The 56,988-nt window shown below is 60.0% G+C and carries 52 protein-coding genes and 1 pseudogene (1 of these 53 only partly in view); 32 read left to right on the top strand and 21 right to left on the bottom strand.

What is annotated here, in order from left to right; translation table 11 throughout:
* Positions 1-13: 13 nt before the first annotated feature.
* The 4 genes from ACR0B5_RS04680 to pedF form a co-directional block, all read right to left on the bottom strand.
* A complete protein-coding gene (locus tag ACR0B5_RS04680; protein ID WP_419738903.1) occupies positions 14-496 on the bottom strand; it encodes a (2Fe-2S)-binding protein in 483 nt (160 codons plus the stop codon).
* A gap of 27 nt (positions 497-523) precedes the next feature.
* Positions 524-1,063 carry an SRPBCC family protein gene (locus ACR0B5_RS04685; protein WP_480538750.1) on the bottom strand — a complete coding sequence of 180 codons (540 nt, stop codon included), beginning with the start codon at positions 1,061-1,063 and terminating at the stop codon, positions 524-526.
* 69 nt (positions 1,064-1,132) lie between these two features.
* Positions 1,133-2,029 carry a substrate-binding periplasmic protein gene (locus ACR0B5_RS04690; protein ID WP_170666748.1) on the bottom strand — a complete coding sequence of 299 codons (897 nt, stop codon included), beginning with the start codon at positions 2,027-2,029 and terminating at the stop codon, positions 1,133-1,135.
* An 18-nt stretch (positions 2,030-2,047) separates the two neighbouring features.
* On the bottom strand, positions 2,048-2,728 hold the full coding sequence (gene pedF / locus ACR0B5_RS04695; RefSeq protein WP_480538752.1) for a cytochrome c-550 PedF: 681 nt from the start codon (positions 2,726-2,728) through the stop codon (positions 2,048-2,050).
* Positions 2,729-2,884: 156 nt separating this feature from the next.
* Here pedF and ACR0B5_RS04700 point away from each other — a divergent pair, with 156 nt between their 5' ends.
* The 6 genes from ACR0B5_RS04700 (at position 2,885) to ACR0B5_RS04725 (ending at position 7,607) form a co-directional block, all read left to right on the top strand.
* Complete coding sequence (locus tag ACR0B5_RS04700; RefSeq protein WP_480538754.1) at positions 2,885-4,051, top strand: ABC transporter substrate-binding protein; 1,167 nt, start codon at positions 2,885-2,887, stop codon at positions 4,049-4,051.
* A 5-nt stretch (positions 4,052-4,056) separates the two neighbouring features.
* On the top strand, positions 4,057-5,019 hold the full coding sequence (locus ACR0B5_RS04705) for a YVTN family beta-propeller repeat protein (protein ID WP_480538756.1): 963 nt from the start codon (positions 4,057-4,059) through the stop codon (positions 5,017-5,019).
* A gap of 22 nt (positions 5,020-5,041) precedes the next feature.
* Entirely contained in the window at positions 5,042-5,488 is a 447-nt protein-coding gene (locus ACR0B5_RS04710; RefSeq protein WP_480538758.1) for a cupredoxin domain-containing protein, read from the top strand.
* The gene (locus ACR0B5_RS04715) at positions 5,485-6,204 is read left to right on the top strand and encodes an ABC transporter ATP-binding protein (protein WP_480538760.1); all 720 of its coding nucleotides are present in this window, start codon (positions 5,485-5,487) and stop codon (positions 6,202-6,204) included. Before ACR0B5_RS04710 ends, ACR0B5_RS04715 begins: the two co-directional genes overlap by 4 nt.
* On the top strand, positions 6,201-6,992 hold the full coding sequence (locus ACR0B5_RS04720) for an ABC transporter permease (RefSeq protein WP_480538762.1): 792 nt from the start codon (positions 6,201-6,203) through the stop codon (positions 6,990-6,992). The genes ACR0B5_RS04715 and ACR0B5_RS04720 overlap by 4 nt, the downstream gene beginning before the upstream one ends.
* A gap of 75 nt (positions 6,993-7,067) precedes the next feature.
* Positions 7,068-7,607 (top strand): SEL1-like repeat protein, encoded by a 540-nt coding sequence (locus tag ACR0B5_RS04725; protein WP_480538764.1) that lies wholly within the window; start codon positions 7,068-7,070, stop codon positions 7,605-7,607.
* A gap of 85 nt (positions 7,608-7,692) precedes the next feature.
* Here ACR0B5_RS04725 and ACR0B5_RS04730 read toward each other — a convergent pair whose 3' ends face one another.
* The gene (locus ACR0B5_RS04730; RefSeq protein ID WP_480538765.1) at positions 7,693-8,250 is read right to left on the bottom strand and encodes a hypothetical protein; all 558 of its coding nucleotides are present in this window, start codon (positions 8,248-8,250) and stop codon (positions 7,693-7,695) included.
* 173 nt (positions 8,251-8,423) lie between these two features.
* Between ACR0B5_RS04730 and ACR0B5_RS04735 the strand changes: the two genes are divergently transcribed.
* The 6 genes from ACR0B5_RS04735 (at position 8,424) to ACR0B5_RS04760 (ending at position 17,264) form a co-directional block, all read left to right on the top strand.
* Positions 8,424-10,190 (top strand): PQQ-dependent methanol/ethanol family dehydrogenase, encoded by a 1,767-nt coding sequence (locus tag ACR0B5_RS04735; RefSeq protein ID WP_170378658.1) that lies wholly within the window; start codon positions 8,424-8,426, stop codon positions 10,188-10,190.
* Between the two features lie 140 nt (positions 10,191-10,330).
* Positions 10,331-11,008 (top strand): response regulator, encoded by a 678-nt coding sequence (locus tag ACR0B5_RS04740; protein WP_170378656.1) that lies wholly within the window; start codon positions 10,331-10,333, stop codon positions 11,006-11,008.
* Positions 11,009-11,060: 52 nt separating this feature from the next.
* Positions 11,061-12,230, top strand: a complete 1,170-nt coding sequence (locus ACR0B5_RS04745; RefSeq protein WP_480525830.1) for an FIST N-terminal domain-containing protein — start codon at positions 11,061-11,063, stop codon at positions 12,228-12,230.
* A 3-nt stretch (positions 12,231-12,233) separates the two neighbouring features.
* Complete coding sequence (locus tag ACR0B5_RS04750; protein ID WP_480538768.1) at positions 12,234-14,441, top strand: hybrid sensor histidine kinase/response regulator; 2,208 nt, start codon at positions 12,234-12,236, stop codon at positions 14,439-14,441.
* 267 nt (positions 14,442-14,708) lie between these two features.
* Positions 14,709-16,304, top strand: coding sequence for a FumA C-terminus/TtdB family hydratase beta subunit (locus ACR0B5_RS04755; RefSeq protein WP_480538770.1), 1,596 nt, complete (start codon positions 14,709-14,711; stop codon positions 16,302-16,304).
* Positions 16,305-16,319: 15 nt separating this feature from the next.
* Positions 16,320-17,264: a LysR family transcriptional regulator gene (locus ACR0B5_RS04760; RefSeq protein ID WP_475219709.1), complete on the top strand. Its 945-nt coding sequence runs from the start codon at positions 16,320-16,322 to the stop codon at positions 17,262-17,264.
* On the opposite strand, the gene ACR0B5_RS04765 is transcribed toward ACR0B5_RS04760, so the two are convergent.
* Genes ACR0B5_RS04765 through glmS form a run of 5 tightly spaced genes read right to left on the bottom strand, consistent with a single transcriptional unit; the run spans position 17,239 to position 22,479 of the window.
* The gene (locus ACR0B5_RS04765; RefSeq protein WP_480538773.1) at positions 17,239-18,090 is read right to left on the bottom strand and encodes an HpcH/HpaI aldolase/citrate lyase family protein; all 852 of its coding nucleotides are present in this window, start codon (positions 18,088-18,090) and stop codon (positions 17,239-17,241) included. The two genes, ACR0B5_RS04760 and ACR0B5_RS04765, sit on opposite strands and share 26 nt — an antisense overlap.
* Positions 18,087-19,244, bottom strand: a complete 1,158-nt coding sequence (locus tag ACR0B5_RS04770) for a CaiB/BaiF CoA transferase family protein (RefSeq protein WP_170639813.1) — start codon at positions 19,242-19,244, stop codon at positions 18,087-18,089. Before ACR0B5_RS04770 ends, ACR0B5_RS04765 begins: the two co-directional genes overlap by 4 nt.
* A complete protein-coding gene (locus ACR0B5_RS04775; RefSeq protein WP_480538775.1) occupies positions 19,241-20,488 on the bottom strand; it encodes a methylaspartate ammonia-lyase in 1,248 nt (415 codons plus the stop codon). The genes ACR0B5_RS04770 and ACR0B5_RS04775 overlap by 4 nt, the downstream gene beginning before the upstream one ends.
* A 15-nt stretch (positions 20,489-20,503) precedes the next feature.
* Complete coding sequence (locus tag ACR0B5_RS04780; protein WP_480538777.1) at positions 20,504-21,970, bottom strand: methylaspartate mutase subunit E; 1,467 nt, start codon at positions 21,968-21,970, stop codon at positions 20,504-20,506.
* A 17-nt stretch (positions 21,971-21,987) separates the two neighbouring features.
* Positions 21,988-22,479, bottom strand: a complete 492-nt coding sequence (glmS, locus tag ACR0B5_RS04785; RefSeq protein WP_480538779.1) for a methylaspartate mutase subunit S — start codon at positions 22,477-22,479, stop codon at positions 21,988-21,990.
* A gap of 257 nt (positions 22,480-22,736) precedes the next feature.
* Here glmS and ACR0B5_RS04790 point away from each other — a divergent pair, with 257 nt between their 5' ends.
* The 5 genes from ACR0B5_RS04790 to ACR0B5_RS04810 are packed head-to-tail and all read left to right on the top strand — an operon-like array spanning position 22,737 to position 28,275.
* Positions 22,737-23,987 carry a sarcosine oxidase subunit beta family protein gene (locus ACR0B5_RS04790; protein ID WP_480538781.1) on the top strand — a complete coding sequence of 417 codons (1,251 nt, stop codon included), beginning with the start codon at positions 22,737-22,739 and terminating at the stop codon, positions 23,985-23,987.
* An 11-nt stretch (positions 23,988-23,998) separates the two neighbouring features.
* Positions 23,999-24,484, top strand: a complete 486-nt coding sequence (locus ACR0B5_RS04795) for a pyridoxamine 5'-phosphate oxidase family protein (RefSeq protein WP_480538783.1) — start codon at positions 23,999-24,001, stop codon at positions 24,482-24,484.
* Positions 24,478-24,768: a sarcosine oxidase subunit delta gene (locus ACR0B5_RS04800; protein WP_480538785.1), complete on the top strand. Its 291-nt coding sequence runs from the start codon at positions 24,478-24,480 to the stop codon at positions 24,766-24,768. Before ACR0B5_RS04795 ends, ACR0B5_RS04800 begins: the two co-directional genes overlap by 7 nt.
* Positions 24,765-27,719: a sarcosine oxidase subunit alpha family protein gene (locus tag ACR0B5_RS04805; protein ID WP_480538787.1), complete on the top strand. Its 2,955-nt coding sequence runs from the start codon at positions 24,765-24,767 to the stop codon at positions 27,717-27,719. The genes ACR0B5_RS04800 and ACR0B5_RS04805 overlap by 4 nt, the downstream gene beginning before the upstream one ends.
* Positions 27,712-28,275, top strand: coding sequence for a sarcosine oxidase subunit gamma (locus ACR0B5_RS04810; RefSeq protein ID WP_480538789.1), 564 nt, complete (start codon positions 27,712-27,714; stop codon positions 28,273-28,275). The genes ACR0B5_RS04805 and ACR0B5_RS04810 overlap by 8 nt, the downstream gene beginning before the upstream one ends.
* A 2-nt stretch (positions 28,276-28,277) precedes the next feature.
* Here the strand turns inward: ACR0B5_RS04810 and ACR0B5_RS04815 are convergent, their stop codons facing one another.
* Entirely contained in the window at positions 28,278-29,285 is a 1,008-nt protein-coding gene (locus tag ACR0B5_RS04815) for a helix-turn-helix domain-containing protein (RefSeq protein WP_170639805.1), read from the bottom strand.
* The gene (locus tag ACR0B5_RS04820; protein WP_480538791.1) at positions 29,285-30,178 is read right to left on the bottom strand and encodes a LysR family transcriptional regulator; all 894 of its coding nucleotides are present in this window, start codon (positions 30,176-30,178) and stop codon (positions 29,285-29,287) included. Before ACR0B5_RS04820 ends, ACR0B5_RS04815 begins: the two co-directional genes overlap by 1 nt.
* A 107-nt stretch (positions 30,179-30,285) precedes the next feature.
* On the opposite strand from ACR0B5_RS04820, the gene ACR0B5_RS04825 reads away from it, so the two are divergent.
* From ACR0B5_RS04825 to ACR0B5_RS04850, 6 genes are all read left to right on the top strand, one after another.
* The gene (locus ACR0B5_RS04825; protein ID WP_480538793.1) at positions 30,286-31,734 is read left to right on the top strand and encodes an aldehyde dehydrogenase family protein; all 1,449 of its coding nucleotides are present in this window, start codon (positions 30,286-30,288) and stop codon (positions 31,732-31,734) included.
* Entirely contained in the window at positions 31,734-32,708 is a 975-nt protein-coding gene (locus ACR0B5_RS04830; RefSeq protein ID WP_480538795.1) for a membrane dipeptidase, read from the top strand. Before ACR0B5_RS04825 ends, ACR0B5_RS04830 begins: the two co-directional genes overlap by 1 nt.
* A gap of 75 nt (positions 32,709-32,783) precedes the next feature.
* Positions 32,784-34,331 (top strand): BCCT family transporter, encoded by a 1,548-nt coding sequence (locus tag ACR0B5_RS04835; RefSeq protein ID WP_480538797.1) that lies wholly within the window; start codon positions 32,784-32,786, stop codon positions 34,329-34,331.
* A gap of 95 nt (positions 34,332-34,426) precedes the next feature.
* Positions 34,427-36,118: a hypothetical protein gene (locus ACR0B5_RS04840; protein WP_480538799.1), complete on the top strand. Its 1,692-nt coding sequence runs from the start codon at positions 34,427-34,429 to the stop codon at positions 36,116-36,118.
* Positions 36,115-36,765, top strand: coding sequence for a DUF3726 domain-containing protein (locus tag ACR0B5_RS04845; RefSeq protein ID WP_480538801.1), 651 nt, complete (start codon positions 36,115-36,117; stop codon positions 36,763-36,765). Before ACR0B5_RS04840 ends, ACR0B5_RS04845 begins: the two co-directional genes overlap by 4 nt.
* Before the next feature lie 51 nt (positions 36,766-36,816).
* Complete coding sequence (locus tag ACR0B5_RS04850; protein WP_480538803.1) at positions 36,817-37,824, top strand: Ldh family oxidoreductase; 1,008 nt, start codon at positions 36,817-36,819, stop codon at positions 37,822-37,824.
* A gap of 100 nt (positions 37,825-37,924) precedes the next feature.
* Here the strand turns inward: ACR0B5_RS04850 and ACR0B5_RS04855 are convergent, their stop codons facing one another.
* A complete protein-coding gene (locus ACR0B5_RS04855) occupies positions 37,925-38,398 on the bottom strand; it encodes a flavin reductase family protein (protein ID WP_480538805.1) in 474 nt (157 codons plus the stop codon).
* A gap of 103 nt (positions 38,399-38,501) precedes the next feature.
* On the opposite strand from ACR0B5_RS04855, the gene ACR0B5_RS04860 reads away from it, so the two are divergent.
* From ACR0B5_RS04860 to ACR0B5_RS04880, 5 genes and pseudogenes are all read left to right on the top strand, one after another.
* Entirely contained in the window at positions 38,502-39,476 is a 975-nt protein-coding gene (locus ACR0B5_RS04860) for a LysR substrate-binding domain-containing protein (RefSeq protein WP_480538807.1), read from the top strand.
* Between the two features lie 104 nt (positions 39,477-39,580).
* The gene (locus tag ACR0B5_RS04865; RefSeq protein ID WP_480538809.1) at positions 39,581-40,642 is read left to right on the top strand and encodes an LLM class flavin-dependent oxidoreductase; all 1,062 of its coding nucleotides are present in this window, start codon (positions 39,581-39,583) and stop codon (positions 40,640-40,642) included.
* Entirely contained in the window at positions 40,642-41,430 is a 789-nt protein-coding gene (locus tag ACR0B5_RS04870; protein WP_480538811.1) for an SDR family NAD(P)-dependent oxidoreductase, read from the top strand. Before ACR0B5_RS04865 ends, ACR0B5_RS04870 begins: the two co-directional genes overlap by 1 nt.
* A gap of 3 nt (positions 41,431-41,433) precedes the next feature.
* Positions 41,434-42,237 (top strand): SDR family NAD(P)-dependent oxidoreductase, encoded by an 804-nt coding sequence (locus ACR0B5_RS04875; protein WP_480538813.1) that lies wholly within the window; start codon positions 41,434-41,436, stop codon positions 42,235-42,237.
* Positions 42,225-42,700: pseudogene (locus ACR0B5_RS04880) on the top strand (trimethylamine methyltransferase family protein); the annotation flags it as partial. The gene ACR0B5_RS04875 and the pseudogene ACR0B5_RS04880, both read left to right, overlap by 13 nt.
* Positions 42,701-42,767: 67 nt before the next feature.
* Here ACR0B5_RS04880 and ACR0B5_RS04885 read toward each other — a convergent pair.
* From ACR0B5_RS04885 to ACR0B5_RS04920, 8 genes are all read right to left on the bottom strand, one after another.
* Positions 42,768-44,810 (bottom strand): oxidoreductase, encoded by a 2,043-nt coding sequence (locus tag ACR0B5_RS04885; protein WP_480538815.1) that lies wholly within the window; start codon positions 44,808-44,810, stop codon positions 42,768-42,770.
* A 70-nt stretch (positions 44,811-44,880) separates the two neighbouring features.
* A complete protein-coding gene (locus ACR0B5_RS04890) occupies positions 44,881-45,720 on the bottom strand; it encodes an NAD-dependent epimerase/dehydratase family protein (RefSeq protein WP_480538817.1) in 840 nt (279 codons plus the stop codon).
* Positions 45,717-46,931: a pyridoxal phosphate-dependent aminotransferase gene (locus tag ACR0B5_RS04895; protein WP_480538819.1), complete on the bottom strand. Its 1,215-nt coding sequence runs from the start codon at positions 46,929-46,931 to the stop codon at positions 45,717-45,719. Before ACR0B5_RS04895 ends, ACR0B5_RS04890 begins: the two co-directional genes overlap by 4 nt.
* A complete protein-coding gene (locus ACR0B5_RS04900) occupies positions 46,928-47,701 on the bottom strand; it encodes an HpcH/HpaI aldolase family protein (RefSeq protein ID WP_480538821.1) in 774 nt (257 codons plus the stop codon). Before ACR0B5_RS04900 ends, ACR0B5_RS04895 begins: the two co-directional genes overlap by 4 nt.
* The gene (locus ACR0B5_RS04905; RefSeq protein ID WP_480538823.1) at positions 47,701-48,912 is read right to left on the bottom strand and encodes an NAD(P)/FAD-dependent oxidoreductase; all 1,212 of its coding nucleotides are present in this window, start codon (positions 48,910-48,912) and stop codon (positions 47,701-47,703) included. Before ACR0B5_RS04905 ends, ACR0B5_RS04900 begins: the two co-directional genes overlap by 1 nt.
* The gene (locus ACR0B5_RS04910) at positions 48,909-50,618 is read right to left on the bottom strand and encodes a hydantoinase B/oxoprolinase family protein (protein ID WP_480538825.1); all 1,710 of its coding nucleotides are present in this window, start codon (positions 50,616-50,618) and stop codon (positions 48,909-48,911) included. The genes ACR0B5_RS04905 and ACR0B5_RS04910 overlap by 4 nt, the downstream gene beginning before the upstream one ends.
* Positions 50,618-52,702 carry a hydantoinase/oxoprolinase family protein gene (locus ACR0B5_RS04915; RefSeq protein ID WP_480538827.1) on the bottom strand — a complete coding sequence of 695 codons (2,085 nt, stop codon included), beginning with the start codon at positions 52,700-52,702 and terminating at the stop codon, positions 50,618-50,620. The genes ACR0B5_RS04910 and ACR0B5_RS04915 overlap by 1 nt, the downstream gene beginning before the upstream one ends.
* A 99-nt stretch (positions 52,703-52,801) precedes the next feature.
* Positions 52,802-53,704, bottom strand: coding sequence for a LysR family transcriptional regulator (locus tag ACR0B5_RS04920; protein ID WP_480538829.1), 903 nt, complete (start codon positions 53,702-53,704; stop codon positions 52,802-52,804).
* Positions 53,705-53,869: 165 nt separating this feature from the next.
* On the opposite strand from ACR0B5_RS04920, the gene ACR0B5_RS04925 reads away from it, so the two are divergent.
* The 4 genes from ACR0B5_RS04925 to ACR0B5_RS04940 all read left to right on the top strand — a co-directional run.
* A complete protein-coding gene (locus ACR0B5_RS04925) occupies positions 53,870-54,628 on the top strand; it encodes an NAD(P)-binding domain-containing protein (protein ID WP_480538831.1) in 759 nt (252 codons plus the stop codon).
* Between the two features lie 180 nt (positions 54,629-54,808).
* Positions 54,809-55,843, top strand: a complete 1,035-nt coding sequence (locus ACR0B5_RS04930; RefSeq protein WP_480538833.1) for a hydroxymethylglutaryl-CoA reductase — start codon at positions 54,809-54,811, stop codon at positions 55,841-55,843.
* Complete coding sequence (gene fni, locus ACR0B5_RS04935) at positions 55,840-56,910, top strand: type 2 isopentenyl-diphosphate Delta-isomerase (RefSeq protein WP_480538835.1); 1,071 nt, start codon at positions 55,840-55,842, stop codon at positions 56,908-56,910. Before ACR0B5_RS04930 ends, fni begins: the two co-directional genes overlap by 4 nt.
* Positions 56,904-56,988 carry the 5' portion of a hydroxymethylglutaryl-CoA synthase gene (locus ACR0B5_RS04940; protein ID WP_480538837.1) on the top strand. It continues 1,082 nt past the right edge of the window, so 85 of the gene's 1,167 nt are visible here — the first part of the coding sequence; it begins with the start codon at positions 56,904-56,906; the stop codon falls past the right edge of the window. The genes fni and ACR0B5_RS04940 overlap by 7 nt, the downstream gene beginning before the upstream one ends.

Raw genomic sequence — 56,988 nt, forward strand, 5'->3', positions numbered from 1 at the left:
TCCCTCGGGCCGCTTATTCGGCGGCGATGCTGCTGACGTCCTGGCCCGAAGCGGCCATGATCGCCTTGACGATGTTGTGATAGCCCGTGCAGCGGCACAGGTTGCCTTCCAAATACTTGCGGATCTCGGCCTCGGACGGGCGTGGATTGTCCTTCAGCAAGGCCGCCGCGCTCATCACCATGCCCGGTGTGCAGAAGCCGCATTGCAGCCCGTGGTGATCCTGAAACGCCTGCTGGATCGTATTGAGCGTCCCATCCTCGGACGCCTGACCCTCGATCGTGCCGACCTCGGCACCGTCAGCCTCAACCGCCAGCATGTTGCACGACTTCACGGCCTCGCCGTTTACATGCACCACACAGGCACCGCATTGCGCCGTATCACAGCCAACATGCGTCCCCGTCAAAGACAAATGATCCCGCAAAAAACCAGACAATAACGTCCGACCCTCAACATCACCGCTCACAGACAGACCATTCACAGTCAGCGATATTTTCATCACATTTTCCTCCCTTAAATCCGTAGCTCAACCGCCCAATACGCGCTTGAGCCAGCCTTTCTTTTCGGTTGCCTCTTCCGTTTGTTGTTCGGGTTCAGCTGTCGCTTCGCTGGCGGGGGCCTCTGGCTCTACCTCGACCGCGCTTTGGAAATTCTGAAAGAACTGATCCGCCATTTTTTTGGCGAACCCGTCCACGACACGCCCGCCCAGTTGGGCCAGCTTGCCGCCCACGCGCGCGTCAACATTGTAGGTCAGCAAGGTGCCTTCGGCGACATCGGACAGCGTGACATCTGCTGCGCCCTTGGCAAAACCGGCAGCGCCGCCTTTGCCTTCGCCCGACAGTTTCAGGCTTTCCCCGGAAACCATGTCGGACAGGGTCACTTTCCCTTTGAACGTGGCTTTGACGGGGCCGACTTTCTGCACCACGGTGGCGTCGAATCCGTCTTCGGCGGTGCCGGTCATCTCCTGGCAGCCAGGGACGCATTCGCGCAGGACATCTGCTGACAGCAGGGCATCCCAGACCTCGGACCTTGGCGCGGCTATTGTGCGGCTGTCATGTAACTCCATGTCACTCCTCCAGAGTTTTTTCCAACCTAGGGCGTCGGGGCCGCAAAGCATATGCGACCTTGGGCGTAGTCAGCGAAGTTCGGGAGGGGTGTGCGTCAGCCCGTAGTCCTCGAAGATTTTGGCGATGCGGCCATCCTGAAGCGCCGCATAGATCGCGTCATCGACCGCATAGCTGAGGCCGCGATAGGCAAAATGCACGGCCACGCCGCTGGTCCAGGTGCTGACGGCAAAGCCGGGCAGCGGAGGGGTGTGGATATCCAGATCCGGGGTCAGCCCGGCCTCTAACTGGGCGCGGGGGCCCATTGCGGCCATCGTTTCACCTGCGGCCAGAGCTTCCATCGCCTGATCTGCGGTTGGGAACCGGCTGACATTCTGCGACAGTTGCCCGCCGGGAAAAGACGACAGGTAGAAATCGGCAATCGAATCGTTTTCAACAGCGACGGTGTCAAAGCGGAAATAGGCCGGAACTGGAGGGTCTTCGGGATAGGCATCGCGGCGAAAGGCGATGGCGATTTCCTCGTCATGATACTGGCCGGTGAACACCACCTGTTCGACCCGGCAGGCAAATTCGCTGTCATAGGGAATGTGCAGCATGACATTGGCCACGCGCCCATTGATCAGCGGTCCTTTCCAGATCCAGTTGCGCAGATCGGCCTCAAGGTTTTCTCCTGCCGCGACCAGATTGAACCGGGGCTCGACCCCCAGATCCTGTGCGATCAGCTTGCCGATTTCGATGTCCACGCCCTGTATCTTGCCGTCCTTCTCAAAGGACCAGGGCGCAAAATCTTCGTAGGCTGCGAACTCGATGTAACCGCGCTCGACAATGGTATCGAGGTCAGCGCCCACGATGTCGCGGCTGGCATTCTGGGGTTTGGGTTGGGGCACATGGTCTTCACACCTGGCCAGAGCCGACCCTGCGGACAGGGCGGCGACCAACAGGGAGAAAATGAAATGGCGTCCGATCATGTGCCCCAGTCTGCCGTTCTATTGCGCGGCAGACAATCCGATAGTCAGCTGCTCCGCCGCTTGTGCAAAATCCGGGGCCTCGCCCGAGATCAGCACCGCAGCGCGCAGGGCCACCGAGTCGGCCACAGGCGCGCCCGAGCCGGTCTCAATCGTGCCCGCGATCTCGGTCAGTTCGGATTGCAGGGCGGCTGTGTCTCCATCCGCGCCCTCTGCCATAGCGGCCAGCTCGTCTCGGATTTCCTTCAACCGGTCCGAGTGATCGTCCAACGCGCCGTCGTCAGGGCGGGTCTCGATATAGGTGCGAATGGCCCAGGCGGCCTTTTGGCCCAACAAATCACCAAAGGCGGGCATCTTGGTGATACCGTTCTGTGTATAGCCCTCGCGGAAGCGTTCGATATACCATTCGTCGCCGTATTCTTCGGCCTCGAGGTAGCGCAGGTCGGGGGCCAGTCCGCCCGATATGACGCCCAGTCCGTGGCAGCGCGCGCAGTTCTGGTTGTAGCCGGAATCGCCGATTTCGATTGCAGCCTGCCAGACCTCTTCGCCCTGATCGCGATAGGGGTTTTCGATCAGCCATTCCTCGCTCACGTCGGGCAGGGCATCCGTATTTACTGGCTGGGGCGCGACATCTCCATGTGCCAGCGCCATTCCCGCTGTCACCGTTGCCGCAAGCGCCGCGCTGTAAAAACCAAGACGCATCTCATCCTCCTATTGAAGCTTTCCCCGGTCATAGCGCAGGCAAATACATCGCGACATTCGACCTTGGTTGCAGATGGGCAAAATCTGCGACTAAGGTCGAATGGCTTTCCCATTTTCGACCGGCTTTTACTTTTAGGGCCGGGGAGGAGGCGCAGAATGTTCAGGTTTTCTTTTGTTCTTGCAGCCTTGGCGCTGGCATCTGGCGCTGCGCAGGCCGAGGTTGCGATTTCAGTGACTTACCTGCAGCAAGAAGTTGAGCGTCCTCCGGTGCTGTCCAACCTTGATCCGATTCCTGAAGACCTGGGCATGGCGGGCGCCGAGCTAGGTCTGGCTGATAACCTGACAACAGCCAAGTTTCTGGGGCACAAATACGATCTGACAGTGACCACGGTGCCCGAGGGCGGGGACTGGGCCCAAGCCGCGCGGCAGGCTTTGGCCAATAGTCCCTTCGTCATTCTGGACGCGCCTGCGCAAGCGCAGCTTGAGGTCGCCAATCTGCCCGAAGCAGCGGGTGCGGTGCTGTTTAACGCCTCGGCCCCCGATCTCTCGCTGCGCGAGTCCGAGTGCCGTGCCAACCTGTTGCACACCTTGCCATCGGACGTGATGCGCACCGACGCTCTGGCGCAGTTCCTGGTCAAACGCCGGTGGGAAGATATCGTCCTGATCGCTGGAGAGCATCCGGGGGATCAGGCCTTTGCCGAGGCGTTGAAGCGGTCTCTGCAAAAGTTCCGTTTGGAGCTGCAAGCGGAAAAGATATGGGTTTTCGATGCCGATCTGCGGCGCAACGCTGCGCAGGAAGTGCCACTGTTTACGCAGGACTTCGGCGACTATGACGTGCTGCTTGTCGCTGATGAGCTGGACGATTTCGGCCGCTACATCCCTTTCAACACATGGGAACCGCGCCCCGTTGCCGGGTCAGAGGGGTTGCAGCCCGTCACGTGGTCGCGCGTGGTCGAACAATGGGGCGCCGTGCAGATGCAGAACCGTTTTGCCGATCAGGCAGGGCGGGCGATGCGCCCCAAGGATTACGCGGCATGGGCGGCCTACCGGGCCTTGGGCGAGGCGGTGACGCGTACACAATCAGATAATCCGGCGGTTCTGCGCGACTATATCCTGTCGGATGATTTCGAACTGGCCGGATTCAAAGGCCGCGCGATGAATTTCCGAGCCTGGAACGGCCAGTTGCGGCAGCCCATCCCTTTGGTCACGGATCGCGCCGTTGTGGCGATGGCCCCGCTCGAGGGGTTTCTGCATCAACGTACCGAACTGGACACGCTGGGCATTGATGAAGCCGAAAGCCAGTGCCAGGCATTTAAGGAGTAACAGCGATGAGACTAGCAGCAATTCTGGCAGCGACCGCGCTCTGCGCTCCGGCCACTGCGGATGAGATCTGGATCAGCAATGAAAAGGACGACACGCTCAGCGTGATTGACATCGAAACGCTTGAGGTGATCCGCACCATTGAGACCGGAGAACGCCCGCGCGGGATTACGTTCTCCAAGGACTACTCGGTTCTCTATATCTGCGCGTCGGATAGTGACTCGGTTCAGGTAATGGACCCCGAAACGGGCGAGATTCTCCATGACCTGCCCTCGGGCGAGGACCCGGAGCAGTTTGTGCTGCACCCCAATGACAAGCACCTCTACATCGCCAACGAAGATGACGCGATCACCACGGTGGTCGATACGGAATCGCGTACGGTGATTGCTCAGATCGACGTGGGGATCGAACCCGAAGGGATGGCCGTGTCCCCCGATGGCAAGATCGCCATCACCACGTCCGAGACCACCAATATGGCTCATTGGATCGACACCGAGACTCAAGAGCTCTTCGCCAACACTCTGGTCGATTCCCGCCCGCGCCATGCCGAATTTCTGAAGGATGGGACCGAGCTTTGGGTCAGCTCAGAAATCGGCGGCACCATCACTGTGTTCGACGTGGAAACCCAGACCGAAAAGGCCAAGATCGAGTTCGAGGTCGAAGGTGTCCACCCCGACCGGGTGCAGCCCGTGGGGTTTGAATTGTCCAACGGGGATGAGACCGCCTTTGTCGCGCTGGGACCGTCGAACCATGTGGCGGCGGTGAATGCCGAAACTTATGAGGTTGAGGACTACATCCTCGTGGGTCGCCGCGTCTGGCACATGGATTTCAACGCCGACAAGTCGCTTTTGTTCACCACCAACGGCGTCTCCGGCGATGTGACCGTGATCGATGTGGCTAAGCGCGAACCGATCAAGACGATCAAGGTTGGGCGTTTCCCCTGGGGCGCGGCCTTCCGTCCGACCAACTGACAAGATTGAGGAGATTATAGAGATGAAGCGACTGGTATGCGTGGCCGCGATGTTGGCTATGGCTTTGCCCGCTGCGGCTTTGGCCGACGATGATGACGACGGCTTTGGTCTGGCCGGGATCTTGTCGGCCAAGAACAAGGAAGACCTGCCTCCGATCACGCTCTCTGCCGGAGTGCCTTTGGCCGAGGCCCCATGGGAGCTGAAATCCGGCACCTATTATGAGTTCGAAATTCAAGGGGACGGCAGTCAGGAACTGGCTCTGGTCGGGCCGGAGTTCTTCCGCGCGATCTGGGTGGACGAGATCGTGGTTGAAGGGTTGGAAATCCGGCCTCTGGGCGTCGACTCCGTTGAATTCGATGAGGCGGGCGAGATGGAAATAGGCTTTGTCGCGATCAAGCCGGGCAGCTACTATCTGAAAGTGCCGGGCAGCACCGGCGAAACGCAGCGGCTGGAGATTACCATTAAGTGACAGGGCTTTCGGTCCGCAATGTCAGCTACGCCTATGGCGACAAACGCGCCCTTGATGACGTGAGCTTTCACGTTCCGCAGGGCGCGTTTTGCGCGTTGCTGGGGCCCAATGGCGCGGGGAAATCGACTCTGTTTTCCCTGCTGACCCGCCTGTTCACCACCGCGCAGGGGGTGATCGAGGTGGCGGGGTTCGATATCTCGAAACAACCCCGTCAGGCCTTGGCGCAGATCGGGGTTGTGTTCCAGCAGTCGACGCTGGATCTGGACCTGACGGTTCATCACAACCTCAGCTATTTCGCCGCCTTACATGGTCTGTCAGGTCGCACAGCCGAGAGCCGCATCGCCGCCGCTTTGGAACGTCTGGATATGGCCGAACGCGCAAGCGAACGCACCCGCAATCTGAATGGCGGCCACCGCAGACGGCTGGAGATTGCGCGTTGCCTGATCCATGCGCCCTCGGTCCTGTTGCTGGACGAACCGACGGTGGGGCTGGATGCTGCTGCGCGCAGCGCCATCACCCAACATGTGCATGATCTATCGGCACAGGATGGGCTGACCGTGTTGTGGGCCACCCATCTGACCGATGAGATCAACCCCGACGATCAGCTTGCCATCCTGCATCGGGGGAAGATGCTGACACAAGGCACCTGCCGCGACATCACCGACGAACAGCCGCTGCAACAGGTATTCCTGTCGATGACTGGAGCCTCCGCATGACCGGCGCGCTGATCGCCCTGCGCGCGATCCTGATCCGCGAGGCGCTGCGCTTTGTCCGCCAGCGAAGCCGGTTCATCGCGGCTTTGATACGCCCGCTGGTCTGGCTGATCGTCTTTGCTGCCGGGTTCCGTGCGGCCCTTGGCCTGTCGATCACGCCGCCCTATCAGACCTACATCACCTATGAGATCTACATCGTGCCGGGCCTCTGCGGCATGATCATGCTGTTCAACGGCATGCAAAGCTCGCTCAGCCTTGTCTATGACCGCGAGATGGGGTCGATGCGGTTGCTATTGACCAGCCCTCTGCCGCGATGGTGGCTGTTGTTCTGCCGCCTGCTGGCCAGCACCACGATCTCGATCCTGCAGGTCTATACGTTTCTGGCGGTGGCCGCGATCTACGGCATCGATATGCCGTGGTATGGATATCTGTGCGTCTTTCCCGCGCTGATCGTTGCCGGGCTAATGCTGGGGGCGCTGGGTCTGGCGCTGTCCTCGGCCATCAAGCAGCTTGAGAATTTTGCGGGAGTGATGAATTTTGTCATCTTCCCGATGTTCTTCCTGTCCTCGGCGCTCTATCCGCTGTGGAAGATGGCCGAAAGCTCGGCCCTGTTGCGTGATATCTGCGCGCTCAACCCCTTTACCCATGCGGTCGAGCTGATCCGATTCGCGCTCTATGGTCAGTTCAACGGCCCGGCCCTCGGCTGGACCATCCTTGCCGGTTTGGCGTTTCTGGGCCTCGCGCTATGGGGCTACGACCCGGCCCGCGGGATCAAACGCCCGGGTCGCTAAGCCGTCTACGACCATGGCAGAGGTGAAATGCGCCCCCTGATGCGCTATGATGCCTTTCAAACGGAGGGTTCTTTCATGATCCGTATCGCAATCGCATTGCTGTTTCTGGGCACAGCGGCCTCGGCCCAGACGGTCGAGGATGAGTACGGCACGCTCAACCCGCAGGACACGGGCTTTGGCCGCGTCATGAGCAATATTGACAATGGCGTCACCGATATGACGACCTGCGCGACCGGCTATTACATCACCAAATCCGGCCGTCACGAGATGGCGCGCAAGCTGTTCGAAAATTGCGCCAATGCCGGGTATACCGGCGCGATGACATGGATGGGGCAGTTGGACAATAACGGGCTGGGCGGAGACTACGATCCCGATGCCGCCGCCGCCTGGGACAAACGCGCCGCTGATCTGGGCGACCCGGTGGGCAAGTTCAACTACGGCCTCAACCTGCTGCGCGGCCACGGGGTGGCGCAAGACCCGGAACTTGGCCGAGCGTATGTGGATGAAGCCGCAAGCGATGGCCTGAAAATCGCCAAACGTCTGCAAGACTCTGGCTATGACCCCAATGAGGTCACGCCGGACGCAGATGAGTGGAAATACGCGCCCTTGTTCTGAGTTTAGTGAGGTGACGTAGTCGGGCACTGGAATAGGCGCGGGCGCCCGATGGTGCAAGGTTTTCCAAATCGCAACCAACCTCTAATCAGTCGATCACGACCTGAGGTAACCAGTGGCTATCGGGATCGGCCTCGTGGATGTCTGCCTCGGATACGGGCCTAAGATCTCCGTCTTCTGGCGGGGCCGATAGGATACCCATATCCATTTCGTGCAGCTGTCCTATCAGGCGGTCGCCGTCGCGTTGCAGGCGGTAATAGACCCCGTTCCACATATCAATGCCGTATTCGGTGGCACCCTTGTGGATAAACAGCAAGTCGTATTCCAGATCGGTCAGATCGCTGTCCGAGACCTCGCGCCGCAGAGCATAAGGGTAGGGGACGTGGCACCAGTGTTTGTCCGCCCCCTCAAGACAGCGAAACGGGCGCATGGACAGGAAATGGTTTGCGAAGGGGCCTGCGCTCAGGTCGATTTGATAGGCTGTGGCGTCGCCCTTGGGTTCGAAATTCACGTTTCCGATCAATATCTTGTTGCCGTCTCCGTCGATCAGAGAAATGGCCCTTTGCCCCGACAGAGGATCGGCCAGCGCAGGCTGCGTGCAGATCAAAGTCGCAGGTATTAACCAAGTGAAAAGCCGCCCCATCATAGCCTCGCGCGTCAAAAAAGATGGCCCAACCTAGTTGAAATCGGCCGTTTGCGCCCTACGACCAATGTGCAATTCCAACACCGGTGCCCGCCTGCGAATAATACTCTCGCCAACAATCCCGACGCGTCGGAGATTCGGCGTGGAGGAAAGACATAAGTCTAGGGAGGATACCGATGAACCGGTTTATCATGGCCGCCGCTGCGAGCATTGTCGCAACCGGCGCAGCCTATGCAGAAGTTACCGAAGACGATCTGGCCAATGACCAAACGATCACCACTCAGGTTGTGACCAATGGTATGGGGCGGCATTTGCAGCGCTACAGCCCGCTGGACATGCTGAACAAGGACAACGTCAAGAACCTGCTTCCGGCCTGGGCCTTCAGTCTTGGCGGAGAAAAGCAGCGCGGGCAGGAAACCCAGCCACTGATCTATGACGGGATGATGTATATCACCGGGTCTTATTCACGCCTCTATGCGATTGATCTGGAGACCGGCAAAGAGGTCTGGCAATACGATGCGCGCCTGCCCGAAGGCATTCTGCCTTGCTGTGACGTGGTCAACCGGGGTGCCGCCATCTATGGCGACAAGGTCATTTTCGGTACGCTGGACGCGCGGATCGTAGCGCTGAACAAGGACACAGGCGATGTGGTCTGGCGCGACAAGATTGCTGACTACAAGGCGGGATATTCCTACACGGCTGCCCCGTTGATTGTTGATGGTCTGGTCATCACCGGCAACTCTGGCGGTGAGTTCGGCATCGTCGGCGCGGTTCAGGCCCGGGACGTCAACACCGGCGATCTGGTCTGGGAACGCCCCGTTATCGAAGGCCACATGGGCACGCTGAATGGCGAAGAAAGCACCATGACCGGAGAGCTGAACGCAACCTGGCCCGGTGACATGTGGAAAACCGGCGGCGGCGCGACCTGGTTGGGCGGCTCTTACGACGCTGACACCGATACGCTGGTCTTCGGCGCAGGCAATCCGGCCCCGTGGAACAGCTGGCTGCGCAATGCGGGCACCCCCACCGAAGGCAACAAGGGCGACAACCTCTATGCCGCCAGCCGCATCGGGATCGATCCCAAAACCGGCGAGATCAAGTGGCATTTTCAAACCACCCCGCGTGAAGGCTGGGACTATGACGGTGTGAACGAAGTGGTTGCCTATACCGACCGCGAGGGCAACCAGCGCTACGCCACTGCCGACCGGAACGGGTACTTCTATGTTCTGAACCGTGAGGATGGTGGGTTCGTCTCGGCGACACCTTTCGTCAAGGACATCACATGGGCCGACGGAATTGATGAGACCGGACGTCCGATCTTTGTCGAAAATAATCGCCCCGGTGATCCAGCCGCTGCGGCTGATGGCAACAAGGGTGAGGTCATCTTTGCCTCGCCGTCGTTCCTAGGTGGCAAGAACTGGATGCCAATGTCGTTCTCGCAGAATACCGGTAATTTCTACGTGCCTTCGAACGAATGGGGCATGGATATCTGGAATGAGCCGATCACCTACAAAAAAGGTGCCGCCTATCTGGGCGCGGGCTTTACCATCAAGCCGAACTACGAAGATCACATCGGCTCGCTCAAGGCCATCGACCCCGATACCGGCGAGTGGAAGTGGGAATTTAAGAACGACGCTCCGCTGTGGTCGGGTGTGATGACCACGGCTGGTGGCCTGGTGTTCTTCGGCACCCCCGAGGGCGAATTCATCGCGCTCGATGACGAAACCGGTGAGAAACTGTGGTCGTTCCAGACCGGTTCCGGCATCGTCGGTCAACCTGTGACCTGGGAACAGGATGGCGAGCAATATGTCTCGATCATCTCCGGCTGGGGCGGTGCGGTTCCGCTGTGGGGCGGCGAAGTGGCCAAGAAGGTCAACTACCTGAACCAGGGCGGTACCTTGTGGACCTTCCGCCTGCCGAAAGAGCTGGCCTCGGCGAACTGAGGCGGGTTCTGAACCTAAAGAGCGCGCGCTCGGTATCCGGGCGCGCGTTTTCTTTGGTCTACGACCTTCCGCCAGTAGGCGTATGCTGACGGTGTTGCTAGACTCAGAGCAAAGAGAGTTTCAATGCAAAGGCGACCTTGATGCTTGCAGAACCCGCCAGACAGACCGACTTTGAGAATGTTCTGATTGTCGACGATCACCCGCTGTTCTGCGACGCCTTGTCGATGACCCTGCGCAGCGTGGCCGAGATCGGCGAAATTCACACCGCAGACCGTTTGGAAAACGCTATGGAGCTGGTGGCCAAAGGGCTGAAACCGGATGCGGTGATGCTGGACCTGAACCTGCCGGATGTGGATGGCCTGGATGGTCTGGTGCGCTTGAAATCCGCGGCGGATGCGCCGGTGATTGTTGTGTCCTCGTTGACCGACAACCGTGTGATCAGTCAAGTGATCAAGGCAGGAGCATCGGGATACGTGCCCAAGCATAGCCAGCGCGATGTGTTCCGCACCGCGTTCGAGACGGTGCATGCGGGGGGGATTTTTGTCCCCGATGGCTGCGTTCTGATCGAAGATGAGGAAGAGGATGAACATAGCGATGCGGTTAACCGGCTTGCCGCGCTGACCAATCAACAGGGCCGCATTCTGCAACTGATCTGCGAGGGCAAGTTGAACAAGCAGATCGCCTATGACCTGTCGATTGCCGAAACAACGGTTAAGGCGCATGTCACTGCAATCATGCGGAAACTTGGCGTTCAAAGCCGCACTCAGGCGGTTCTGATTGCCAAGAAAGCATCGTTTGCCAGCGTATTGCAAGAATAGGGTCAGATACTCTAACCTCTCAGCAATCGTCGGGCTTTAGGGAGGAGTCGCGATGAACCAAGCATTCGGATGGGCCAGCGCCCAGTCCGTCAGGCCAGGCATCGTAAAAACGGCATTTGCGGAATGCAGCGCCGATAACGCAGTCAGGGAACTGTCCAAGTCGTTGGGGGATGATCCCATGGCGCTGATCATTCTGTTTGTCAGCCCCAATGCCGATGCCGCGGCGGTGATCGCCGAGGCTGAACAGGAATTTGCGCCCACGATGGTGGTCGGATGCACCACCGCCGGAGAGCTTGCCGAAGGTGGCTATAACGAGGATCAGATCGTCGCACTTGCCTTGCCGCGCTCACATTTTGAAACGCGCACCATTCTGTTGCCGGACCTGAATGATTTCTGTGCGCAAGACATCATTGCCGAAATGATCCATAACCGAACCGCAATGACGCGCAGCTTTCCCGCTTGGGAAAACGAATTCACCTTCTTGATGATCGACGGCTTGTCCACCAAAGAAGACGAGCTGACATCCGAGCTGGCGATGGGGTTGGGGCCGGTGCCTCTGTTCGGTGGGTCTGCCGGCGACGGGACCGAGTTCGGCCATACCTATGTTCTGCATGGATCACAGGCGTTGGAGAACGCGGCCATTTTGGTGCAGGTGCGAACCTCGTGCCCGATCAAGGTGTTCAAGACAGATCATCTTGTTCCCGCCGCGCAGCGTATGGTCGTGACCAAAGCCGACCCCGCCAACCGCATCGTTCAGGAAATCAACGCAGAACCCGCAGCGCGGGAATATGCGCGCATCCTTGGCAAAGACCCCGAACAGCTGACCCCCTTTACCTTCGCGGCTCATCCGGTCGTCGTCCAGATCGGAGGTCAACATCATGTACGGGCCATTCAACAGGTTGCGGGTAATGGCGATCTGGTGTTCTTTTCGGCCATTGATGAGGGGCTGGTTCTGACCCTAGCCGAACCGCGCGACATGACGGTGCATCTGCAGGAAGAGATCGCGGCGCTGAACGAAAAGCAAAAGCCCGACACGATCCTGGCCTGCGACTGTATCCTGCGGAGGCTCGAGGCGCAGGAGAAACAGAAAACGCACGAAATCTCGCGCATTCTGTCGGACAATCATGTGGTCGGATTCTCGACCTATGGTGAGCAGTTCAACTCGATCCACGTCAATCAGACGATGACCGGGGTGGCGATCTACCCGCCCAGGGACGACTAGCGGATGATCGAGCATCTGACCGACCCGCTGGATCCGATCGAACGCCAGAATGAAAAACTGCTGAAGATCGTCGAGGCGCTGATGCGTCGGGTCGAGGAATCTACCGATGCCTCGGGTGCTGCTTATGCGCAATTCCAGCGCGCCGCCGTGTTGGAACAAGAGATCCGCACCCGCACGGATGATCTGGAGCGCGCTCTGGACCTTCTGAACGCGTCCAACGCGCAATTGGCCAAGGCCAATGAGGAAACCGAAGCTGCTCGGTCCGATTTGGCGAACGCGATCGAGGCGGTGCAGGATGGCTTTGCCTTGTTTGGGCGCGATGAAAAACTGGTGCTTTGCAACAGTCGCTTTGGGTTGCATATGCCCGATATCCAAGGTCGGCTGAAGCCAGGTCTGCGCTTTACAGAATATGTCGATCTCGTGAGCCGGTCGAGCTCTCTGCTGCTGCCGGAAGGGGTTGCACCTGTGGACTGGGCCGAGCTTCGATTGACGCGTCATGCGGATGACCATGTGGTGTTCAATGTGGGATTGAGCGGAAATCGCTGGATGCAGGTCTCGGAACATCGCACAAAGGACGCGGGCACAGTTATCCTGCAGACGGATGTGACCGATATCATGCGGGTCGAGCGGCTGGAGCGCGACCGCATCTTGGATGACAAATCGCGCCTGATCCGCGCCACGCTGGAACACATCGACCAGGGTGTCTGTATCTTCGACAACAAGCACCGATTGATTGGCTGGAACAACCGAGCCAGTGAGTTGCTGGCGATCCCGGTCGGGCAATTCCAGATGGGCACGCAGTTTGAAACGCTCTATGACCGGCTCGGTTCGAATATGAGTTTCCAACCGGGGATGAGCTGGGGTGATTTGTCCGACTGGACCAAGCGGGCCACCTCTCGGCGGCCCTTGCGGTTTCTGCTGCATCGGGGGCGGTCGAAAATCCTGTCTGTCTTTGCGCAGGAAATGCCCGACAAGGGCTATGTGATTTCATTTACCGATGTGACGGCGGAACGAAAATCGGCGCAGGCATTGCAGGACGCCAAGGAACTTCTGGAAAAACGTGTCGAAGCGCGCACCGTTGAATTGGCCGACGCGCTGGGCGAGGCGGAACGGGCAAATGCGTCAAAGTCCCGCTTTGTTGCCGCAGCAAGTCATGATCTGTTACAACCTCTGTCAGCCGCCAAGCTTTATGTGGCTTCGCTGAAAAACGGGTTGGATCAGTCGGAAACGCATGATGTGGCCACAAAGGCGGAAAGTGCGCTCAATAGCGTTGAGCATATCCTTGAGGCACTCTTGGACATATCGAAATTGGATTCCGGTAGCGCGACGGTCCACCTCTCGACCGTGTCGGTTGGTGATATGTTCAAGCAGATGGAGGACGCTTTCCGCCCGGTTGCGCAGGCCAAAGGGTTGGAATTGCGCGTGGTGCCGACCAGCGCGCTTGTGGCCAGTGATGCTAGCTACTTGCGGCGCATCCTTCAGAACCTGCTGTCCAACGCAATCCGTTATACCGACGCCGGCAAGGTTCTGGTCGGGGTGAAGCGGCGCAAAACCCGCGTTTCGATCGAGGTGCTGGATACCGGAATAGGCATCGCCGCCGATCAGCGCGACATGGTTTTTCAGGAATTCAAGCGGGTGCAATCCGACGCAAGCGCCGCCGAAGGTATGGGTCTTGGTCTCGCCATCGTCGAGCGCGCCTGCGGGTTGCTCAACCACCCGATTCATCTGCGCTCCGAGTTGGGAAAAGGCACGGTGTTTTCCGTCGAAATCCCTGTGGTGCAGGACCAAGGGCAGTTCAGTGAAGGCCGTCCCGCTGCTGCCGACAGGAAAACGGGTCAACTGGCGGATATGATCGTTTTGCTGATTGAAAATGACGCAAATCTCAGAAATGCACTGATGCTAACGCTCGAGTCCTGGGGCGTTCATGTGCTGGAATGTAGCAGTGAGGATCAGGCCGTGGACCTGCTGCGCGAGATCGGTATCACACCCGATGCGATCGTCGCGGACTACCAGCTGGATAGCGGAAAAACCGGGACTGAGGCGGTGCGTCGGATCAGCGCGGAATTCAGCGATGTGCCCGCCTGCATCATCTCGGCCAACCGGTCGCCTGAAACGGCGGAAGAATGCAAGGCGAACGGGTTGGAGTTAATACACAAACCCATCGACGCCAAAGAGCTTAGACACCAGTTGGTCAGCTTGATTTCGCGTTGATCCTTGCACGGGTCCGAGCGCAGACCGTGACCGCTGGATCCTAGCGTTGATGTTGCTCAAGATCGACCCGCGCGGAACGCAGACAGTTGGGTCACCGAATATTGAGCCGGTTCGATCATGGGGTGTGATGCCTTGCGTGGTGTGAATTGGCGTTCGCTGAGATCGGGTATTCTGGCGCGATACTCATTTGGTAATTATCGCTTAATAAAGCATAAATTAAGGTAAAATCTATTGATTGTTCTTGCGTGTCTTACTACGGTGCGCGCCATGACCCAGACAACAAAAACAATCGGCGCGACGTGCTATCGCTATCTTGGCAATGAAGGGCTGGAAACCGCCCAGTTCGATGATGAAACTTTCCTGCGGGTGTCGTCCCAGGCCGTCAGCAATTTGACCTCAAGCGCCTTTGCGGATGTCTCGCATCTGTTGCGCCCCAGCCATCTTGCCCAGCTACGCGAGATTCTCGATGACACGGATGCTTCGGCCAACGATCACTATGTGGCGCTGGAACTGCTAAAGAACGCGGTGATCTCTGCCGAGCGAGAATTCCCGAGTTGTCAGGACACTGGAACGGCGATCATTCACGGTAAGAAGGGCCAGAATGTTCTGGTCCGGGGCGATTTGCACGCGGCGGTCGAGCAGGGGGTCAAGGACACTTGGGAAACGCGCAATCTGCGTTTTTCGCAAATGGCCCCGCTCAGCATGTACCGCGAACATAACACCGGTACCAACCTGCCCGCGCAGATCGACATCGAGGCCCTCAGCGGGGATGCTCTGGAGTTCCTGTTCATGGCCAAAGGAGGTGGCTCGGCAAACAAGACGTTTCTGTATCAGGAAACAAGGCGACTGCTGGAACCCGAGCGGATACTGGCATTCTTCGACAAAAAGATACGGACTTTGGGTACGACGGCTTGCCCGCCATACCATCTGGCGATTGTCATTGGGGGGCTTTCGGCTGAACACTGTCTGAAAACGGTCAAGAAGGCCTCGGCCAAGGAATTGGATGATCTACCCACGACCGGTAGCCCCGATGGGCGCGCCTTTCGCGATCAGGCGCTTGAGGCGCAGATATTGGAGCTGACCCGCAACATGTCGCTGGGTGCCCAGTTTGGCGGAAAATATTTCTGCCATGACGTGCGCGTCATTCGCCTGCCGCGCCACGGAGGAAGCCTGCCGGTTGGTATGGGTGTCAGCTGTTCGGCGGATCGCCAGATCAAGGGGCGAATCGACCGGGATGGGATCTGGGTCGAGCAGTTGGAACATGATCCGGCTCGGTTCCTGCCCGCGCAGGATGTCGCGGCGCAATCCGCAACCCGGATTAACCTAGACCAGCCGATGGATGATATCTGTGCCGAATTGTCTAAGCTGTCCGTCTCCAGCCCGGTTCTACTGACCGGTACCATGATCGTCGCGCGCGATCTGGTGCATGCCGAACTGGCCCGGATGATCCGAGAGGGTCAGGAGCTGCCGGATTACATCCGCGATCACCCGGTCTACTATGCGGGCCCGGCTAAAACGCCCGAAGGCTATGCCTCAGGCTCGTTCGGGCCAACCACCGCCGCGCGGATGGACCCTTATGTGCCGGAACTGCAGGCGCTGGGCGCGTCCCGCGTGATGATCGCCAAGGGCAATCGTGCGCCCTCGGTCGTACAAAGCTGCAAGGAGCATGGCGGGTTCTTTCTGGGCTCGGTCGGCGGGGCGGCGGCAGTTCTGGGCAAGGACGTCATCAAAAACATCGAAACGCTGGATTTTCCCAACTTCGGGATGGAGGCCGTCTTTCGCATAAAAGTCGTAGATTTCCCGGCATTTGTGATTATTGACGACAAAGGAGGAGACTTCTTTACCCGCAAACCCGCCTTCTAGCGCACAGGAGCCGCAATGCCGCCGACCTCGGACAAGATCACCCTGCGCCAGCTGCAGATATTTCTGGTAGCGATCGAGACGCGCAGCTTTGTGCGCGCGGCAGAGCGCCTGTCGCTGACGCCGCCTGCGGTGTCGATGCAGATGAGCCGGTTGAGCGAGGAATTCGGCGCGCCGCTGTTCGAGAAATCCGGCCGCTCGGTGATCCCGACTGAGGTTGCCACCGCTTTGGTGCCCTATGCCGAACGTATGACCGAAACGCTGGCCGAGGCGGTGGATGTTGTGCAGATCATGCAGGGCAAGCTGGATCACCGGGTTCGGGTGGCGATGGTGACCACTGCGCGCAATTTCGGCCCGCATCTATTGGCGCAGTTCCAGCAGGAGCACCCGGAATGCGATCTGCAGTTCAAAATCGCCAACCGGCGCAGCGTGATTGAGATGCTAGATACCGATCAGATCGACCTTGCGCTCATGGGTCGCCCTCCGCGCCGGATAGAGACAACGGCACATCAATTCGCCAAACACCCCTATGTGTTGATCGGCCATCCGGATCATCCACTGGTGCGCTCCAGCCGCATCCGTCGCTCGGACTTGCCAAACCATCAATTCATCGTCCGCGAACGGGGGTCGGGCACGCGCATGGTGCATGAGTTCTTTTTCTCGGACTCGGGCCTGCCGCAGCCCAAGGCGCAGGAAATGGACAGTAACGCCAATATCAAACAGGCGGTCATGGCGAATATGGGGCTGGCCTTCATCTCGGCTCACACGATCGCGCTGGAGGCGATGGCCGGAAAGCTGAAAATCCTGAACGTTGAAGGGATGCCTGAATATCGCGACTGGTTCGTTCTGCATATGCGTAACAAACCCCTGCGTCCGGCGGCGCGGTCCTTTCGGGATTTCGTCGATCAGAAAGGCCCGGCCTTTATGGAGGATTTCTTCAAAGACGCCGGGATTGCAACATAGATTGCGCCCGCGCCACGATGGGTGGGTCGATCATTTTGCCCTCCAGCATGACGGCACCCAGCCCCTGCTTAGTGGCCCGACCAAAGGCCTCGACCACGCGGGTCGCCTGTTCGATCTCGGACGCGCTGGGCGTGAAGACCGCGTCAACGATTTCGACCTGTCGCGGATGGATACACAGGACGGCGTCGAAGCCAATCGCACGCCCAAGGTCGACGCAGGCGCGGAAACTGTCCATGTCGTGGATCTCGGCAATGCTGCCCGGTAGGCCGATGGCCTGCAGGCCACCCGCTTTGGCCGCATGGATCAAGGACTGCGCCGGGCCCTTCAGCGCCTCGACTGAGGGCGCATGACCGCAATCGGTCGAGAAGTCCTCAGTCCCGAATGCAAGCGCGGTCAACCTAGGGGTCGCTTTCGCGATACACGCGGCGTTCATCAGCCCTTGGGCTGTTTCGATCAAGGCAATCAGTTTGATCTGACCCTCGGGAAGTCTGGCCTGTCGCTCCAGCATCAACAGATAGTCGGCCACCAGATGCAGATGGTCGGCCCCGATGACCTTGGGCAACATGATCGCGTCGACGCCGGGCTGGATGGCTGCCTCAAGATCGCGGACGCATTCGCCAAGATCGGCATTGACCCGTATCACAACCGGTACCGCACGGTTAGTCAGCATGGCGACCGCCTCTGCCAACCCGTATCGCGCGGCCTGCTTTTGGTCGCGCGGTACGCTGTCCTCAAGGTCCAGCAGGATCGCATCCGCGCCCCGTTCATGCGCGCGGGCAATCAGCTCCGGTCGATGCGCCGGAGTGAACAGGTAGGACCGGATCATGCGGCTGCGGTCTCGGCGAATTCGGACCGAATGATATCGGTATGTTCGCCAAGCGCGGGCACACGGCCAAAGCGCGGTGTTTGCGGATCAAAGCTGTAGCGCACGGGGGCTGCGACCAGATGCGCCTCGTCCCCGCTTTCCAGCGTGACCGGTGTGCGGCGCAGCTGCGGGTGTTCGGCAAAGGTGCTGACCGAGTTCACGGCCCCATAGGCGATGGCTGCCGCGAACAGCTTGCCTTCCAGCTCGGCCCGGCTGTGGAGGGCAAAGAACCCGGCGACGATGGCATCCAGTTCGGCACGGTTGGAGACCCGTTGGGCCGCGTCGCAGAACCGGGGATCGGTTGCCAGATCGGGCTGTCCGATGACATCGGCGCAGAGGCGTTTCCACTCGCGTTCGTTCTGGATCGAGATCGCCAGAACCTCATCATCCTTGGTGGTAAACCCACCATAAGGCGCGATGGACGGGTGATGCAGGCCGACCGGCTGAGGCGCTTTGCCCGCATAAACCGTATGCATCAAAGGCACGGTCATCCAATCGGCTGCAGTGTCGAAAAGGGACAGCTTCACCGCGCTGCCTTTGCCGCTGATGCTGCGCGCGATCAGAGCCTTCTGGATGCCGATGATCGCGTTCATGCTGGCGCCAATATCGCAGACCGAAACGCCTATGCGGCCGGGATGTCCGGGCGCTCCGTTGACCGAGACCAGACCGCTTTCGCATTGCACCAGAAAGTCATAAGCCTTCATGTCGCTGTACCGCCCATCCTCGCCATATCCGCTGATATCGCAGGTGACCAGGCGCGGGTTGCGTTTGCGCAGGACATCCTCACCAAACCCGGCGCGGGCAATGGCCCCGGGGGCGAGGTTCTGGATGAACACATCTGCCTTATCCAGAATGCGGTGCAGCAAAGCGGCATCCTCGGGGTTCTTGATGTCCAGACACAGGCTTTCCTTACCGTGATTGGCCCAGACGAAATAGGATGCCGAGCCTTTCACGGCGCCATCGTACTTGCGGGCGAAATCGCCGGTGTCACGCTCGATCTTGATGACGCGCGCGCCACCCTGGGCAAAGTGGCACGACGCGAGGGGGGCAGCGACGGCCTGTTCCAGAGATACGACCAGCAGGCCTTCGTAGGGTTTGAGTTGGGTATCGCTCATGCTGCAGCTCGTGTGTTCAAAAGCGCAAGGGTGCGGTGCATTTCGTTGGCAACGATAGTCATGCCTTCATCAAAGCCCATCCCGGGCTTGACCAGCACGCGGTCGGGTCTTGTGGCCATGGCGGCGTGCAGACAGGCGCGGGCCGAGATATCGGTCTCGTTACAGGTGCCGCCCTGATACGCCGCGACACCATTGGCTTTGCAGTAAAGCACCGCGTCGACCGTATTGTGCAACGATCCCAGATCGGGGGTCTTGATCTGAACCATGTCACAGCAATCGGCGTCGACGAAATCGACTACGTCCTGATAAGTGTTGCACCATTCGTCAGCCACGATTTTGACGTTGCTGCCAAGCGCCCGCAGCGAGGCACGGATATCGCGCAGCAAGGCGATCTGCCCGTCTTTTGAACCGGCGTCCGCAGGCCCTTCGATATACAGATCGAATGGGGCGGCGCGTTGTTCCAGCGTTGCCATATAGTTGGCGATTTTCACCGCGTCATTGTCAAAGATCATGCCCACCGTACCGTAGACGTCGATATGCAGTACCGGATGATAGCTCTCATCCGTGCGCAGAGCTTGAATGCGACGCGACAGCCATGTGACGTATTCAGCTAGTTTCCCGCCTGTCTGGCCCAGTTTCTGGGGGATGTTGTTGATCAGGCCATGAGGTAGGGCGTCGACCTGTTTCAGCACCATCTTGTCAACGGCCTCATAGCGGTTGTCGCCGCTCTGCCCAAACAGGCGCAGAGGGGCCGCGATGGGTTCAAGCCCCCATTCGTCGCAGATGACCTCGAACTTCATCTTGCCCGAGGCAATCGAGGCCGCAGACAACAGCGCCTGCGACAGGCCATAGCGCACGGCAGTGTGCAGAGGTTGGCCATCCACGACCAGCGTATCGAAGAATTCCGCGCTTTCGCGGAAGCTATGCACATCATGCCCGATCAGCTGCGGCGTCAGATTTTCCTGCAGGAATGGGATGACGAAGGAGGCCAGAAACAGCGGATCACGCCCGGCGGCTCCGGAATATTGCACGGCCGCACAGTCGCCCTCGGCGATCTGGCCGTTTTCCAGCTCCAGCAGGATCGAGACACTTTCCCCATATTGCCGAACGCGCGCGAAGCCGTCGGTCAGCGCTTGCCCGCAATAGACGAACCCGTCCTGCTTGGCCCCCTGTTTGATCGCTGCCTGATCGTCGAAATAGTACGAGGCCAGCCCCGGCGCGAAAACAACGTTCTTGATCTTCATGACACTCTCTGTGCGTTAGGCGGCAACTGAGGGCCGACCGATGAGTTTACTGGCCGAGATGGCGCGGACGTCGTCGACCACCATGTCAAAGGACACCTCGCGCCCTTCGGACCGGGCGCGTTCCGCGATGCGGTCCTGATGGAAGGCCATGACATCCCTGGGCAGCGGCACATTTCCGGTCTCAAAAATCCGCAGCGCGCCGTGGTTGTCTCGGACCGGTGTCAGTTTGCCCGCGTTCCCGATGGCGGGGGCGAAGGGGATATCCATGACGCCGCTCTCAAAGGCCAGAACGGCGCCGCGTGCGATGTCGCCCTTGCCCAGTTTTAGGACGGCGCGCATGACGGCGTGAACCTCGGCCTCTATCACCTCGACCTCGGTCAGGATTTCGTTGCCGTCATTGCGGTTCTGATCCGCGATCATGTTGACCATCTGGCGGGTTGCCTTGAGCCCAGCCTGGTTCGCCTCAAGCGAGGGGATGCCGCTGGCCTCATGCGGTGTTTTCACGATGATCTTGGTGGCCCGCGCCTGTTTCGCGGCCAATGCCCCCAAACAGATCACGGCGGTCGCCTTGGCCTCATCCTCGGGGAAGCCGCCCATCCACTGGTGAAACACGGTGGTCAACTGGTAGTCGTCATAGCCCGCGTTCTGGAAGTAGTGATGCCCAAGCCGCCGTAGCGAACGCAGTGCGGCGACGTCCTGCACCAGATTGCCCGCCTGACCATAGCCCAGCGTGATACAGCGCACGCCCTGCTCCAGCGCGAGAAGGCCCTCGATGATCGCAACCATATGCGACACGAAAGGCGGTACCAGAGTCCCGGTCAAAGGGCCAAACGGTTCGCGGTTGATGCGGATACCGTGTTCTTCGAACCGGCCCACCAGGCGGTCGCAATATTGCCAATGGCGGATCGACTGCTCCAGCGGAATGTTTTTTGCATATGGGATGTTATAGGAAATCCCGCCGCCCTCGTAAGACGAAAAGCCCGAGCTGAGCGTAACCTCAGCCAGCAGGCGTGCATCCGGTGTGCCGTGCCGGACCTGAATGGGTTTTGAGACGGCCTCGACCAACCGTGTGCAGCCTTCCACACCATGATTGACCGCCGGGAACCCGTTCAGCAGCGAGGTGCCCGCCGCGCGGGATCGGTCGATGCCATCCTGCGCCTCATCATAGCGGTTGTGGCGGGTATAGGCGTCGATGGTGGTGGGCAGCACGTCGCAATGGGGGGCCAGCCCCTCCATCAGCGCCGTGTGTTCGCGCAACAGCGCAACGCCCGCACGGGGTTGCAGCAGCGTCTTGCCGGTTTTATCCGCATCCGCCAAGGCCGCCGAGAACCGCTTTTCCGAGGGCAGCGCATGCTGACGGGCAAGGCCTGCGTCAAAATGCACCTCGGCTCCGGTGTGCCAGGATTGCAGAACGCCCTCACGCTCGGCGTCGAAAGCGGAATCGGGCAGCTTGGAATTCGTGATTTCTGGCGTGCCGGTCATGTCACCATCTGCCTTTGCTAGATTGCGGCCCAATCAGCGAACCCAGATGCGAAAGCGCCCGAGTTGTGGCCGATATTCGGAAGACGGTTCATGTCGATGTCGTCTTTCAGCAGCGCCACGACCTCGTCGATATTGGCCGAGGCCGGGAAGACGCGGTCATAGCCCATCTCTTTGAAACGGGTGACGACGGTCGAGAAATCCTGTTTGCCGATCACGAGGTTGCCACCGACATAGAGCAGGATGTTGCCGATCCCTGCAGCCTCGCACCGGTCGCGCAGGCCCTGGCAGTCGATCTCACCGTGCCCGTAGATGGATGAGACAAGGATCGCATCGGCTTTTTCAGCAAGGGATGCGGCGACGAATTCGCTCTGGCTGACCATGACCCCAAGGTTCACGACCTCGATCCCGGCCCGGGTTAGCAGGCTGTCGAGGATCTTGTTGCCTACGGCATGGCAATCTGCGCCGATCACTCCCAAAACAACTTTATCCGTGGTGCTGGCGTCGAACATCTCTCGCTCCTCCTGTATCGCGCTTTGGGGTGTCGTAGCCGTGATTCTCAAAACGGTAAAGAATAATGATGAACAATAAAAAAAAGATAAGGAAAAGTTACCTAATTTTGCATCAGGCCGCTGTTAGAGCTTGAAACGCCAAAACGGCGACACTCTGATGGCATCTGTCGCATCTGAGATAGCTTCTGTCCGAAATCGACACTGAAAACGAGGGCAACCCGGGTGCATAAAGTAAGCTGCAACGAATAGGAGCCTACATGCGATTCTCGGCGCTGCGACTTTTCAAAGAGGCCCTGACCGGCCACAAGGGCTGGGGTCCGCAATGGCGCGACCCTGAGCCTGCGGATGCTTATGACTATGTGATCGTGGGCGGCGGCGGCCACGGTCTGGCCACAGCCTACTATCTGGCCAAGGAATTCGGTGCCGCGCGTATCGCGGTACTGGAAAAAGGCTGGATCGGCGGCGGCAATGTGGGGCGGAACACGACGATCATTCGCTCGAACTATCTGTTGGATGGGAATGAGCCTTTCTACGAGTTCTCGCTGAAGCTGTGGGAAAACCTCGAACAGGACTTCAACTATAACGCCATGGTCAGCCAGCGCGGTATTTTGAACCTGGTCCACACGGATGCACAGCGGGATGCGGCGCGGCGGCGGGGCAATGCGATGATCCTGAACGGATCCGACGCCGAGCTGCTGGACACCGCAGGCGTACGCGCCATGTATCCGTTCCTGAATTTCAATGACGCCCGGTTCCCGATCAAAGGTGGCCTGCTACACCGTCGCGGCGGCACGGTGCGCCACGACGCAGTGGCGTGGGGATATGCGCGCGGTGCGGACATGCGCGGCGTGGATATCATTCAGAACTGCGAGGTGACGGGTTTCCGCATTGAAAATGGCAAGGTTCTGGGGGTCGATACCACCCGCGGCTTTATTGGGGCCAAAAAGGTTGGCGTCTCTGTCGCGGGCAGTTCCAGCCGCGTGATGGAGAAGGCAGGGATGCGCCTGCCGATCGAGAGCCACGTGTTGCAGGCTTTCGTCTCCGAGGGTCTGAAGCCTTTCATCGACGGCGTTATCACCTATGGGGCCGGGCACTTCTATTGCAGCCAGTCCGACAAGGGCGGTCTGGTCTTTGGTGGCGACATCGACATGTACAACACTTACGCCCAACGCGGGAATTTGCCGGTGGTCGAGGATGTGATCGAAAGCGGTATGGCGCTGATCCCGGCGCTTGGGCGTGCGCGCCTGCTGCGCAGCTGGGGCGGGATCATGGATATGTCGATGGATGGCTCGCCGTTTATCGACAAGACGCATATTGACGGGCTCTATTTCAATGGCGGGTGGTGTTACGGCGGGTTCAAGGCAACACCAGCCTCTGGCTATTGCTTTGCGCATCTTCTGAAAACCGACCGTCCGCATGAAACCGCCACGGCCTATCGGCTGGATCGGTTCATGACCGGTCACATGATCGACGAAAAAGGGCAGGGCGCCCAGCCGAACCTGCACTGAGGACCATCGCCATGATCAACAAGTTTGCACACGATCTGATCGAGAACTGGCATCTTGGCTTTGTGGCCACAGCGGATGCCGAAGGGAACCCGAATGTCTCGCCCAAGGGTACGTTTGTGACCCATGATGATACCACGATCAGCTTTGCAGAAATGCGGTCTCCGGACACTCTGGCCAATATTGCGGTGCGTCCGCAGGTCGAGGTCAACTTCATCGACATCCTGACCCGTCGGGGCGTCCTGATCCAGGGTGAGGCCAGCTATGTTCCGCGCGACGATGCGCGCTACCCGTCGCTGCGCCTAGCCTATACCAACCGCTGGCCCGAGCTTGAGCCGATGTTTTCGGGTTTCGTGGTCATCAAGGTAACGGCGTGCAAGCCTCTGGCCACGCCCGCTTATGACATGGGCGTCACCAGCGAAGAGCTGCGCGCCAAGTGGATGCAGTGCGTTCGCGACATCAACATCATTCACAAAAGGTCGGAGGTCGAAGCATGCTGATCAATCACCCCTTGCTTGGCCCGCGCGACGCGCAGGAGTTCACCTATCTGGGCGATGCCTCGCTGATCAATCGTCCCGATTGGCAGGCTGAGGACGCAGCGCAGGCATTTCACGACTACCTCTACCTGCGTGAAAACCCGGCGGGCGAGCATCGTGAGCTTTGGTATCACGAACAGGGCGACCGGTCGTGGCTGGTGGTCACACGCAACACGCTGACCCATGAAATCCTGAAAGTCGAACTGGCCCGTGACGTGGCCAAAGCGGCAGGGAAGGCTTCACAATGACTCAGAGCAATCGACTGAATGGCGGGCTGATCAACCGGGACACCAGCCTCAGCTTCACCTTCGACGGTAAATCCTATCAGGGGTATGAAGGCGACACGTTGGCTTCAGCCTTGTTGGCCAATTGCGTGCGCCTGATGGGCCGGTCGTTCAAATACCATCGCCCGCGCGGCCCCCTAACCGGGGGCAGCGAAGAGCCGAACGCGCTCGTCGAGCTGCGCTCGGGCGGACGGCAAGAGCCGAACACTCGCGCCACCGTGGCCGAGCTGTATGACGGCCTGAGCGCCAATTCCCAGAACCGCTGGCCGTCGCTGGAACGCGACTTCATGGCGATCAATGACCAGTTCTCGAACTTCCTGACCGCAGGGTTTTACTACAAGACGTTTATGTGGCCCAAGGCGTTCTGGGAAAAGCTTTATGAACCGATCATCCGCAAGGCCGCCGGTCTGGGTAGCCTGACGGGTGAGGATGATCCCGATCTCTATGACAAGGGCTTCCTGCATTGCGATCTGCTGATCATCGGCGCAGGCCCGACCGGTCTGGCGGCGGCGCTGACCGCAGGACGTGCGGGCGCTCAGGTTATTCTGGCGGATGAAGATTTCCGCATGGGTGGGCGTCTGATCGCTGAGACTGGCGCTTTGGCCGATATCTCCGGTGCGGACTGGGTCGCGCAGGCACTGGCCGAACTGGCGTCGATGAACAATGTGCGGGTCATGCCGCGTACAACCGTGTTCGGGGCCTACGACCACGGAATTTACGGTGCGGTCGAACGCAACGCGGATCACCTGATCGCGCCTGAGGCGGACAAACCCCGCCAGACCCTGTGGCGCATCTACTCCAAGCGCGCGCTGATCGCGACCGGGGCCATCGAACGCCCCATCGCGTTCGAAAACAACGACCGGCCCGGTATCCTGCTGGCCGGAGCGGTTCGGTCCTACGCCAACCGCTGGGCCGCGACGCCCGCGCAATCGGTTGTGGTTTTTGCCAACAATGACGACGCGCACCAGACGGCACGCGATCTGATGGCGCAGGGAATCAAGGTCCCCGCCATTGTCGACACGCGTCCAGATGCTGCGGATGTGGAGGGCACCGAGGTTCTGAAAGGAGCCGAGATCGTCAACACCTCAGGCCGCCTGGGGCTGACTTCGGTGCAGGTGCGCACCGAGAAAGGCTACACAACGGACCTCTATTGCGAGGCGCTGGCGATGTCCGGTGGCTGGAACCCGAACCTGGGCCTGACCTGCCATCAGCGCGGTCGCCCGGTCTGGAACGCGGATATCCACGCCTTTGTTCCGGGTGACGGCCTGCCCGTCGGTCAGATCGTGGCAGGTGCGGCCAAGGGTGAGATGAGTACCGAAGCGGCGCTGCACGGCGGTGCGGCGGCGGCAGTATCCGCTCTGGGCGATCTCGGCATCACGGCATCCCACGTTGATCTTCCCGCTGCAGCCGATGCGCCGGTCTCGATCAGCCCCTTCTGGCACGTCAAAGGCGCAAAACGCGCATGGCTGGATTACCAGAACGACGTGACCGTCAAGGACGTCAAGCTGGCGCACCAAGAGAACTTTACCTCGGTGGAGCATCTCAAGCGTTATACCACACTGGGCATGGCGACCGATCAGGGCAAGACCTCGAACGTGGGTGCCTTGGCGGTGATGGCGGAACTAACGGGCAAGTCCATTCAGGACACTGGCACAAGCATCTTCCGCCCGCCTTATACTCCGGTTGCGATGGGTGCGTTTGGTGGCCGTGCAGTGGGTAAGGATTTCCACCCGACCCGCCTGACGCCCAGCCACAAATGGGCCGACGAGCAGGGCGCCGTGTTTGTCGAGGTCGGCAATTGGCTGCGTGCCCAATGGTTCCCGCGCAAGGGCGAAATCCATTGGCGGCAATCGGTGGACCGCGAGGTGCTGCAGACAAGAAACTCGGTCGGTGTGTGCGATGTGACGACGCTAGGCAAGATCGACGTGCAGGGCGCGGATGCAGCGGCGTTCCTGAACATGGTCTACTCCAACGCGTTCGCCAAACTGCCGGTGGGCAAGGTGCGCTATGGCCTAATGCTGCGCGAGGATGGCATCGCCTATGACGACGGCACCGCCGCGCGGTTTGCCGAGGACCATTTCGTCGTTACCACCACCACCGCCAACGCGGTTCTGGTCTATCGCAACATGGAATTCGTCCGCCAATGCCTTTGCCCGGATATGGACGTGCAGCTGATCTCGACCACCGAGGCCTGGGCGCAATATGCCGTGGCCGGTCCCAACAGCCGTAAACTGCTGCAAAAGATCGTGGACCCCGAGTTTGACATCTCGAACGAGGCGTTCCCCTTCATGGGCTGTGGCGAGATTACCGTCTGCGGTGGCCTGCGGGCCCGGCTGTTCCGGATCTCGTTCTCGGGCGAGCTCGCCTATGAGATCGCGGTTCCCACACGCTATGGCGACGGGCTGATTCGCGTGCTGATGGAGGCGGGCGAAGAGTTTGACGTGATGCCCTACGGCACCGAGGCCCTGGGCGTCATGCGGATCGAAAAGGGTCATGCGACCGGCAATGAGCTGAACGGCACGACCACGGCTCTGAACCTTGGCATGGCGCGTATGGTCAGCACCAAGAAGGACTGTATCGGCAACACGCTCAGCCGTCGGGAAGGGCTGAATGCCCCGGACGCGCTGGCTCTGGTCGGTCTCAAGCCGGTGGATGCCAAGGACAGCGTGCCTGCGGGCGGGCATCTGATGAACGCCACCGGCCCGGTCGATGCGGCCCATGATCAGGGCTATGTCACCTCGGCCGCCTATTCGCCGATCCTGGAAAGCTCGATCGGGTTGGCATTTGTCAAAGGTGGCTATGACCGGATGGGTGAAAAACTGCGTCTGGTGAACCCGCTGGAAGGCCAAGAGGTCTTGGTAGAAATCGTCAGCGCTCATTTCGTGGACCCGGAAGGGGAGAAGCTTCGTGCATAAACTGAAACCCATCACTCCGCTGGGCGGCGACACGCCGCGTGTCGATACGATCGGTTCGATCACGATCACAGAGGTCGTGGATCAGGCGCTGGCGTCGGTCGCGGCCCGCAACGATCAGGCCGGTGCCGTGCAAAAGGCGCTGGCCGACAAGATCGGTCTGAGCTTGCCCGAGGTTGGTCAATCCGCCCAGGCTACGCCCTATGCCGCGCTTTGGATGGGGTCCGAGCAATGGATGGTCATGGCCTCGCATGACAGTCACGAGTTGCTGGCCGCCGAGGTAAAACAGATCGTCGGTGACACGGCCTCAGTTTCCGAGCAGACGGATGGTTGGTGCCGTTTCGACGCGCAGGGCGCGGCCCTGTGCGATCTGTTCGAACGGCTCAGCAACGCGCCGGTCCGCACGATGGAGCCGGGCGCGGCGATCCGAACCACGGCGGAACATCTGGGTGTCTTCCTTTGGTGTCTGGCTGTGGATCATATGGTCGTTCTTGGCCCGCGCTCTTCGGCGGCGTCGTTGCATCACGGCCTGTTGGCTGCCGCTAAGTCTATCGCTTGAGCCTAGCCCGAGGGCAGCACATCATCGCTGCCCACCCGCATTGAGTTCTTGGCACGCCGGTCGCTGATCGGCGTGACCCCGAACGTCTCACGATAGTGTCGCATGAAGGCGCTGGGCGTGGCGTAGCCGACCATATAGGCGACCTCGGCAATTGGGTCGTTCGTATAAAGCACCAATTGCCGCGCCTGATTCATCCGCATTCGCCGGTAATAGGTCAAAGGGCTATGCCCTGTCGCCTTTTTGAAGCTCCGCTCCAGTGACCGTGCCGAAAGGCCCACCGCATCAGCGACTTCGCTGATCTGGATGGGATTTTCGATATGTTCGGCAAAATGCTGAATGGCCTTTGCAACCTGTTTTGGCAAAAGGTCCTGACTTTGCGCGGTTGAGATTGCGGGCACCTTTTGCGTAACGGTCCCGCTGCGAATGAAGGGATGCTGGAACCAACAGGCGACCTCGGCCATGACATCACCGCCCAGCCGTTTTTCGATCAGGGCCAGCATGTGGTCGAACACGGCAGAGGCGCCAGAGATTGTGCTAAAGGCCCCTTCTTCGCAGATCACTGTCCCATGGATCGGGATTTCGGGAAATTCGGCCTGAAAAGCGGCCTCGTAACACCAATGCACCGACAAAGGGTTGTCGCGGGTCAGCCGGGTGCGGGCAAGGGGGAAGACACCGCCGCTGATTGCACCAATACGGGTCTTGTTCCGCATCAGACGCTGAAGCGCTGCGTTTGCCTTGGAGGGGTTGTCGAACACGCTGTTCGGGCTTGAGGCAAACAGCAGATGCGTCAGGGATTGGGCGTCGGCCAGGGTGTAGTCGGGGAAAAAGGTGACCCCGGCTGAGGACTGGATCGGTTGGTCTTGCTCAGCAATGACATGCCAGCTGAACGCCTCCTGCCCTGAGATCTCATTCGCCGCGCGCAGCGGTTCGATACAGGATGTCAGGCATGCCATCGGGAACCCTGGAAAGATCAGGATGCCCAGCGAAATTTTCTCAACCTGATCTTTCATTAGCGTTGCTCTTTCACTAGGTCCTCGACGGTTTCGAGGATGTCATTTTCCAGTCTGCGCGCAGCAGGCGACAGTGCAGAATCAGCCTTGCGTATCAGGTGAATTTGCCGCTTGGCGGTCTTATCCGCCAGAGGGCGAAAGACCAGATCGGATTGCCCGACCGAAATTGCCGCCATCTCGGGCAGGAGTGTGACCCCGATCCCGGCCCGGACCATGCCCAGAATAGAGGTGATGTTATGTGCCGAAAACCGAGAGCCCGCGTGCAGTTTTTCCGCCTCGGGCCCGGGGATGCTTTCGGACAGGCTGTTGGCGATCAGCTGCTCATTCTCAAGCGCGTCCCAGCCGATGGGGCCGTTGTCACTGGCCAGCGGGTGGTCCGGTGTCAGCAGCACGCCGAACCAGTCGGTCAGCAAAAGCTGACTGTGCAGGCCCGACCCGTTCCCGCGCAGTGTCGCGATGCCGATATCAATGCGCCCCCGCGACAGCTCGTGCAGGACGGACTTGGAATCCATGTCGCGCAGTTCCACCCTCACTTTCTCGTAAGCCTTTGTATTTCTGGAAAAAACGCGTGGTATGATCGTGCCTGCCACCGATGGAACCGTCGCAATTCTGACATGTCCCATACTGGCATCGGCAAAGTTTTCGATGGCCCGAACCGTATTGTCGAAGTGCTGTAATTCCAGTTGCGATTGCTCCAACACGAACTCACCCAATGCGGTCAGCTTGTTCTTGCGGTCCGTCTCAAACAGCGGCTCGCCCAGATGCGTCTCAAACTGCTTGAGCATCATCGACACCGCCGAAGGGGTGCGCTTCAGGACAACGGCCGCGTCCGTCAGGTTGCCGGTGCGGGCCACCGCGACAAAGCCGCGAAGCATTTCGATCTTGAGTGTCATGACGGGAGCTTCAATCTTGCTGAAATAAACTTCAATAATTTTAGTTTGATTGATTGTCGCAAAAGAGTCCATACCCGCTTAGCAAATTCTCTATGGGGCAAACGGCTATGGCTGACATTCAAAAGAACCTGATCGCTGGTGAGTGGGTCACCGGCGAAGGTGAGATCGAAAACCGCAACCCATCGGACCTGAGCGATCTGGTCGGCATGTTTGTACAGGCCCGCGCGGATCAGCTTGAGGCAACATTGGATCAGGCGCGTGCCGCTCAGCGTGAGTGGGCCGCCTATGGGTTGGAGCGCAAGCAGGCTGTTCTGAACGCGATCGGCAATGAGCTGATGGCCCGCGCCGAGGAACTGGGCACGCTGCTGAGCCGCGAAGAAGGTAAGCCGCTGGCCGAAGGCAAAGGCGAAGTGTTCCGCGCCGGTCAGTTCTTCGCCTACTACGCCGCCGAATGCCTGCGTCAGATCGGTGAGAACGCGGATTCCGTGCGCCCCGATATCGAGGTGGACGTTCGCCGTGAGGCCGTTGGCGTTGTGGCCATCATCAGCCCGTGGAACTTCCCCACCGCAACCGCGTCGTGGAAGATCGCTCCGGCTCTGTGCTATGGCAACGCGGTTGTTTGGAAGCCCGCCAACATCACCCCGGCCTCTGCTGTGGCACTGACCGAGATCATCAACCGCCAGGACATCCCCAAAGGTCTTTTCAGCCTGGTCATGGGCTCGGGCCGCTCCATTGGTCAACGTCTGGTGGAAAGCCCCAAGGTCAACGCGATTTCCTTTACCGGGTCGGTTCCGGTCGGTAAAGGTATCGCCGCTGCCGCCATCCAGAACCTGACCAAGGTCCAGATGGAAATGGGCTCGAAGAACGCTCTGGCCGTTATGGACGATGCCGATCTGGATCTGGCGGTAACGCTGGCTCTGGGCGGTGCGTTCGGTGGCACAGGTCAGAAATGCACGGCGTCCTCGCGGCTCGTGGTCCACTCTGCCATTCATGACGCCTTTGTCGAAAAGCTCGTTGCGGGTGCGCAGGCGATGAAAGTGGGCCACGCGCTGGAAGAGGGCGTTCAGATGGGCCCCGTCGTCAGCCAGCAGCAGTTGAGCGAAAACCTGGCCTATGTCGATCTGGGCAAGTCCGAGGGCGCGGAACTGGCCTGTGGCGGTGCGCGTCTCGAGATGCCGCATGACGGGTACTACATGTCGCCCGGCGTGTTCCTGAACACTACCAACGACATGGCGATAAACCGCGAGGAAATGTTCGCGCCGCTGACCAGCGTCATCAAGGTTGGCAGCTATGACGAAGCGCTGAGCGTGGTCAACGACACCAACTTTGGCCTGACTTCGGGCATCGTGACCAAGTCGCTGGCCCGCGCCACCCATTTCCGCCGCAACGCGCGCACCGGTGTTGTCACCGTGAACCTGCCCACCGCCGGCACCGACTATCACGTGCCCTTCGGCGGCCGTGGCGACAGCTCCTACGGTCCGCGTGAGCAGGGCAAGGCGGCGGCCGAGTTCTACACCACGGTCAAAACCGCCTATATCAGCGCAGGCCCCGTCTGATGCTGATCGATTGCCTGCAATATGTGAACTGGTCGGAAAAGGTCTTCCGCCAGTTGCGCGAGGGGGGCGTGGACGCGATCCACGTCACCATCGCCTATCATGAGAACTTTCGTGAAACGGTGTTGAATTTCGAACAGTGGAACCGCTGGTTCCAACAATACCCGGACCTGATCATGAAAGGGCAGTGGGCCAGCGACATCGACAAAGCTCGGGAAACCGGCCGGACGGCGGTGTTCTTCGGGTTCCAGAACCCAAGTCCGATGGAAGACGATATCGGCCTGATCGAGATCCTGCACACGCTAGGCGCGCGGTTCATGCAGCTGACCTATAACAACCAGTCGCTGCTGGCGACCGGCTGCTATGAGGCTGAGGATTCCGGCATCACCCGTATGGGCAAGCAGGTCATCAAAGAGATGAACCGCGTGGGTCTTGTTGTCGACATGAGCCACTCGGCCGACCGCTCGACCATCGAAGCGGCCGAGATCTCGGAACGTCCCATCGCGATCACCCATGCGAACCCCTATGACTGGTCGCCTGCCTTGCGCAACAAACGGGACGCGGTGATCCGTGCAGTGACGGAAAACGGCGGCATGCTGGGTTTCTCGGTTTACCCGCACCACCTGAAAGACAAGTCCGAGTGCACGCTGGAAAGCTTTTGCGAGATGATCGCACGCACGGCGGACAAATATGGTGCGCAGCATCTGGGGATTGGTACCGACCTGTGTCAGGACCAGCCCGACAGTATCGTGGAATGGATGCGCGTAGGTCGCTGGACAAAGGAAATCGACTATGGCGAGGGCTCTGCCTCGGCCCCCGGTTTCCCGCCCATGCCGGGTTGGTTCAATGACAACCGTGACTTCGGCAACATCCGGTCAGGCCTACGTGCCACCGGCATGAACGACGCTGAGGTCGACGGGATCATGGGAGACAACTGGTACCGTTTCTTTGATGAGAACTTCAAACCGCTCGCCTGATGCAGGTCAGCTAAACGACTAAGCTATGGCCGCATTCCTGATAGAAACGGCCTGACTAATATTAACGGAGGAGAGATGTCTGAGGCATCTTTGAACACTGCCCCTGTACAGGAAAGCCGCGTGAACAAACCGCTGTTCCTGATCTCTGGCGGTTTTATCGCGCTGTTCTGCGTCGCGGCCCTTGTCGATCTGGAGGCCCTTTCGGGTGCTGTGGATTGGGGGTTCAATGTTGCGGCCACCTATTTTGGCCTCTACTGGCAGGTGCTGCTGCTGGCCACCTTCCTGATCGGCCTGCTGCTGTGCGTTTTGCCCGGCGGTCGTGCCATCATGGGCGGCTTAGCCGCGCCCGAGTTCACCACTTTCCAGTGGGGCTCGATGGTCATGTGCACGCTGCTGGCTGGTGGCGGCGTGTTCTGGGCGGCGGGTGAGCCGATTGCCCACTTCCTATATCCTGCGCCGCTTTACGGTGGTGAAGGGGCAACGGCCGAGGCCGTGAACCCGGCCATCGCCCAGAGCTTCATGCATTGGGGTTTCCTCGCATGGGCCATTCTCGGTTCGCTGACCACGGTCATGCTCATGCATTACCACTATGAAAAGGGCATGCCGCTGGCGCCGCGCACGCTGCTGTACCCGGTGTTCGGCGACAAGGCGATCAACGGGCCGATTGGCCTCATTGCGGATGCGTCCTCGATCATCGCTGTGGTTGCGGGCACGGTTGGCCCCATTGGCTTCCTGGGTCTGCAGGTGAGCTATGGTCTGGCCGATCTGTTCGGCTTTTCGGATACGTTTGCCCTGCAGGCGACCGTGATTGCCGGGCTTGCTGCGATCTACACGATCTCGGCCATGACGGGTCTGTCGCGTGGTATTCAGGTTATGTCCAAGGTCAACGTGATACTGGCGGCCTTCCTGCTGCTGTTCGTTCTGGTTGCAGGCCCGACCGGGTTCATCTTTGGCTCGTTCTTCTCGGGCTTTGGCACCTACGTTGGCAACTTCTTCCAGATGGCGCTGTACCGTGGTGAGGCCGGTCTGTTCGGCGAACCCGGCTGGCTGGGCTGGTGGACCGTGTTCTTCTGGGGCTGGTTCATGGGCTACGGCCCGCTGATGGCCATGTTCATCGCTCGGGTGTCGCGTGGTCGTTCGATCCGCTCGATCATCATCATGCTGTCGATCATCGCGCCGATCGTGACCAACTTCTGGTTCACCATCATCGGTGGCACCGGCATCGCGATGGAGCTTGAGAACCCCGGCACAATCGCCACCGCGTTCGAAGGCTTCAACCTGCCTGCCGCCCTGCTGGCGATTACCAACAACCTGCCGATGGGCTTCGTGATCTCGATCCTGTTCCTGATCCTGACCACGATTTTTGTGGCTACCACTGGCGACTCGATGAGCTATGTCATCTCTGCGACCATGAGCAACGAGAACAACCCACCCGCAGCACTGCGCGTGTTCTGGGGCATCGCGATGGGCCTTATGGCCATCATCCTGATCTCGGTTGGATCGGGCGGTGTGTCCAAACTGCAGAGCTTTATCGTGGTGACCGCTGTTCCGGTCTCGCTGATCTTGCTACCGTCGCTGTGGGATGCGCTGCGCATCACGCTGGCGAAGGGCAAAGAAAGCTAAGCGATCTAAGGCTGGGCCGGACGTTCCGGCCCGCCAACACGCCTGAAGATTTCAGGAGAAAACCAGATTAGTACCACCTGAGGAGGCACAACCGAATGACAGACGTTTCCCGTCGTGATCCGAACATGGTGATGCGCCTTGCCCGTCTTGGCTCCATGCATCAGTCGCGCCTTTCGTTCATGCGTATCCTGACGCGACGACTGGCTCGGGAAAACTGGCGGTTTGAAAAAACTGCGTTCGAGATTGACAGCACTGGCGTTGGCCATGCCGTCTATACCGCCCACGGGCCCGAGCGGTCCTATTCCCTGATCGCCTATGCCCATGATCTGCCGCCCGAGAAACGCTCGGACCGAGTGATTGCCGAGGCCTGGGATGCCACCTTTACTCTGTTTGACGGTGTGCCCTCCGACGCCGATATCGAGCGTCTTTCACACAATATCCCCGTTCAGGAAGCCGGGCGTGTGACCGGGTCTGAACTGTCGGTGTCCCGCGCCAACCGCTCGGTGCGTTTGTGGGAGCATGTGGTGAGCGAATTGGCCGAAGGCCGTCAGCCCTCGACCGAGAAGATTGATGCGGTTGGTTACCTGATGCGGACCACTGCGGTTTACGGGTCCGGCAAGCTGGGCGCTGCGGATCGCGAAATGATCGCAGACCGTCCGGAATTCCGTGCTCCGTTCCAGGTAGAGATGCTGTCGGTCTATCTGACCCGCTGGTTCGTGACCGATCTGGTGCAATATATGGCTGATACCCGCGCGGCGGCCAACGGCGCGCAGGCAGCGAAGCTGGATGCCGGGATCGCGCGGTCGATGGGGATCGGCAACTCGACCGGTCTGGGGATGGCGCCGTTTTTGCTGAACCATCCGGTGCTGTTCAACAACTGGATGGCGGCGCGCGAAGGCGCAATTCAGGTTGTGCGTGAGGTTGAGAAGGCCAGCGATGCGGAAATCGCAGTGTTCCGTGACGTGCTGCTGCGCAATATGCAGATCGTTGAGACCTGGCAGTCCGAACACCCGATCCAGATCGAGAAACTCGCTGCTTTAAGGGCCGATATTGCCAAGGTGCAGGAGTATCTCTCCAGTGCGGATCTTGGCGCGGATCACCCTTGGGATGCGCTTTATTCCTGGGCCGAACAGTCGCTGACCCTTGAGGGTCAAGAATGGATAGCCTCGCTGATGCTGGAACCTTACGGGGCATTGGTCGACGCCTTTGCCGAAGGTATGGCAGCCGATAACACCGCTACGTTCCGCATCGCCGGGGCGATGAAGATCGGTGATCTGCGGGCGCTGCTCAAGAACATCTACGGCTGGGCCATTGAGACCGATTGGGCCACCCCCGCCAGCAAGGCGCGCGCCTGGTATGTCTCGGAAGAAAAGCTGGAGCCGCGTCTGGGCGAACGTTTCGAGGAGCCGATCGAGGAATACGAGCAGCCCTTGGCCCCCGGTCGGGATGCCGCGCAGTTGTTTCAGGCGCTGGCCCATTGGTCGGATGATGCTCAGGTCGCTGATTTCCTGCTGCGCCACCCCGAACACCGCCACGTGCTGCGCCGTGTTCAGATCGTAGGGCGCGCGCCCTATGCCGAGATCCGAGACAACACGATCTCGGACCGGGTGCTGCCTATCGACATGCTGCGCTGCAAACTGTCCTTCTTCGGGGCGACTAAGTTCGATCCCCGCTCGGACCGTTGGGTGCGGATCTGCATGTATGGAAATGCGCCTCTGCCGCATGAACTGACATCTGAAAACGCCGATTTCTGGGTCTTCCCGGAACGTGAAGGGGTCGCTGCATGAGCCACTCTCTGAACGAAATCGAGGCTATGAGCAAACGCGCCGCGCGCGGTGCGGGCCTTTCTTGGGGGCTGGCCGAAGAGGCCGCCAAGGGAACGCGCTGGTTGTCGGCCTTCGGGTTTTCGGGCGCCGAATTGCTGGCCGACCTGTTGGAAATGAACGACCGCATCCCGTCGATTGACGTCTCACCTGTCTCGCTGAGCGCTGAGATCTGGCATGCTCCTACCCGTCGGATGAGCCCGCTGATCGCCGGGGCCTCGCTCAGCGACTGCGCGGTGCGTTTGATGGATCGCGGCTCGATCACCATGGAGAATGTCAGCCTGCCCTTGCTGGCCGTTCCCTTCATGGGCGGGGCTGCGCTGCGTTTAGGCGTGCCGGTTGCGGCCGAATGGCAGGGCGCGCGTCTGGCAACGGATGGCCGGCAGATCTGTGTGCAGGCCACGCCCGAGGCGCTTGAGGCCCGTCACGCAGACAAGATGGTCTTCAGCGCGCCGGCCGAAATGACAGGCCGCCGCGAGCCGGTCCTGCGCGCCGAGGTGTCCGATACAGATTGGAAAAGGCTTGGCGCCTTTGCCCACCGCACATTCGCACCCGCGACCGAAGAAAGCCGCCTGCGCGGTGCTGGCGCTGGCCTCAGCGACAACGACTGAAACTTCGCCCCTTGAGAAAAAGGGGTGCATAGATACGAACGGAAAAGAAGAATGACCGCCACCGAAACCCTGACTCTGGCCGAGATCGAAGATCTGGCCTTCCGCGCTCTTGTCAAAGCCGGAACATCCGAGGAAAACGCCCGCCCTCTGGCCATTGCGACCGCAATGACCGAAGCGGATGGCGTCGCCTCGCACGGGTTGGCCTATATCCCGATCTATGCGCAGCACGTGGAATGCGGCAAGGTTGACGGGGCCGCCAAACCTGTTGTCGCCCAGCCACGCCCCGCCGTTGTCACCGTGGATGCGGCCACCGGGTTCGCACACAGCGCGATTGATCTGGGGTTCGAAAAGCTGATCCCGCTGGCGCGCGAGCAAGGCGTTGCGGTTCTGGCCATCAACAACTCGTATAACTGCGGCGTTCTGGGCGTGCATACTCAGCGTTTGGCGCAGGCAGGCCTGATGGGGATCGGGTTCACCAACGCGCCTGCCTCAATCGCGCCGTCGGGTGGGGCAAAGCCGGTTGTCGGTACCAACCCGTTCTCGATCTCGGCCCCCGATGCGGATGGGAACGCGGCGCTTCTGATCGACCAGTCCGCCAGCACCATTGCCAAAAGCGAAGTCATGAAACATGCCCGCGAAGGCAAGCCCGTGCCCGAAGGTTGGGTTCTGGACGCGGACGGCCAGCCCACCACAGACCCTGAGGCAGGCCTGAAGGGCTCCATGGTCCCATCAGGAGGCTACAAAGGCGTGGGTATCGCTCTGACGGTCGAGCTTATGGCCGCCGCGATGACCGGCGCGACGCTGGGTTCGGTCGCCAGCCCGTTCTCGGGCACGGCGGGTGGCCCGCCGAAAACCGGTCAGTTCTTCATCGCGATTGATCCGCAGGCGACCTCGGGCGGAGCATTCCATGAGAAACTGGGTGAGCTGACTGCCTCGTTCCGCGACCAAGATGGCGCGCGCCTACCGGGCGACGGCCGCCGCACCTGCCGCGAGCGGGCGGCAACCGAAGGCGTTGCCGTAAACGCCGCACTGCTGGAAAAAGTGCGCGCGCTTCTCTGACGCGCACAGCATCACAAGTTTGAAGGGGCGCATGGTCTGATCGGGGCATGTGCCCTTTTTTATATTCGTGATGGAGAACTCAGGCTTGCGGCTCTTGCAGCTACTGAAACCCGCCATCCCAATAGGCCAGAGGGTGGTTGTTGCTAGCCTCCACACGCTCGACCTTACCGATGAGAATGCGGTGAGAGCCGAAGGGAACCGTCTGGATGTGAAGACAGGCGAAAATGGCCGAGGCGTCCTTCAGGACCGGCAGGTGGGTGTGTTCATCCATGTCCCAGACATCTTCGGAAAATTTGCGAAGCTCCGCATGCGCAGAGTCAACGGCAAAAGCCAGCGCCATGTCGATGTGGTTTTGCGCGGCGAAGTTGACGCAATAGACCCCATGCTCTTCGATCATGCCCAGAATGCGACTGTTTTTCTTCAGACAGATCAACACAGCAGGCGGAGTCGCGGTAAGCGAGCAGACAGCGCTGACGGTCGCGCCATGGGGTCCATGCTCGCCCGACGTAGTGACAATAGACATCGGTGTCGGAGCTTTGCGCATGACCGAGATGAATTCAGTCGAGGTCAGCATCTTACGCTCCGGGATTGGGGTGCTCAGAGCTTGCATTAGGCAGGTTTTATCACAAGAATGAATTTCTTGCCGTCAGGCCAAGCCCTCCTTATGCAGGATCACCATGCGACGCGCTTTGAGAACACGATTGAACCACTTGGGTCCGGGTGCCTTGTCCCGGATGGAACCTGTCGGTTTTGATAGCAACCGAATGCGCCGGGGATTGCCACCCCTGCAGACGCTGATCGCGTTCGAGGCGGCAGCGCGGTTGCAGAGCTTCACCCTCGCCGCGTCGGAATTGAACCTGACGCAGCCCGCCGTCAGCCAACAGGTAAAACTGCTGGAGGATCGCCTTGGCATCCGGCTGTTTCGCAGGTCGAACAACCAGATCAGTCTGACCGAGCAGGGCGAACAGTTTGCCGATTCCGTCGGGGCGATGTTGGACAGCCTAAGCGAAAGCGTTCAGGATCTCGCGCCGGATGCGGGGCGCACCATGCTGACGGTCAGCCTGTTGCCCTCCTTCGGCTCGACCTGGTTTGCGACCCGCGCGACCCGGTTTCTTGAGGCGCATCCGCAGATCGACTTGATCACTTTGTCCACCGTGGCCTGCACTGGCTTTGGGCAGGAAGATGCGGATGTCGCCATTCGCTGGGGGCCGGGCGGTACGCCGAATGTCTATGAAGAGCGCCTGTTCAGTGAACGCCATATCCTTGTGGCCTCAGCCGCGCTTCGGGATCAACTGGCTGACGTGAAGCGGGTGGATGACCTGGCCGGGTTCCCGTTCTTCAGGGATACTAACCACACGGAATGGCGCGCGGTGATTGAACGCAATCGTGGCAATCCGGATTTGTTCGAAAACGGGGCCTATTTCGGCGATTCCAGCGCCACGCTTAACGCTATCGCTTTTGGCGGCGGAGTTGGCGTGGTGCGGGACGTCGTCGCGCAGCATTTTCTGGACAACGGCACTCTGATCGCGCTGCCTTTCGAGGCGGTGGAAGGCCCGTTTGCCTATCATTTTCTGTGCCCCCACAGCCGCTTGAACCAGCCTAGGGTTCAGGCGTTTCTAAACTGGTTGCGACAGGAGGCCTCCGGCGCATAAGAATTTCTTTGGCAATGACCTAGGATTCGCCATTTGGAAGTTTGGCAGGATTGAGGAAATGTGGGGGAAACACATTCACCCGAATAGACTCGGAGCCTGCGGCCATGGAATTTTCGCTTTTTAACCTAATGACAAAACCCGTTGACGGGTCCACCCATGCCGACGTGTTCAACCAGATGCGCAACATGACGCAGATGGTCGACGAAGCGGGGTTCGATGTGGCCTGGTTTGCCGAGCATCACCTGTCGAACTACTGCATCTCACCGTCTCCGCTGATGACGGCTGCGAATATGGCCGCCCACACCAAACGCATCAATGTCGGCCCCGCCGTTGTTGTGATGCCCTTCTATGAACCCCTGCGTCTGGTCGAGGATATCTGCCTGACCGATCAGCTGACCGAGGGTCGCCTCGTGCTGGGTCTGGGCACTGGCTATCAGCCGCGCGAGTTCAAGAAATTCGGGTTCGAGATCAATGACCGCCTGATGCGGGGCCTTGAGATCTGGGATTGTATCGAACAGGGCGTCTATTCCGGCGTGATCGACTATCAGGGTGAACATATTCAGATCAACGATGCCGCGCTGTCAATCGCACCGGTGCAGGAGCGTATCCGCACATTCGCCGTGGGCAACGCGCCCGAAAAGCGGCAGAAGATGATCGACTACGGGGCCGAGCCGCTGACCACTCCCGCCATCGGGCCGAACTCGATCGTGGCGACGGCGCGGCGGCTTTGCACCGAAACCCGCTCGGAAAACGGGCTGAGCGGCAACGACTTCCCCTTTGCTGTGCAGCGCTATGTCTATATAGCCAAGGACAAAGACGACGCACGCGCCGCGGCCGAGCAGGTTCTGATCCATGCCCGCATGGCGAACAACATGCGACGCCCCGAGCCGTTGATGCAGGGCGCGGATCTGAACATCGTGCCATTCGACAACGAACCCACCCTCGACGAGGTGATGCAGCGCGCCATCATCGGTGACGCCGAAGAGGTCACCCGACGGATCGTCGCCGAGGCGCGCGAATTCGGGATCACACATCTGAGCGTCTTCATGCAGATCGCCTCAATCCCGTTTGCCAACACATTGCGCTCGCTCGAGCAGTTTTGCGATCAGGTAATGCCCGCAGTAAAAGCGGCGCTTGAAGAAGACAAGAAAGCGCTTGCCTCCTGATGGCGGGGCTGTTCTCGCTGGCTGGAAAGCCGATCCTGATCACCGGCGCGGCGCGCGGATTGGGGGCGGCTATGGCCAAGGTCTGCGCGGATCAGGGCGCGCAGGTCTGGCTGCAGGATCTGAACGCCGAGGCCGTTGAGGGCACGGCGGAAACCCTCAGAGGGAAGGGGGCCGATGCCCAGGCCACCGCCTTTGATCTGACGGATTTCGACGCCTGCCGGCAGTGGGTGCAAGAGGTCGCAAATCAGGCTGGTAGTGTCTGGGGGCTGATCAACAATGCGGGGATTACCAATCACGGCCACGTCCTTGACCAGACCGTTGAGGACTATCGCAGCATCTATGATCTGCACGTTATGGCGCCCTTCGTTCTGTCGCAGGCGGTGGGAAAGGTGATGCTGGCCAATCCCGGCCCGCAACGGGGACGGATAGTGTCGGTTTCGTCCATCGCTGCGACCCACCCGAGGCCGGGGATCGGGAATTATGCGTCCTCCAAGGCGGCCATCGCGGGGCTGACACGCTCGCTTGCGGCGGATTTCGGGGCCGGTGGGATCTGCGCCAATGCCATCGCGCCGGGCTATGTGCTGACCGAGATGAACAAGAAAATCCTCAGCGACACGGGCTTTGTCCGCCGCATCGAAAACCGCACCCCGGCCGCGCGTTGGGCAGATCCGGCCGAGATCGCAGCGCCAGTAGCGTTTCTGATGTCCGAGGAGGCCTCTTACATCAATGGTCAGCTTCTGGCGGTTGATGGCGGCATGAATGCATTTTTACAATCGAACGAGGAATAACCCATGGCACGTCTGTCTGGAAAGGTCGCGCTGGTCACCGGTGCGGGCGCGATGAATGGGGGTATGGGCAATGGCAAGGCCACGGCCATTCGGCTGGCGCAGGAAGGGGCCACGATCTGCGCTTTGGACCTGCATCTGCCCGCCGCCGAGGACACCTGCGAGATCATCCGCGCCGAAGGTGGCAAAGCCATCGCCCTGTCTGCGGATGTCACGCAAGAGGATCAGGTGAAGCAAGCTGTTGCCGACTGCCTGAGCGCGTTGGGGCAGATCGACATTCTGCAAAACAACGTCGGCATCCTGAAGACCGGCGGGGCCATGGACAGCACGGTCGAGGATTGGGATGCGCTGGTTCATGTGAACATGAAGGCTGTTTTCCTGCCGACCAAACATGTCCTGCCCCACTTCGTGGATCGCGGGGCCGGGGTGGTGACCAACATCTCCTCCATCGCGGGGCTGCGCTATCTGGGCACGCCATATATCGGCTATAACGCCACGAAGGGCTCGATCATTTCCTATACGCGCAACCTTGCGGCCGAGATGGCCCCGCATGGCATTCGCGCCAACGCAATCCTGCCGGGGTTCATAGACACGCCGATGGCGCGGGATATCACCGTTCAGAACTCGGACGACCCAGACGCCATTGACTGGGACGCGCTGGATCGTCAGCGAGCGGCGCGGATTCCGCTGGGCCGTGTGGGCACGCCCTGGGATGTGGCCAATGCGGCCGTGTTCCTGGCCAGTGATGAGGCGTCATACATCACCGGTACCGAAATCACTGTGGATGGTGGTGTGTCATGTCGCGTGTAAAAAGCCGCGCCGGGCGTGCTGCCCGTCTACAGGCTCAGAAATCGGTTCAGACCCGCCTGGCACCGGTAATGCGCAAGCTGCAGCCGCTTGAGGTTCTGAACGAGGCAGCATTGGAGCGCATCCACGATGCCTCAACGGCGATCCTGGAAGAGGTCGGCATCGATTTCCGCGATGCCAAAGCGCTGAGCGATTGGGCAAGACCGGTACAAAGGTTGGTGGCGACCGGATGAGGATCGACCGCGTCCTGGTGATGGAGCTTGTCGCCAAAGCACCTGCACGTTTCGTGGTTCAAGGGCGCGGGCTCCAGACCGGGTTCACGATGGGCGGCGACTCCAGCGTGTTCTGCACCATGAAGGGCGCTCCGTTCACCCGTGATCTGGAGGGCCTCCGCCCGTTAACCACCGAGGCGGATGTGATCAATTTTGCGCGCCTGAATCAGGCCTGCCCAAGCCCTCACATGGCAGGCGGGGACACCTGCGAGCCAATGGATATCCCCGTTCCGCACCGCCATCTGACGATGATGCCCTGCGTTAGAGGTCTTTCAACAGGCGCAGGGAATCGTAAATCGCCGCGTGCGTGTTGCGCGCGGCGACCGCGTCTCCGATGCGGAACAGCTGGAACCGGCCCTTTGGGTTCGAAACAATGCTTTGCGGCTGGCCGGTGATCAGTGCCTCGTGGTCGACCTGTCCCAGATTTGAAGACAGGGGCTTGAGGTCGAAATACAGATCGGCATTCGGCAATGTGCCATAGTTCAGAATGATCTGGTCATAGGGCCGGTCCTGCACTTTCGCGCTGTAGTCCGATCCGATCTCGGCGATCAGGCGGTTTCCATCCCGCCGCACGCCTTTAAGGCGGCGCGCCACGGTTACGGTCACGTCCTTGTCTTGCAGGTTGGTCAGATACGGTGTGAGGTTCAGCCCCATCACGTCGGGGGCAAAGCTGCGGTCAGGGGTCATAATTTCGACCTGCGCGGTGTCTGCCGCAATCTCGGCGGCCTGCAGCCCGGCGTGATCGCCGGCCTCGTCAAAGATTAACACATCGCCCGAGGCTTTCACGTCACCCGACAGGATGTCCCATGAGGTGATGACATGGGACAGATCCTCCATCTGCTCATAGAGCCGCATATGAGGCAGCCCGCCGGTCGCCACGATGACTAGATCCGGGTTCAGCGCGGTGACGTCCTCGGCTTCGGCCCAGGTGTTGAAGTGAAAACTCACATCCCGCGCAGCGCATTGGGCCATGCGCCAGTCGATGATCCCGATCATCTCGCGCCGCCTTTGGGACTGCGCGGTCAGGCGTATCTGCCCACCGGGGTCCGAGGCGGCCTCGAACACCGTCACGTCATGACCACGGGCGGCAGCAACCCGCGCGGCCTCGAGCCCGCCGGGGCCAGTGCCAATGACCACGACCTTGCGCGGGGTGTCAGCCACCGGGATCAGGTGCGGCATTGTCAATTCGCGCCCGGTTGCGGCGTTGTGGATGCACAGTGCCTCGCCACCTTCGTAAATACGATCGAGGCAGTAGGTGGCACCGACGCAGGGCCGGATATCATCCTCGCGCCCCTCGACGATCTTCTGTACCAGATGCGGGTCGGCCATATGGGCGCGTGTCATGCCCACCATGTCCAGACGCCCTTCGGCCACGGCGTGGCGGGCGGTGGCGACATCCGGAATGCGGGCGGCGTGGAACGTAGGCAGGCCGATCTCGGCCCGCATCCGGCCCGCGAAATCCAGATGCGGCGCGGCGGGCGACCCTTGCAACGGGATCACTTTTGACAGCGCGGCATCACTGTCAATCCGCCCGCGTGTCACGTTGAGGAAATCGGTCAGCCCCTCATCCCTGAGAAGACGCGCGATGCGGAACCCCTCTTCCTCGCTCACGCCCCCGGGGGTGGTTTCGTCCATCGAGAATCGAACGCCTAGAAGGAACTCATCACCCACCCTTTCGCGCATGCTGGCCAAAACCTCCCGCGCGAAACGCGTGCGGCTTTCCAACGTTTGCGGACCATATGGCCCCTCAAGTTCGTTCGTCAGTGGGGACCAGAACTGGTCGGGCAGGTGGCCGTAGCACTCGATTTCCAGCCCGTCCATGCCGCCCGCTTTCATGCGCTCAGCCGCATCGGCATAGTCCTGAATGACTCGCACTATGTCCCAATCCTCCATGAGTTTGGGATTTAAGCGATGCGCGGTTTCGTGATGATGCGTCGGCGCGACCGAGGGCAGCCAGTCGCCCATGCTCCACCCGGTGCGGCGGCCCAGATGGGTCAGCTGGATCATCACCGCGCAGCCGTGATGGTGCAGCTCATCCGTGAGGTTTTTGATCCAGGGCACCACCTCGTCACGATAAGCCAAAACGTTGTTGAACGCCGGAGGGCTGTCTTTGGACACACAGGCCGATCCGGCCGTCATCGCCAGCGCAACACCGGCCTTGGCGCGTTCCGCATGATAGGCGCGGTAGCGATCCTTGGGCATACCGTCTTCGGGATAGGCGGGTTCATGACTTGTGGTCATGATCCGGTTGCGCAGGGTGAGGTGCTTCAAATGGTATGGCTGCAGAAGTGGATCGTTGCTCATTGCGATGCTCCCACGGCAACTGGTGTATTCAGAGAAAAAGGCCCGCTTGGCGGCGAAGACGGGCTGACGCTTACTCCTTCGCCGTATCGTCTGCGTTCAGGTTCAGATGCGCCATGCCGCTGCTGCCCAGATCAACGGCTGCAAATGGGCCGCCGTGGTGGATATTGGCGGGATCAAGGGGGTCAAGCGGGCCGTCCTTGGCGAATATCTCATCGGCGAATTGCTCGGCATTGTCCTTGGGCAGGAAACCCAGATGCCGCGCCTTGGAGTTGTCGACGGGCGCGCGGTCATTGTCGGACACGCCATAGACGATGCTGAATCCGGTGACCGGGGTCTTGATCGCCTGTTCCACCATATGGATCAGATCATCATAGCTGAGCCACGTCCCAACCGCGCGGCTGTTCGTGACCTGCGCGCAGGACAGGATGCGCAGGCAGACGGCCTCGAGCCCGCGCTTGTCCCAGTAAAGCGAGGCGAGGTCTTCGGCGAAGCATTTGGCAAGCCCATAGAACGTATCTGGTCTGTGTGGAGCGTCGATGCCGATGAAATCGGTCTTTTTGTGCATGCCGACCGCGTGGATCGACGAGGCATAGATCACCCGCCGCAGATTGTTGCGATGGGCGGCCTCCCACACGGTATAGGCGCCGTAGAAGTTCGGGCCCCAAAGCACATCCATCGGGGCCTCATCCGCGATGGCACCGAAATGAACCACCATATCCGCGCCGTCCAGCAGCTCTGTCATGGCTTCAAGATCGGCAAGATCGGCCTTCACGTAGCTTTCGTTCGGCGCAAGATTGGGTACGCCGTCGGCAATGTCCGAAGAGACCAACTCGTCGCACAGTTTCGACAGCGGCCCGCGCAAGTATGATCCAAGCCGCCCCGCTGCGCCGGTGAGGACAAGTTTCTTCATGGGCGAACTCCTTTCAGATTGGCAACGGCATCAGAGATGCGGTTCAAGGCCGTGTTCAGAACGTCTTCGGACGCGGCGGTCGAAATGCGGAAAAAGGGCGACAGCTCATAGGCGCTGCCGGGAACAGCCGCCACACCGGCCGCGCTGAGCAGATAGGCGGTTACATCTGCGTCTGAGGTCAGGGCTACACCGTCCGGCGTCGTGGCCCCGATCAGGCCCTCACAGCCGATCAGCCCGTAGAACGCTCCGCCCGGCGGGTCGAGCGTCAGGCCGGGAATGTCGCGGATGCGTTCGACCACAAGGTCGCGGCGGGCCTCGAACGCGGTACAGAAGCGGCGCACCTCATCCTGCGGGCCGTTCAACGCCGCCGCCGCTGCGGCCTGCGCGATCGAACAAGCGCCCGAGGAAATCTGGCTCTGTACCTTGGTCATCGCGGCGATCAGCTCTTTCGGGCCTGCGCCATAGCCGATGCGCCACCCGGTCATCGCATAGGCCTTGGAGACCCCGTTCACCGTCAGCGTCCGATCTTTCAGCGTCGGGCACAGGGCTGCGAAAGACCGGAAGACGCGATTGTCGAACAGGATGTGTTCGTAGATCTCATCAGACAGGATCAGGATGCGGTCCTGTTGTTCCAGAACCGCGCCGAGGGCTGCAATCTCAGCGTCCGAATAGACTGCGCCCGAGGGGTTCGAGGGTTGGTTCAGCAGCAGCCAGCGTGTTTTGGGTGTGATCGCGTCGGCCAGCCTGTCAGGTGTCAGGCGAAATCCGTCCTCAGCCGGGCATTCGATAGTCACTGGCGTACCGCCAAGGATGAGCACGATGTCCTTGTACTGCCCAAAATAGGGCGCGCAGAGGAGAACTTCGTCGCCCGGCTCCAGCGTGGCCATGAAGGCGTTGAACAGCACCTGCTTGGCACCGTTCGACACGATGACTTCATCCGGTGCATAGGTCAGATCGTTCTCGCGCTGCAGCTTGTCGACAACGGCCTGCCGCATGGTGAGGGTGCCGTTGGTGGGCGGGTATTTGGTCTCACCCGCCAGAGCGGCCTGATGTGCGGCGTCCTTGATGTGGTCGGACGTGTCGAAGTCGGGCTCTCCGAGGCCCAGATCAATGACATCCTCACCGCGCGCGCGGGCCTCTTTCGCGGCCTGGCTGACCCAAGCCGAGGCCGAGGGTTTCACGGATGCAAGGCGAGAGGCGGCAAAACTCATTTCAGGTGATCTTTCGTTTGGGCCAGCGCCGTGTCAGCCGCACGCGCCAGAAGGCCGGTATCAATAGCGTTGGCAACGAAGGTGAACCCTTCGTTCAACAGATCAGCCGCAAAGGCCGGGTCGGTGACCAGGGTGCCGAAGGGCACCCCGCGCGCGATCAGTTTCTGCGCGGCTTTTCTGATCTCGGACCAGACCTCGGGATGCATGGGGTCGCCGACATGACCAAGATCGGCTGCAATATCCGCCGGGCCGAAGAAGATGCCGCTGACACCATCGACAGTGCCGATAGCCTCGGCCTGTTCCAAGGCGGCGCGGGATTCCACTTGCAGCAGAACCGTCAGCTCGTCTTCGCAGCGCGTCACATAGTCCTTGATCCGCCCAAAACCCGTTGCGCGGCTTGCGCCTGCCATCCCGCGAACCCCGCGCGGCGGGTAGCGCGTGGCCGCGACCGCGCGTTCGGCTTCTTCCACCGATTGGATCATCGGAAACAGAAGCCCCGGCGCGCCGAGATCAAGCAGGCGTTTGACCACAACCGCATCATTCCATTCGACACGGACAAGGGCTGTGGTCTGATACGCCGCAAAGACCTGCAGCTGAGACAACACGCTGTGATAGTCGTTGGCGCTGTGCTCCATGTCGATCAGCGCCCAGTCATAACCTGAGGTGGCTATGACTTCGGCTGCAGTGTTACTGCACAGGCTGACCCACACACCAACTTGTTTGTCGCCATGTGCGATTGCATGGGTGAAACGGTTGGGTGTTAGCTCCATCAAATCACTGCCTTTTCGATGATTGGTTGCCCGGCCGGGATGCGTTCGTAGTTGAAGGGCGTGAGATCAAGCGCGCGGTATTCGCCATAGGTCAGCCACTCGGCCGTGCCACGCCCCATCGCCGGAGATTGTTGCAGCCCGTGGCCCGAGAAACCGTTCAGGAAGATGAAGTTCGACAGCTCGGTATGCGGACCCATGATTGCATTGTGATCGAAGGTGTTCATCGCGTAGTGCCCGGCCCACTCGCTTTGCAGCTTGATTGCTTCAAATTGCGGGATACGGGTGGCGAGGACGGGCCAGACGTGGTTTTCCCAGAAGGCGTGATCCATGTTGAAATCATCGAAATCCACCGCCGGGTCGATGTCGGAATGCCCACCGCATTGATACGTGCCGCCTCCGACCTCGCGCACATGAACGCCCGAGGGATCAATGGTCAACGGCAGGTCGCGGTCTAGCGGCTGTTCGGCCTTGAAAATCCAGGAATAGCGTTTGCGGGGTTCAACTGGCACGTCAATCCCAGCCATCTGCGCTGTTCTGGCCGCCCGAGGGCCAGACGCGTTGACCACCTGTCCGCACGCAATGACTTCGCCCGAGGCGAGTGTGACGCTTTCGACCTTGGTGCCTGCGGCGTTTCGGGTGATCTCCACGACTTCGTTCTGGATCCATTCGACGCCACGCTCGCGGCTTTGTCGCCGCCACCAGTGATCGAGAGCCGCGCCGTCGAAATAGCCTTCGTCAACCAGATTGATCGAGCCCAGAACGATGTCATCGACATTGTAGAACGGATAGGCCGCCTTGATCTCATCCGCGTTCATCAGTTGCGTTGCCGCACCTGCCGCCAACTGCACTTTCTGGTTCTCGCGTAGCACGTCGGCAAAGCCTTCGGTGTCCGCCAGATACATGTAGCCAAAGGAATGGATCGACAGCTCGGGCACCCGGTCATCGCCTCCCATATAGCCGCGCAGGTTCTTGACGAAATCGGCGGCAAACTGGCTGATCCGCACGTTCAGCTCGGCCGAGAATTGCTGCCGGATACAGGAATTCGTATGCCCGGTCGAACATGAGGCAAAGGTCATGTCGCGTTCGATCACCAGAACCGAGCCATTGAAATCGGCATTGTCCGACAGGAACCAAGCGGTCGAGGCCCCCATGATCGCGCCGCCTATGATCACCACATCATAGTTTTGCCGGGCCGGGCTTTGGTTGCTCATTCGTATTCTCCTTTTGCAACGGCACGGTGGATCTGAGAGATCTCGGATGCCGTCAAGCCATAGTCGCGCGATGCTGTTTCGTCTGAAATATAGCCGAGCGCCAGATCACGCTTCACCATCTGTTTTGACCGTTCCGAAGGGTCACCGTAGCCAGCACCGCCGGGGAACGCCATCACGACTTTGCGCCCGTGTGGTACAAACTGTTTACCTTTGACCCGCATGTCGGACCCGTCGTCCTGGGCAATGGTCGTTGGTGCCCCATTTCTCCCGCCACGACGACCGCGCGCGGGGTGTTGGCTGCGGTCGAACATGGCCTGAATGTCGAACTCGTACCCCTCTTGCGCGCCTACCTCCATATACTGGCCCAGCCCACCGCGCGTTTTCCCAGCACCACCGCTGTCGGGGCGGAGTTCCTTGCGCCAGATGATGACGGGGCCCGCGTGTTCAGTGGCTTCGATCGGCATGGTCATTACGCCCGATGGGAAGGCGGTGGCGTTCATCCCGTCGTGTTCCGGCCGCGCGCCGGACCCGCCCGAGTTGAAGGTCAGCACTTCGGACCGGCGGGCGCCTTTAGGGGCCGGGGCATCGGTGCGGGGGCGCAGACTGACCTGAAAGTTGCACAAACATCCCGCGCCTTCGGCGGGGACGAGGCCGGGAACGATCTTGTCGAACGCGTCATAGACCGCATCGGGCACGAAATGGCCCACGATATGGCGCAGCGCCACCGGAGCCGGATGAAGCGCATTCACAATGGTGTTCTCAGGTGCGGTGACCTCAAACGGGGCCAATGATGCTGCGTTATTGGGGATCTCGGGCGCAATCGCGACCTTAAGCGCGTAACAAGCATAGGCTTTGGTATAGACCAGCGGGCAATTGATCCCTTTCTTGTCCGCCCCTGAGGTGCCGGTGAAATCGGTCACGATCCTGTCGCCTTCAACGCTGATTCTGACCTTCAACGTGATCGGAGTATCAAACCCGTCCATCGTCATTTCACCCTCAGCGGTTTTCTGAGGTAGGGCAGCGATACGCTCCAGCGTCGCTCGGCGGGAGTTGTCGAGGATGAACGCGGCGATCCCATCGAGGGTTTCGAGGTCAAACTCCTCCATCATGTCGATCAGGCGGCGATGGCCGATCTCGTTACAGGTGGTCAGAGCGTAAATGTCTCCGATCAGCTGATCTGGCTCGCGCACATTGCCGCGAATGAGACGCACCAGCGTTTCATCCACATTGCCGCGATCAGCGAATTTCATGATCGGTATATACAACCCTTCCTCATAGACGCTTTGCGCATCGGCCCCAAAGCCACGCCCGCCGATATCCACGATATGCGCGGTACAAGCGAAGAACCCGACCAGCGCGCCCTTGTGAAAGGATGGGGTGACCATCGTGATGTCATGCAGGTGGCCTGTGCCCTCCCACGGGTCATTGGTGATGTAGACATCGCCGTCATGCATGTTCTGTCGGCCAATTCGGCGAATGAAATGCGCGACCGCATCTGCCATCGCGTTCACATGGCCCGGCGTACCGGTCACAGCCTGCGCCAGCATGTTCCCGTGCGTGTCGTAGACCCCCGCCGACAGGTCCCCGGCCTCGCGGACCGAGGTTGAGAACGCCGTCCGAACCAACGCTTGCGCCTGTTCTTCGACAACCGAGATCAGTCGGTTCCACATGACCTGATAGGTGACTTTGGACTGCTCTTTGCTCATCACGCGGCTCCTTTTGTCACAACGTCTACGCAGCCATCGGGCTGGCGGATGGCGTCCCGGCTGGCTGGGACAACGATGGTTGTTTCATCTTCGGTCACGATTGCAGGTCCCTGCGCGCGCTGCCCGCTCTGCATGCTAGCGCGGTCAACAGTATCGGCGTCCAGATAACGGCCGGATGCAGCATCAAAGACCCGTCGCGTGCCTTCGGACATAGCCGCGCCTGTTGCGTCTGTGACGGCAATCGGCGTGACCTCTTCGGGCGGGGTGCTTGCGTTGACGGACCAGACGGTGATCTCGATGTCCATGCCCGCGACCGGGCGGCCAAAAAGCTTGGTATAGCCTTCCTCGAACCGGGCTTGATAGGTGGCGGCGTCGGGGTTCATCGCCTGTTCTTCGGTCAGCTCGATCGGGATTTCCCAGCCCTGACCGGAATAGCGCATATAGGCTTTGAAATCGGTCCGGATCGGGCTGGTCGCATCGCAGGTTCGCACAAAGCCTGTTGTTTCGTCTCTCAGATCGGACAAGAGCTCCCTGATCCGTCCCGCGTCAAAATCGCTGAGCTTCATATAGACTGAGCGGTTGGCCTCGAAACTGAAAGGCGCGCGGAGAAACCCGATAGCCGAGCCGACCCCAGCCCCTGGCGGGACCAGCAGGCGTTTGACCCCAAGCTTTTCACACAGACGCCCGGCGTGCAGAGGGGCCGCGCCCCCAAAGGCGATCATGGTGTATTCGCTCAGGTCCTCGCCATTCTCGACGGCGTGAACGCGTGCGGCGTTGGCCATGTTTTCGTCCACCATCTCGGCCACGCCAAAGGCGGCCTCGACCGGGTCCATGTCTAGCGTACTGCCAATATGGTCGGTCAACGCAGATTTGGAGTTGTCCGGGTGCAAAACGATCGAGCCACCGGCGAAGTTGTTCGGGTCCAGTTTGCCGAGAATCAGATCAGCGTCCGTCACGCCTGGGCGTGTGCCACCGCGCCCGTAGCACGCCGGGCCGGGCTCCGACCCGGCACTTTCCGGGCCCACGCGGATCTGGCGCATCCCGTCCACATGAGCCAGGCTGCCGCCGCCTGCGCCGATTTCGACCATGTCGATCACCGGGATCGAAATGGGCATACCCGAGCCTTTCTTGAACCGATAAGTTCGCGCGACCTCAAACACGCGGCTGGTTTTGGGGGTCTGGTTCTTGATCAGGCAGATCTTGGCCGTGGTGCCGCCCATGTCAAAGCTCAGCACTTTGTCCAACCCGTAGCGCGCCGCGATATGGGCCGCAAAAACCGCACCTCCAGCGGGGCCGCTTTCGACCAGCCGCACCGGGAACTCCGCCGCATTCTGGATTGAGATGATGCCGCCACCCGAATGCATCAGGAAGATCCGGCATTTGACGCCTTGGGCGCGCAATTGATCCTCGAGCCGACCCAGGTATGAGGCCATCAGCGGCTTGATATAGGCGTTGGCGACGACCGTGTTGAACCGCTCATATTCGCGCATCTGAGGCGAAACCTCGGACGAGATCGAAACCGAAACGTCAGGCAGTTTCTCGGCCAGAACCTCGCGCACCATATGCTCATGCGTTGGGTTGAGGTAGGAGTGGATCAAACCTACCGCCACCGATTCAAACCCAGCTTGTGCAATCTTGTCCACCACGGCTTCGACATCGGCGCGGGGCAGATCGACCAGAACTTCGCCGCGCGCATCGACGCGGCCGGGAACGGTAAAGCGCATGTGGCGCGGCAGCAGCGGGTCAGGCAGTTTGAGGTTCAGGTCGTACTGCTCGAACCGGCTTTCGGTGCGCATTTCGATCACATCGCGGAACCCTTCCGTCGTAATCAGCGCCGTTTTCGCCCCCCGGCGTTCTATCAGCGCGTTGGTCGCCAGCGTGGTGCCATGAATTATCTGGTCAATCTGGCCCGGAGTGATCCCGGCCTTGGCACAGACCTGCTGCATCCCGTCGATGATCGCGTTTTCCGGCGCGGCATAGGTTGTCAGCACTTTGGTGGAAAATGTCTGTCCATCCTTTTCCAGAACCACATCGGTAAAGGTGCCGCCGATATCAACGCCTAGTCGGATAGAGTGTGAAGTCATGCCCGTGCCCGCTTGAAAGAGTACCTGTCAAACGCGACTAAAACCCAGCTCGGGACGAAAAATCAAATTGCTTTAATTTCTACTCCTGATCAGTTTTCTTTATCGTGCTTGCGGCCTGAGCTGCGCGGCGATTTCCGCCGCATGTTCCACGAACCGTGCGGCCCGCGTTGGATCGTAGCGGGCGAAAAACCGCAGCGGCTCGGCTGTCCAATCGGATTGAAGTTCCAGCAGTGCACCCGAGTCGATCTCACGCTGGACCAGAGGGCGCGGCAGTAACGCGATCCCGAGACCTTCCGAGACCATCGGAACGCAGGCGGACAAAGCGTTTGAATGCACGATTTTCTGCGCGTCCAGCCCACGTTCCTGCGCCATCGCATGAAGGCTGTGCCCTGCAATTGTGTGGCGAGCATGGGTCAGAACGGAGAATGCGAAAAACCGGTCGACGCTGCGCCCGTCGGGCAAGCCTGAGGCGAGCGTTGTGTTGGCCACCCACACATAGTCTTCGCCGGTCAGCTCCCGCGTCCCGTCCAATTCCGTTTTGAACGGCCCGTTCTGCACGGCAAGATCAAGCTGCCCCTCCAGCAGCTTTTCATCAATCGTGCCGGAAAGGTCCACCACAAGCTCGACGCTCAGATTGGGATAGTGTTGTTTGAGGCTCCGCAGAAAGTCCTGCAGCCATGTGCAGGCGACCAATTCGGTGACGCCAAGACGCAACCGCTCCTGAATCAGATCTTGTCGGTCGGCCTCTTCCAGCAAAGCTTCGGTCGCGCGGAGAACCGTTCTGGTTTTTTCCAACAGCGCCTCTCCCTTCGCTGTCAGACGCACGGAGCCTGCATCGCGATACAATAGCTTTGTGCCCAACGCCTCTTCCAGCGTGGCGATGCGTGACGAGATATTGGGCTGTGTCGTCGCAAGCGCGTTGGCCGCGGCGCGGAAGGTTCCCATATCGACTACGAAGGTGAAGGCTTCGAGCTGTTTGAGAGTGATTTGGTTCTTTATCATTCAAGCTTTTGAGCATCAGGGAAACTGATCGTCAATCGTTCAGGGCAAGAACCCGTCCGTTCCGTCCGTTTGATGTCTGGTCGGTGGAGAATTGGTTTGCGTGCGGTGGCGAATAGAGCGATCAACGGGGCGACTCGACCACTTGCCGGAAAACAGGAGGCAAACATGAGGCTTGGCTATCTTGGGTTTGGAACCATTGCGCGGGCCTGCGCCGAAGGTCTGGTCCGCGATGGGTATGAAATTGTTGTCAGCGAAAGAAGCCGGGCCAACTCATCCGAGCTGTCGGCCCGCTTCGACAATGTGACTGTGGCTGACAATCAGGGTGTTTTGGATGCCAGTGACGTGGTCTTTGTCGGATCGACCGCCGAACAGGCCGAGGCGATGCTGTCCGCGCTGCGGTTTCGCGAAGGCCAGCGGGTGATCTCGTTGATGGTCGGTATTTCGCCGGAACAGGTTCAGGACCTCGTTGCACCGGCCACGTTCGAGGCGCTGATGATCCCGTTCCCGTCCATTGCCTCGGGCGGATCTCCAGTTCTGGTCTTTCCTGCGTCGCCAACGGTTGAGGCCCTCTATGGTGGTTCAAACACTGTGATCACCATGAAGTCTGAGAGTGATTTCAACGAGTTTCTGGCCGCTCAAGCCCTGCTATCGGTCGTAGCGAAATCGCTGGCCGTTGGGATTGACTGGCTGGGCCATAAGACCGGTAGCGCCCATGAGGCCGAGAAATTCCTGCGTCTTTTGATCGGAGGGTCGATCATGGCCGCGCCGATGGAGACCGAGAACGCGATGGCCGATCTGGTCGAATCCCTAAACACGCCGGGCGGGCTGAACCAGCAATTGCGAGAGTACATGGACGATCGCAACACCTATGACGATCTGGTCCAAGGGATCGAGGTTCTGTCGGCCCGCCTGTCCGAGGGCTGATTACCGGTACTGGAAGCGCGCGACGACATCATGTCGCCGATGCGGGATGAGTTTACCCGTTGGGATCGCCGCAACGGTCGCTATGTTTGGCTTTCGCAGTTTGACATTGGCCCTTTGGTCTGGTGATACCCCTCATCGGATCAGACGCTTTTGTCGACCGAAACTGAAAAGGGTAACCAGGTGCGCGCCAAATCTACGTTCGTGACTCCGCTTCCAACCCAATGGGTCGGGCCGATTCTGTTCAGGGGGGATCTGGTGTCCGGTGAGGTCAGCGTCCCTCTGGCGACGTTCGAGACACCCTTGTGGCCCTCCACGGCACGCGGTGCGGGTGTGTCGCGGCATGCAGGCGGCATTCAGGTCACCCTGGTTGACGAGCGGATGACACGATCCATCGCTGTGCGGGCGCAGGATGCGGCCTCGGCGCATCAAGCCTGGCAACGGATCGAGGCGCAGACCGACAAAGTGGCTGAGATCATCTCCTCGACCAGCCGCTTTGCCCGCTTGATTAAGCTGAATCGCCAGATCGCCGGGAACCTGCTGTTTATTCGGATCGAGTGCTCCACCGGGGATGCTTCGGGTCACAATATGGTGACCAAGGCGGCCGAGGCGGTGCTGAATTGGGTCTTGGATGACCAGCCGCAATTGGCCTACGCGTCGATCTCGGGCAACCTGTGTACCGACAAGAAGGCATCCGCTGCGAACGGGCTTTTGGGGCGGGGCAAATACGTCATTGCCGAAGTGGAAATACCGGGCCGGCTTCTGCGGCGCATGTTGCGCACCACGCCCGAGCAGATGGTTGCGCTCAATCTCGAAAAGAACCTGATTGGCGGAAACCTGGCGGGATCTCTGCGCAGCGCCAATGCGCATTTCGCAAATATTCTGCTGGCCTTCTATCTGGCCACGGGACAGGACGCCGCGAATATCATTGAGGGAAGCCAAGGTATCGTTCATTGCGAAGCGCGCGGTGAAGACCTGTATTTCTCATGCACCTTGCCGAACCTGATTGTCGGTTCGGTCGGGGCAGGCAAAGGCAATGAGCAAGTCGAAGAAAACCTGCGCCTGATGGGCTGCACAGAGGAGCGCGAGGCGGGTGAAAACGCCCGTCGGCTGGCTGGCATCTGCGCCGGTGCAGTGCTGTGCGGGGAGCTGTCCTTGATGGCCGCGCAAACCAATCCCGGAGAGCTGGTGCGCACCCATATGGAACTGGAACGATGACCAAGCCCAAACCCGCCGACCGCAGCGTGGCCGGGCGCAAGCTGGACCATCTGCGCGCCGTTCTGGAGGACCCCGATGTCGAACGCGGGCGCAGCGGGTTTGACGCGATCTCTCTGACCCATCGCGCCCTGCCCGAGCTGGATCTGGATGCGATCGACACCAGCACCCGGTTTCTGGGCAAGCCTCTCAGCTTTCCGCTGCTGATTTCGTCGATGACGGGCGGAACCGGTGATGAGATCGCAAGGATCAATCGCAACCTCGCAGAGGCGGCCGAGGCGACCGGGGTGGCAATGTCGGTCGGCTCACAACGCGTGCTGTTCACGGATCCTGCCTCGAAGGACAGTTTTCAGCTGCGCGATGCCGCGCCGAGCATACCGTTGATCGGTAATATCGGTGCCGTGCAGTTGAACGCAGGACTAGATGCAGGCCACTGTCTTCAGGCCGTTCAGGCGCTTGAAGCCGACGGGTTGTATCTGCACCTCAACCCGCTGCAAGAGGCCGTGCAAGTCGAAGGGGACCGCGACTTTTCCAACCTGTCTGGCAAGATCTCTGATCTCGTTTCGAACATGCCGGTGCCCGTGCTGATCAAAGAGGTCGGTGCCGGGCTGTCCGGCCCCGATGTCGAGCTGGCCTATGCCGCCGGTATTCGCCATTTCGATGTGGCCGGTCGCGGCGGTACCTCCTGGAGCCGGATCGAATATCATCGCCGCGCGGACGAGCAGGACGATCTGGGTCTGGTTTTTCAGGATTGGGGCCTGACGACGGTCGAAAGTCTGCTTGAAACCCGGGACGTCTTGGTCAAAAAGACCGATCCAACAACACTCATCGCCAGCGGCGGTTTAAGAGACGGTGTGGACATGGCCAAATCTATCATTCTGGGCGCAGATCTGTGCGGAATGGCCGCGCCGTTTTTGGCCGCAGCGCAGGAATCGAGCGCGCAGGTCATCCGCCAAATTGAAAAGTTACGTCGCGAATTTCAGACGGCGATGTTTCTTTTGGGCTGCGCCGATGTATCTCAGCTGAAGGCAAATGTCTCACTGATCCGATCAAGGTCAAAGTTTTGGTAATCTCTACTGGTATCAGCGCGATGAGCTTTTTCACGCCTCATCGCTATATTTCGCTGGACACTCTGGCCCAGCACCACG

It is taken from the genome of Ruegeria sp. AG1 (genome assembly GCF_056541705.1).

Coding starts and splice junctions, on each gene's coding strand:
- ACR0B5_RS04800 (WP_480538785.1), top strand. CDS start 24,478: ATGCTGATCAATCACCCCTTGCTTGGCCCGCGCGACGCGCAGGAGTTC.
- ACR0B5_RS04775 (WP_480538775.1), bottom strand. CDS start 20,488: ATGAAGATCAAGAACGTTGTTTTCGCGCCGGGGCTGGCCTCGTACTAT.
- ACR0B5_RS04745 (WP_480525830.1), top strand. CDS start 11,061: ATGAACCAAGCATTCGGATGGGCCAGCGCCCAGTCCGTCAGGCCAGGC.
- ACR0B5_RS04850 (WP_480538803.1), top strand. CDS start 36,817: ATGACCGCCACCGAAACCCTGACTCTGGCCGAGATCGAAGATCTGGCC.
- ACR0B5_RS04750 (WP_480538768.1), top strand. CDS start 12,234: ATGATCGAGCATCTGACCGACCCGCTGGATCCGATCGAACGCCAGAAT.
- pedF (WP_480538752.1), bottom strand. CDS start 2,728: ATGCGTCTTGGTTTTTACAGCGCGGCGCTTGCGGCAACGGTGACAGCG.
- ACR0B5_RS04790 (WP_480538781.1), top strand. CDS start 22,737: ATGCGATTCTCGGCGCTGCGACTTTTCAAAGAGGCCCTGACCGGCCAC.
- ACR0B5_RS04885 (WP_480538815.1), bottom strand. CDS start 44,810: ATGAGCAACGATCCACTTCTGCAGCCATACCATTTGAAGCACCTCACC.
- ACR0B5_RS04830 (WP_480538795.1), top strand. CDS start 31,734: ATGCTGATCGATTGCCTGCAATATGTGAACTGGTCGGAAAAGGTCTTC.
- ACR0B5_RS04835 (WP_480538797.1), top strand. CDS start 32,784: ATGTCTGAGGCATCTTTGAACACTGCCCCTGTACAGGAAAGCCGCGTG.
- ACR0B5_RS04805 (WP_480538787.1), top strand. CDS start 24,765: ATGACTCAGAGCAATCGACTGAATGGCGGGCTGATCAACCGGGACACC.
- ACR0B5_RS04780 (WP_480538777.1), bottom strand. CDS start 21,970: ATGACCGGCACGCCAGAAATCACGAATTCCAAGCTGCCCGATTCCGCT.
- ACR0B5_RS04915 (WP_480538827.1), bottom strand. CDS start 52,702: ATGACTTCACACTCTATCCGACTAGGCGTTGATATCGGCGGCACCTTT.
- ACR0B5_RS04730 (WP_480538765.1), bottom strand. CDS start 8,250: ATGATGGGGCGGCTTTTCACTTGGTTAATACCTGCGACTTTGATCTGC.
- ACR0B5_RS04870 (WP_480538811.1), top strand. CDS start 40,642: ATGGCGGGGCTGTTCTCGCTGGCTGGAAAGCCGATCCTGATCACCGGC.
- ACR0B5_RS04690 (WP_170666748.1), bottom strand. CDS start 2,029: ATGATCGGACGCCATTTCATTTTCTCCCTGTTGGTCGCCGCCCTGTCC.
- ACR0B5_RS04910 (WP_480538825.1), bottom strand. CDS start 50,618: ATGAGCAAAGAGCAGTCCAAAGTCACCTATCAGGTCATGTGGAACCGA.
- ACR0B5_RS04765 (WP_480538773.1), bottom strand. CDS start 18,090: ATGATCCGGTCCTACCTGTTCACTCCGGCGCATCGACCGGAGCTGATT.
- ACR0B5_RS04770 (WP_170639813.1), bottom strand. CDS start 19,244: ATGAGCGATACCCAACTCAAACCCTACGAAGGCCTGCTGGTCGTATCT.
- ACR0B5_RS04865 (WP_480538809.1), top strand. CDS start 39,581: ATGGAATTTTCGCTTTTTAACCTAATGACAAAACCCGTTGACGGGTCC.
- ACR0B5_RS04925 (WP_480538831.1), top strand. CDS start 53,870: ATGAGGCTTGGCTATCTTGGGTTTGGAACCATTGCGCGGGCCTGCGCC.
- ACR0B5_RS04795 (WP_480538783.1), top strand. CDS start 23,999: ATGATCAACAAGTTTGCACACGATCTGATCGAGAACTGGCATCTTGGC.
- ACR0B5_RS04705 (WP_480538756.1), top strand. CDS start 4,057: ATGAGACTAGCAGCAATTCTGGCAGCGACCGCGCTCTGCGCTCCGGCC.
- ACR0B5_RS04875 (WP_480538813.1), top strand. CDS start 41,434: ATGGCACGTCTGTCTGGAAAGGTCGCGCTGGTCACCGGTGCGGGCGCG.
- ACR0B5_RS04720 (WP_480538762.1), top strand. CDS start 6,201: ATGACCGGCGCGCTGATCGCCCTGCGCGCGATCCTGATCCGCGAGGCG.
- ACR0B5_RS04890 (WP_480538817.1), bottom strand. CDS start 45,720: ATGAAGAAACTTGTCCTCACCGGCGCAGCGGGGCGGCTTGGATCATAC.
- ACR0B5_RS04700 (WP_480538754.1), top strand. CDS start 2,885: ATGTTCAGGTTTTCTTTTGTTCTTGCAGCCTTGGCGCTGGCATCTGGC.
- ACR0B5_RS04755 (WP_480538770.1), top strand. CDS start 14,709: ATGACCCAGACAACAAAAACAATCGGCGCGACGTGCTATCGCTATCTT.
- ACR0B5_RS04920 (WP_480538829.1), bottom strand. CDS start 53,704: ATGATAAAGAACCAAATCACTCTCAAACAGCTCGAAGCCTTCACCTTC.
- ACR0B5_RS04860 (WP_480538807.1), top strand. CDS start 38,502: ATGCGACGCGCTTTGAGAACACGATTGAACCACTTGGGTCCGGGTGCC.
- glmS (WP_480538779.1), bottom strand. CDS start 22,479: ATGTTCGACGCCAGCACCACGGATAAAGTTGTTTTGGGAGTGATCGGC.
- ACR0B5_RS04905 (WP_480538823.1), bottom strand. CDS start 48,912: ATGAGCAACCAAAGCCCGGCCCGGCAAAACTATGATGTGGTGATCATA.
- ACR0B5_RS04855 (WP_480538805.1), bottom strand. CDS start 38,398: ATGCTGACCTCGACTGAATTCATCTCGGTCATGCGCAAAGCTCCGACA.
- ACR0B5_RS04820 (WP_480538791.1), bottom strand. CDS start 30,178: ATGACACTCAAGATCGAAATGCTTCGCGGCTTTGTCGCGGTGGCCCGC.
- ACR0B5_RS04845 (WP_480538801.1), top strand. CDS start 36,115: ATGAGCCACTCTCTGAACGAAATCGAGGCTATGAGCAAACGCGCCGCG.
- ACR0B5_RS04740 (WP_170378656.1), top strand. CDS start 10,331: ATGCTTGCAGAACCCGCCAGACAGACCGACTTTGAGAATGTTCTGATT.
- ACR0B5_RS04840 (WP_480538799.1), top strand. CDS start 34,427: ATGACAGACGTTTCCCGTCGTGATCCGAACATGGTGATGCGCCTTGCC.
- ACR0B5_RS04895 (WP_480538819.1), bottom strand. CDS start 46,931: ATGAGTTTTGCCGCCTCTCGCCTTGCATCCGTGAAACCCTCGGCCTCG.
- ACR0B5_RS04815 (WP_170639805.1), bottom strand. CDS start 29,285: ATGAAAGATCAGGTTGAGAAAATTTCGCTGGGCATCCTGATCTTTCCA.
- ACR0B5_RS04735 (WP_170378658.1), top strand. CDS start 8,424: ATGAACCGGTTTATCATGGCCGCCGCTGCGAGCATTGTCGCAACCGGC.
- ACR0B5_RS04710 (WP_480538758.1), top strand. CDS start 5,042: ATGAAGCGACTGGTATGCGTGGCCGCGATGTTGGCTATGGCTTTGCCC.
- ACR0B5_RS04760 (WP_475219709.1), top strand. CDS start 16,320: ATGCCGCCGACCTCGGACAAGATCACCCTGCGCCAGCTGCAGATATTT.
- fni (WP_480538835.1), top strand. CDS start 55,840: ATGACCAAGCCCAAACCCGCCGACCGCAGCGTGGCCGGGCGCAAGCTG.
- ACR0B5_RS04680 (WP_419738903.1), bottom strand. CDS start 496: ATGAAAATATCGCTGACTGTGAATGGTCTGTCTGTGAGCGGTGATGTT.
- ACR0B5_RS04900 (WP_480538821.1), bottom strand. CDS start 47,701: ATGGAGCTAACACCCAACCGTTTCACCCATGCAATCGCACATGGCGAC.
- ACR0B5_RS04725 (WP_480538764.1), top strand. CDS start 7,068: ATGATCCGTATCGCAATCGCATTGCTGTTTCTGGGCACAGCGGCCTCG.
- ACR0B5_RS04825 (WP_480538793.1), top strand. CDS start 30,286: ATGGCTGACATTCAAAAGAACCTGATCGCTGGTGAGTGGGTCACCGGC.
- ACR0B5_RS04685 (WP_480538750.1), bottom strand. CDS start 1,063: ATGGAGTTACATGACAGCCGCACAATAGCCGCGCCAAGGTCCGAGGTC.